Consider the following 55,434-nt stretch of genomic DNA (forward strand, 5'->3'; position numbering starts at 1 on the left):
GTGAGCAGTTCACGCAGCGGATGACGGGCCAGTACCTCGTCCACCTCCGGCGTCGACGCCGCCGCCAGCCGCGCCGCCACCGGCAGCGACTCGTCGAGCAGTCTCCTCGACGCCTCCCGGACCAGGGTGCGGCCGGGCCCCTTCGGCACCCGGGCCGCCGCCCGCTCGTAGAGCTTGCCGCCCTCCTCCAGGACCAGACCCGTGTCGAGGCCGGCCGGGATCTTGATCTCGGCGTGCCGGCGCCAGGTGGTCACGGGGTCGGACCACGCCTCGACCGTGTAGGTCCAGCGCCCTGTCGCGTCCGGGCGCACGTCGGCACCCCACAGGTCGGTGCCCGGGGCGAGTTCACGCATCGGGGTCCAGGGGCCGCGGCGTCCTTCGGGGTCCCGCAGGACGACGTTGGCGGCGACGGCGTCGTGGCCCTCGCGGAAGACGGTGGCGGTGACCTGGAACGCCTCTCCCACGACCGCCTTGGCCGGGCGTCTGCCGCATTCCACCCGAGGGCGGACCCCCCGTACCGGGATCCTGCCGATGGCCCTGGTGGACTTCATGTGTTGACCTCCGCCGTGCTGGTCGACGGGCCGTCCGCGGCCCGGCTGTTCGGACTGTCCAACTGGAACCGGGGGAGGACTAGCTCTCCGCCGGGGAATGCCGGAGCGCGAGGGCTCCGCTGTGCGCGGGGGTCTTCGGCCGACCACGCCCGCTCCGCTCCCGCAGATAGGTTCCGGCGGCGCTGCCCAGATAGCGTTCGGCGGCCTCGGCCGCCTCGCGGGCACAGCGCTTGCCCATCAGCACGCACAGGGTGTATCCGGAATCCTCGAAGGTGGCCCGTACCGAGCGGTCACCCGGTGCGGCGAGCATCGCGCGCTCCCATGACCGGTAACGCCTCAGGTGACGGGCGACTTCGGCTTTCGCGGGTAGCAGCATGGCGCTGTTCACCTTCCGGGATTTCGAGAGGTGCGTCGCCCGGGAGATCGGGCACGCAGAGGCGCCGACAGGGCGCGGCTCTCAAGGCTTTCACTTATGGTGCACGCGCGATGACCCAGCGTCCTGTTGGATCTTGGTTGTGGTGCGCTCGTGTTGCACGAATGGCGTAGCAGCCGCACTGTGGATGTGACTCAGGAGCGACTACCGTTCACGCTTCGTGTTCGGGACTCGGCCCGCGGGGTCGAGATCCACCGAGAACCTTGCCGGTGAGGAGCCAACGACGATGAAGACCGCAGTGCCCTGTTACTACCACCTCGACGTGGAAGTCGGTCCGGAACGCGTGGACCAGGTCAGGCGCATCCTGGCCGCCCACCTACGGCTCTGGGATCTCGAGACGCTGGTCGAGCCGGTCTGCAGCGGCACCGAGCTGCTGCTGAAGGCCATCGACGAACACACCACGGACAAGAGCGCGTCGATCGAGATGTGGTGGAACCGCCAGCACCTGATCACCGCCATCGGCGAGAACGACAGCGATCTGCGCCCGGACCCGGACCTGCGCGACTGCCTGGGGCGCATCGCCGCGATGAGCGACGGCTGGGGCTGCTGCGCCACCGGCACCGGCGCCAAGGTCATCTGGTTCTCGCAGCGCGCCCGGGCCGGCGAACGCGTCCCGCTGGTGCCCACCGTGCCCGAACCGAGCCTGCGGGAGGTGCTTCAGGTGCCCCGGGCGCTGCGGGTCGCGGCGCTGGCCGACCCCATGGACGGCGTCCTGGCGGCCGCCCGGTGACCGCGAAGTCACCCCGCAGGTCCACGGTAGGGGTGTCCGCCCGGAGCGGGCACCCCTACCCGTTGGGTGCCGAATTCGACGGGAGGGGAACCAACTTCGCACTCTTCAGCGAGGTCGCCGAGCGCGTCGACCTGGTCCTCGTGGACGACCGCGGCAGGCACCGGCAGGTCCCGCTGACCGAGGTCGACGGCTTCGTCTGGCACGGCTATCTCGCCGGTGTCGGCCCGGGGCAGCGCTACGGCTACCGGGTGCACGGGCCGTGGCACCCCGGTTCCGGGCACCGCTGCAATCCCGCGAAGCTGCTGCTCGATCCGTACGCCAGGGCCGTGGACGGTCAGATCGACGGCCACGCCTCGCTGTACGAGCGGGCGCCCGACGGACCGGACCCGGCCGACAGCGCCGGGCACACCATGCTCGGCGTGGTGATCGACTCCGGCTTCGACTGGGGCGACGACCGCCCGCCCCGCCGGTCGTACGCCGACACCGTGATCTACGAGGCCCACGTCCGGGGGCTGACCCGCACCCACCCCGACGTGCCGGCCGAACTGCGCGGCACCTACGCCGGACTCGCCCACCCCGCGGTCCTGGAACACCTCACCTCGCTGGGCGTGACCGCGGTCGAACTGATGCCCGTTCACCAGTTCGTGCAGGACGGCGTGCTCCAGGGCCGCGGGCTGTCCAACTACTGGGGCTACAACACGATCGGCTTCTTCGCCCCGCACAACGCCTACGCCGCCCACGGCACCCGGGGGCAACAGGTCGCCGAGTTCAAGGCGATGGTGAAGGCGCTGCACGCGGCCGGGCTCGAAGTGATCCTCGACGTGGTCTACAACCACACCGCCGAGGGCAACGAGAAGGGGCCCACCCTTTCCTTCCGGGGCATAGACAACGCCTCGTACTACCGGCTGGTCGACGGCGACTGGTCGCACTACTACGACACCACCGGCACCGGCAACAGCCTGCTCATGCGGCACCCCTACGTGCTCCAGCTGATCATGGACTCGCTGCGGTACTGGGTGACCGAGATGCACGTCGACGGGTTCCGCTTCGACCTGGCGGCGACGCTGGCACGGCAGTTCCACGAGGTGGACCGGCTGTCGGCGTTCTTCGACCTCATCCAGCAGGACCCGGTGATCAGCCGGGTCAAGCTCATCGCCGAGCCGTGGGACGTCGGCGAGGGCGGCTACCAGGTGGGCAACTTCCCCCAGCTGTGGTCGGAGTGGAACGGCAAGTACCGGGACGCCGTACGGGACTTCTGGCGCGCGGAGGAGCACACGCTCGGCGAGTTCGCCTCCCGCCTGACCGGTTCCTCGGACATCTACGCGCACAGCCGGCGCAGGCCCCGCGCCAGTGTCAACTTCGTGACCGCACACGACGGGTTCACCCTGCGTGACCTCGTCTCGTACAACGACAAGCACAACGAGGCCAACGGCGAGGGCAACCGGGACGGCGAGAGCGACAACCGGTCCTGGAACTGCGGCGCCGAGGGCCCGACCCGCGACCCGGGCGTGCTGCGGCTGAGGTCCCGTCAGCAGCGCAACTTCCTGGCCACCCTGCTGCTGTCGCAGGGCATCCCGATGCTCTGCCACGGCGACGAGCTCGGGCGCACCCAGCGCGGCAACAACAACGCCTACTGCCAGGACAACGGGGTCTCCTGGGTCGACTGGCGACTCGGCGAGGAGCAGCGCCGGCTGCTGGAGTTCACCCGGCACGCGATCGCACTGCGCTCCGCCCACCCCGTGCTGCGCCGCCGTCGCTTCTTCCACGGCGAGACGCCCACCCACGCCGACCAGCCGCTGCCCGACCTGGTGTGGCTGCTGCCCGACGCGAGCGAGATGACCGACCGGGACTGGCGGCGCGCCGACGCGCACTCGGTCGGGGTCTTCCTCAACGGCGACGCCATCGCCGAGCCCGACCCGCAGGGCCGGCCCGTCGTCGACGACTCGTTCCTGCTGCTGCTCAACAGCTACTGGGAGCCGGTCGACTTCCGGCTGCCGGGCACCGCCTACGGCGAACGCTGGACGACGCTGATCGACACCATGGAGCAGGACGATGCCCCGGACGAGACGGAACACAAGGCGGACACCGTCCTGACCGTCGGACCGCGCAGCCTGGTCCTGCTCACCCGCCCCGCCCGCCGGAGCGGGTGAGGCGGGGCACCGGAGCGCGGAGCGCTCAGCGCGCGTGGTGCGAGGTCACCGTGAACTGGGCGCCGTCGGGGTCGCGCAACACCACCATGTCGGGGCTCCGGCGCAGGACGCTGCCGCCGTGCCGCTCCGCGTCGCGCGCGCAGGCCGTCGGGTCGTCGACCGCGAAGTGCACCTGCCAGTGCGGCCGGATGGTGGGGTCGGGGGCCGCCTCCAGCGCCCCGGAGACGATCCGGGCCACGACGTCGCCCCGGCTGCGCAGCACGACCTCGCCGCCCTCGTAGTGGACCTCGCAGCAACCGGGGCAGTCGGACGCCCATTCGAGGACCTCGCCGTAGAAGATGGCGGCGTCGAACGCGTCACGGGTGTGCAGCCGGATGAAGGCGGGGGACACCTCCCGCCAGGTCTCCCAGTCCGAGAAGAGCGTCCCCTCCCAGATGCCGAAGGTGGCGCCGTCCCGGTCGGCCAGCAGGGCCGCGCGTCCCGGCGAGAGGGAGATCGGTCCCACCGCGGCGGTGCCGCCGCGCTCGCGTACCCGGGACACCGCCTCGTCCGCGCTGCGCACGGCGAAGTACGGCGTCCAGGCCACCGCCATCTGCCACATCGCGGCGACCGCGGCGATCCCGGCGACCGGAGCCTCGCCCACCATCGCGATGCGGAACTGGTCACCGAGTTTCGCCGTGCGCCACTGCCAGCCCAGCACGGCGGTGTAGAACTCCTCCGCCGCCTTCAGGTCGCGGCTGGTCAGGCTCACCCAGCAGGGTGCTCCGAAGACGGAGTGGGTCGAGACGGGGTGCTCGGTGGAGGTCGAGGTGGAGGGGCTCGTGTTGTGATTCATGGTGCTCGCGTTCCGATCTCGTCGCCCGGGGGGCCACCGGTCCCCTCCCTCCCGGAGGGGGCACCGGTCCCGTTCCAGTGTCCGGTGGGAACCGCTCCCCGCGCTTGTCGAGTACCCCCGGTGCCGCGGGGGCGCACGCGTGCCACGATGGAAGCGTGGCAGGCGTACGGGACGAGTCCGGGGACGAGACGGACCGCATCTTCCGGCTCCAGGAGGAGATCGACCAGCTCAAGGAGGCGGTCGTCTCGCACGCCGTGGTGGATCAGGCGATCGGCATGGTGGTCGCGCTGGGGCGGGTGACGCCGGACCAGGGCTGGCTGGTGCTGAAGGAGGTCTCCCAGCACACGAACGTCAAGCTGCGCCATGTGGCGGAGGCGATCCTGCTCTGGGGACGCAGCGGCGAGCTGCCCATGGAGCTCCGCGCGGAGCTGGACGACGCCCTGGACCGGTACGGTCCCGTACAGATCCCGGGCGCACCCCCGACCGGGTGACAGCTCTCAGCCGCCCTCCTCGATCTCCGCGCGCAGCCGGGCGAAGCAGCCGCTGAGCAGCCGTGAGACGTGCATCTGCGAGATGCCGAGCTGCTCCGCGATGGTGTTCTGGGTCATGCCGCCGAAGAAGCGCAGATACAGGATGGTGCGCTCGCGCTCGGGCAACGCCTGGAGGCAGGGCGTCACGGACACCCGGTCGACGACCGTGTCGTAGGCGGGATCCGGACCGCCGAGCGCGTCCGCCAGGGCGTACCCCTCGGTGCCGGGCATCTCGGCCTCCAGCGACAGCGCCGTGAAGCAGTCCAGCGCCTCCAGCCCGGTGCGCACCTCGTCCTCGCCGAGCCCCGTGTGCTCGGCGAGCTCGGCCACGGTGGCATGGCGCCCGGACAGCGAGGGCGCCAGCTCCTTGGTGGCCTTGCGCACCTGGTTGCGCAGGTCCTGGACGCGACGCGGGACGTGCAGCGTCCACATGTGGTCGCGGAAGTGGCGTTTGATCTCACCGGTGATGGTCGGTACCGCGTACGCCTCGAAGACCCGGCCGCGCGCCGGGTCGTAGTGGTCCACCGCCTTGACGAGTCCGAGAGCCGCCACCTGGTACAGGTCCTCCAGGGTCTCGCCGCGGCCGCGGAAACGGACGGCGATCCGCTCGGCCATGGGCAGCCAGAGCCGGACCAGCTCGTCCCGGAGTTCCGTGCGCTCGGGGCCCGCGGGCAGCCGTGCGAACCGTTCGAAGGACTCGGTGGTGTCAGGGGCGTCGTCGTGCGGATGTTGTTTCGTTCTGATGGCGGTACGCATCTGCGCGCCTTCCCTCAGCGGGTGCCGGATGGACAGACCCCGCGGGAAACGCACGCTCGGGCCCATGGGCAGGGAGGCCGGAGCCGACAACGGGCATAACCCCGCGGGCGTGCCTCCTGTCCGAAGCACTGAAATTCGAATTCCCCGCCCGGCCACTTCCGAAACAATTATCCAAATATATGCAGGAAAGGCCACCTTATGAATTCGAGGGAATTCGGGGAGTGAAATTCCCCGGTGTGAGCGGCTCCCGGACGGGCCTCGCGCGGGCGGGCGGCGGCCGCCGCTCTTGACCCTCCCTTGGTGCCGATACCTCTGATGCAGAGCTAATCTCGGTGGCATGGAGCAGCGGGAGACCTTCCCCGACGAGCTGGCGCACGCGCTGGTCGGGGTGCACCGGCTGATCAGGCGCCGGCTGCGGGCCGGGCTGGGCGCGCCGCGGCTGCGCGGCGCCGAGGTGGAGCTGCTGCGCCTGGTCGAGGCGCGGCCCGGCATCGGCGTCGGCGACGCGGCCAAGGAGCTCTTCCTGGCGGGCAATTCCGTCTCGACCCTGGTCAACAAGCTGGTCCGGGACGGCTTTCTGATCCGCGAGACCGATCCCGCCGACCGGCGGGCCGCCCGACTGCTGCTGACCGAGGCCGCCGAGGCCCGGCTGCGTGCCTGGCAGGAACGCCGCGCCGACCTGCTGCGCCGCCATGTGGCCCGGCTCGACGAGGCGGACCGGGAAGCGCTCGGCGCCGCCGTCCCGGCCCTGCGCCGGCTGGCCGCCACCCTGCGCGAGGAAGTCGAGGAGTCATGACCCCGAACGCCGCCGGATCGAATGCTGCCGGACCGAACGCAACCGGACCGAACGCAACCGGACCGGCCGAGGCCGTCCGCTGCGCACGGCTCGCCTACTCCTTCGGCGCCACGAACGCCGTCGACGGGCTGGACCTGTCGGTCGCCGAGGGTGAGATCTTCGGGCTGCTCGGACCGAACGGCGCCGGGAAGACCACCGCGATCCGCTGCATCACCACGCTGCTGCCGGTCCCGGCCGGCACGGTGCGCGTCTTCGGTCACGACGCGGCCGGGGAGCAGATGGCCGTACGGCGCATGCTCGGCTACGTACCGCAGCAGCTGTCCGCCGACGCGGGCCTCACCGGGCGCGAGAACGTCGCCCTGTTCGCCCGGGTGTTCGACGTGCCGCGGCGCGAGCGTGCCGAACGGGTCGGTCAGGCCCTGGCCGCGGTGGACCTGGAGGACGCCGCCGACCGTCTGGCGAGCACCTACTCCGGCGGCATGGTCCGCCGCCTCGAACTCGCCCAGGCGCTGGTCAGCGCCCCCCGACTGCTGATCCTGGACGAGCCGACGATCGGCCTCGACCCCATCGCCCGTACCGGGGTCTGGGACCACATCAACGCCGTACGCGCGGCCACCGGCATGACCGTCCTGGTGACCACGCACTACATGGACGAGGCCGACCAGTACTGCGACCGGGTCGGCCTGATGCACCGCGGCCGCATCCGCGCCCTCGGCACCCCGGCCGAACTCAGGCGCGGGCTCGGCGAACGCCGGCGCGCCGAGGGCACGGCGGCCTCCGGTGCGCTGCCGACGCTGGAGGACGTCTTCCGCGACGTCGCCGGCAGCGGCCTCGACGACAGGTCAGGAGACTTCCGCGATGTCCGAAGCACCCGCCGCACCGCACACCGTGTCGGCTGACCACCTCCCCGGCAAGGACATCGGCCTGCTGCTGCGGCCGCCCCGGCCCCGGGCGGGCTGGCGGCTGCTGCCCGCCAGGGTCGGCGCGATGTGCGCCGTCGAACTCCAGAAACTGCGGCACGACCGTACGGAGCTGTACACCCGCGCCGTCCAGCCCGCGCTGTGGCTGCTGATCTTCGGCCAGACCTTCACCCGGATCAAGGCGATCCCCACCGACGGCATCCCCTACATCGACTACCTCGCCCCCGGCATCATCGCCCAGTCCGCGATGTTCATCGCCATCTTCTACGGCATCCAGATCATCTGGGAGCGGGACGCGGGCATCCTCAACAAGCTGCTGGTCACGCCCACCCCACGGGCGGCGCTGATCACCGGCAAGGCGTTCGCGGCCGGGGTGAAGTCGCTGATCCAGGCGGTCGTGGTCGTCGTCATCGCGGCCGCCCTCGGCGTGGCCCTGACCTGGAACCCGCTGAAACTGCTGGGCGTCGCCGCGGCCGTGGTCCTGGGATCGGCCTTCTTCTCCTGTCTGTCGATGACCATCGCGGGCATCGTGCTCAGCCGTGACCGGCTCATGGGCTTCGGTCAGGCGATCACGATGCCGCTGTTCTTCGGATCCAACGCCCTCTACCCGGTCTCCGTCATGCCCGGCTGGCTCCAGGCCGTCAGCCTGGCCAACCCGCTGAGCTACCAGGTCGACGCGCTGCGCGGGCTGCTCCTCGGCACGCACGCGCACCTCGCGGCCGACTTCGGGGTCCTTCTCGTGGCCGCCGCGGCGGGCATCGCCGCCGCCTCCTCGCTGCTGGGCCGACTGGCCCGCTGAACTCACCCGGAGAAGTGATGTGCGGCACGCCCCGCTCGGGCCCTCGCGCGACCCGGATCCGGATTCCTCCTGCGCACAGCTTGATCAACGATCAAATAGGTCGAATCCGCTGGCCACGCCTTATTACGCGCATTTGACAGTGCACTGAGCGCACGGATAGGAAGCAGCCTCAGAGGTCGAGAGGTAGGACTGTGTACGAGTCGAACGTGGTCGGTGACTGGCGGGAGTACGACGAGCATGCCGGTCTGCGTGTCCGCGTCCATGGGCTGGAGGCGGCCGAGCCGCCGCGCGGCCGTGACGACGCCGCCGAGGGGATGACGTACTTCCGGCTGCGCGTCACCGTCGAGAACCGGGGCGAGCGGCACCTCGGCATCCACCTGGAGGACGGCCAGATCGACGTACGCCTCGGTCCCGACGGCGAGAGCGCCTTCGTCGACTGGCGCAACACCCAGTTCATCGAGGGCTTCGACGTCTATCCGCTGCGCAGGGCCACCGCCGTGCTGTTCGCCGCGGGCCCCGAGGCCGCCCTCGACCTGATCGACGTGCAGATCCAGCTCCGGGTCGACGAGGAGTGGACCGACCGGCGGCTGTGGACCGGCGGCCTCGGCCTGCGCGAGGGGTCCGTCGCCCCGGCCACGGGCGCGGGGCGGGAGGGCCTGGCCGGCCAGGTGAGCAACTTCCTGCGGGACCAGGCCGAAGAGGGCACCGCCTGACCCGGCCGCGCGGCCGGGCCGGGGGCGCCCGTCCCGCTGCGGACCCGGGCCCGCAGCGGCCGGGCTTCGACCGGAGAGCCGCCTCGGAGCTCAGTGCGGGATGCCGTCGATGATCTCGCGGGCGCCCTGTCGCAGCAGGGCCACGGCGACCGAGGTGCCCAAAGTGGCCGGATCGAGCCGCCCCGCCCACTCGTGGGCGTTCAGCCGGGTCTTGCCGTCCGCGGTGAACACACAGGCGCGCAGGGAGAGCTCACCACTGCGGTCCACCCGCGCGAAACCGGCGATCGGGCTGTTGCAGTGGCCCTGGAGCACATGCAGGAACATACGCTCCGCGGTGGCCTCCCGATGGGTGGCCGGGTCGCCGAGGCCGCTGACGGCGTCGATGAGCTCGCTGTCGCCCTCCCGGCACTGAAGAGCGAGGATGCCCGCGCCGATCGGCGGCATCATCGTCTCCGGCGACAGGACCTCGCTGATCACGTCACTCCGGCCGATCCGCTCCAGCCCGGACACCGCCAGCAGCAGGGCGTCGGCCTCGCCGGCCGCCAGCTTCTCCAGCCGTCGGTTGGCGTTGCCGCGGAACGGCACGCACTCCAGCTCCGGGTGCGTGGCCGCCAGCTGCGCGACCCGGCGCACCGAGGAGGTGCCGATCCGGGTCCCCGCGGGCAGTTCGTCGAGGGTCAGCCCGCCGGGGTGGACGAGGGCGTCGCGGATGTCGTCCCGCTTCAGGAACGCGGCGAACACCGTGCCCGCCGGGAGCGGCCGGTCCGCCGGGACGTCCTTGACGCAGTGCACCGCGAGATCGGCCTCGCCGGCGAGCAGCGCCGCGTCGACCTCCTTGGTGAACGCGCCCTTGCCCTCGACCTGGGACAGGTCGCCCATCCACTTGTCGCCGGTCGTCTTCACGGGCACGACCTCGGTGCGAACACCGGGGTGGAGAACCGCCAACTCGGCGCGCACCCGCTCCACCTGGGCCAGCGCCATGGGCGAGTCGCGGGAGACGATCCGGATCAATTCGGGAACGGACATGCGGACACGATAGACCCTCCCGAGGGCTCCTCAGACACGAACCGCGTTCAACAGGACACCGGCAGGCTGTAGCGCACCTTCTGCATCGCGCGCCCCCCGAGACGGTCGTAGAACCGGATCGCCCCCTCGTTCCACGCGGGCGTCTGCCACTGCACCTCGGTCATGCCCCGGCTGTCCGCCTCGGCCACCACCGCGTCCATCAACAGGGCGCCCAGGCCCCGTCCGCGGTGGGCGGGGGCCAGGAACAGGCAGTCCATGTGCAGGTGGTCGCGGCCGTCCCAGGTGGACAGCACGGGAGCGCACGTGGCGTATCCGGCCACCTCGCCGCCGGGCAGTTCGGCCAGCAGACACACCAGCCGGGGCGCGGGACCGTCGAAGAGGAGACCGGCCAGACGATCGACGAGATCGTCCACCGGCGGCTCGGCCCGCTCGTACTCCGCGTGCTGGGCGGCGAGTTCGGCGACCCGCGGCAGATCGGCGGGAGTGGCGTGCCGGACCCGGGGACCGCCGGCCGTCGCGTCGTGAAGATCGTCCATCCGCACATCATCCCCCAAGGGCCCCGGAGCCGTAGGGGTTCCGGGGCCCGGAGCACGGGCGGAGCGGCGGGCGGTGGTGCGGTCAGGCGTTGGGGTCGAACGTGATCCCGGACGGCTTCGCGGAGGAGAGGTGGGAGGCGAAGCTGCTGTCCTTCAGGCCGAAGTTGGCGCTGCCGAAGTCGTAGGCGCTCAACTTGTCGCGCAGACCGGCCGGGTAGCCGTTCCAGCCGACCAGCGGCGGGTACTGCCAGGTGCCCTTGTGGTTCTCCGGCGGCTCGTCGTTGGTGTTGGCCAGCCGGAAGCAGTGCGTGCTGATGCCGTCCTTGTGGTAGACGACCTTCGCGTGCGTGCCCTCGAAGCGGACGGTGGAGACCGCGTGCACGGTGAACGAGCCGTGGTTGGACGTCGAGACGTACTGCACCTGGCCGTTCTGCACCCACACCACGACGTGCTCCCAGTCGTTGCGGTGGCCGCCGAGACCGCTGCCGGCCACCGCCTGGTCCTTCTCGAAGTACAGGCCGTACAGGTACGCGCACCAGCCGTTGTTGCACTTGTAGCGCGAGTAACTGTTGGTGTTGTCCAGGTCCGAGGCGTCCCGGCACTGGCCGTTGAGGGCTCCGCTCGGCTTGAGACCGCCGTTGATCGTGCCGTCGGGGCCGATGGCCGGCGTGGGGTAGCAGCCGTCCGTGTCGTAGTCGAACGCGGGCTGGTAGGCCAGTTCCGCGGCCTCGGCGTCGGAGGGCAGCGCCTGCGGCGGGGCGGCGAAGGCGGCGGTGGGGAAGGCGATGACGAGGGCGGCGGCCCCGGCCAGGCCGGTGATCCATCTCCTGCGGTGTGCCTTGAACTTCGGTGACGACACTGCGTCCTCCTCGGGGTCCGGGCGCAGCCCAACGGCTGTGGGGGAATGGGGAGTTCAGCTTCCCGGGTTTTGACTTCCGGGCCAAGGGGCCGTGTGTGTACAGGCGGTGAGCCGCAGCCCAATACTGGACGGTGACGGGTCGTCAGGCGGTGTCGTCCGGCAGGTCCGGCAGGTCGGCGGCCGACTCCTCGGGCGCCAGATCGGGGCGCAGCCGCTGCCAGGACGGCCGGTGCAGCATCCCGGCCCGGGTGCGGGTGCTGAAGCGGACCTCGCCGACCAGCCGGGGCAGCACCCAGTGCGCGTCCGTGACCGGCGGCACGGGGTCGAACGGGCACCGGTCCGTCGCGGCGGCCCGCAGCAGCGCGGCGAGGTCGGCCCGCTCCGCCTCGCTCCAGCCGGTGCCCACGCTGCCGACGCAGCGCAGCCGCCCCTCGGCGCGCTGCCCCACCAGGACGGCGCCGGGCAGGCCGGACAAGCGCCCCCGGCCGGGCACCCAGCCGCCCACGATCACGTCCTCGGTGCGCAGGTTGCGGATCTCGGTCCAGGCCCGGGAGCGCACCCCGGGTTCGTAGAAGGAATCGAGCTGTTTGCAGACCAGGCCCTCCAGGCCGTGCTCGCGGGTGGCCCGCAGCGCCTGCTCGCCGTGGCCGACGAGGGCGGCCGGTGTCGACCAGTACGGTCCGTGCAGGCCGAGCTCCTCCAGCCGGGAGCGCCGACGGCGGTAGGGCTCGGTCAGCAGGGGGTGGGTGCCGAGGTGCATGACGTCGAACAGGACGAGATGGACGGGGACTTCGGCGGCGCGGCGGGCCGCCCCGGCCGGTGTGTGGGCCAGGTCCGTCCGGGACCGCAGGAGCTGGAAGTCGGCGCGGCCGTCAGCGTCGAGGGCCAGCACCTCCCCGTCCAGTACGGCCGGTGTGGCGCCCAGCGCGCTCCCCAGCGCCCGCAGTTCGGGGTAGGCGGCGGTGATGTCCTCGCCGGACCCCGCCCGCAGCAGCACGCCGCCGTCCCCGGTCAGATAGGCCACGACCCGCTGGCCGTCCTGCTTGGTCTCGTACGCCCAGTGCGCGTCCTGCGCGGGGGGCGGCAGGGTTCCGGGCACGGCGAGCATGGGGGCGATCAGCGGCAGGGTCACGGGTCAGGTGTCGACGGGCCCGGCCCGCGTCACGCGTGCGGCCCGCAGGTTTCCCCTGAACGGCGCCGTCCCCCGGCACTCCGGCGTGCCGGGATGCGGGATGCTGGGTGTGCGGCGGTCGGGGCCCCGAACTATTTACTTGAGTTACGCAACGATATGGTAACCTGGTGCGTATGTCCACGTCACCGCTCCCCGCCGCCCCCTCCGCCTCCCCGGAGGTCGTCGAGATCGAGCGGGCGCTCTCCCGCATCACCTACCTGAGCACCCGCGCCCGGCAGCACGACCGGCTCATGGCCCTGGCCGGAGTGCCGCTGGACCGGGCCGCCGTGGCGCTGTTGCGGCAGATCGCCGACTCCGACGCGCTCCGCCCGGGGGAGCTGGCCCAGCGGCTCGGCGTGGAGGCCTCGCACGTCACCCGTACGGTGCAGCAACTTCAGAAGTCCGGCTATGTCACCCGGGTGCCCGACCCCGACGACGGCCGGGCCCAGCGCATCCAGCTGACCGTCGCGGGCCGCCGGGCCGTCGGCCGGATCCGGGACGCCGGAACCCGTGGGATGCAGCTGGCGCTCGCCGACTGGTCCCCGCAGGAACTGAGCCAGCTCGCCACGCTGTTCCACCGCATGGTCGACGACTTCCTCGCGTACGCCGCGGAGGACGACGCCGACCAGCACGCCCCGGCCTCCGGCGCCTGACGGCGCCCGACCCGGGGTGACCGACCTGCCTTACCGTCCAGTAATATCGCGCGGCAGGTCGTCAGAGGAGGAACCGTGTCACGGTCCGAACGCTCGTCCCTGCTGCTCGCCGGTCTGCTGGCCACCGCGGGCACCGCCCACTTCGCCGCACCGCGCCCGTTCGACGCCACCGTGCCCCGGGCGCTGCCCGGCTCGCCGCGGACCTGGACGTACGCGAGCGGGGTCGCCGAGCTGGCGCTCGCGGCGGGCCTGGCCGTGCCGCGGACCAGAAGGGTCGCCGCACTGGCCACCGCCGCCTTCTTCGTCGGCGTGTTCCCGGCCAACGTGAAGATGGCCGTGGACTGGCGCAACCGCCCCACCCCGCAGAAGGCCGCCGCCCTGGGCCGGCTGCCGCTCCAGATCCCCCTCGTGCTGTGGGCCCGCAGCGTCGCCCGCGGGACGGAGGGCCGGTCATGAGCGCGAGTGTCGAGGTCGGCGGCCAGGTCGAGGACTTCACGCTCCTCGACGAGACCGGCACCGCGCGCAGCCTCGTCGAGCTGCTCGCCGACGGGCCCGTCGTGCTGTTCTTCTACCCCGCCGCCCTGACCGCCGGCTGCACCGCGGAGGCCTGCCACTTCCGCGATCTCGCCGCCGAGTTCGCCGAGGCGGGCGGACGCCCGGTCGGCGTCAGCGGCGACTCCGTCGACCGGCAGCAGGAGTTCGCCGGCCGGCACACGCTCGGCATGCCCCTGCTCTCCGACCCCGACGGGAAGGTGCGGGAGCTGTTCGGCGTGAAGCGCGGGTTCTCCCTGGCCCCCACCAAGCGGGTCACCTTCGTCATCGCGCAGGACCGCACCGTGCTGGAAGTCGTACGCAGCGAGCTGCGGATGAACACCCACGCCGACCGGGCCCTCGCCGCACTGCGCGCCCACCGGGGCTGAGCGCCGGGCCGCCCGCCCGCCGGGCCGCCCCCGCGGGCGGCTCCGCGGGCGGGGCGGGTTCCAGGGGATGTTCCGGGGGCGTCCGGGGGGTTTCGGCGCGCTGCCGGACCCATGCGCTTGATGCGCTGCGACAATCGGATCATCCTGGGAGTTATGGAGCATGTCGCAGCCGTGGCGGTTGTCGACGCCCGGGGTGTCGTGACCGCATGGAGCGAGGGTGCCCGATCGCTGACGGGCCACGCCGCCGACCAGGTCGTGGGCCGTCCGGCGCGTGAGCTGCTGGCCGAGGATCTTGCGGTCGGCCCGGCACCCCCGCCGACCGGCACCACCGGCACCGCCGTCCTGCGCCACCGCGACGGTTCCACCGTCCCCCTCCGGCTCACGGCCTGCCCCGTGCTGGGCGCCCGCGGCACACCCGACGCATACGTGGTGACCGCCGAGCCGACCGGGGACCCGGAACGCCTGCTCGCGGGACAGGCCTTCCAGCAGGCGTCCATGTCGATGTCGATCTTCGACGTCCGGCAGCGCTACCTGCGCGTCAACGACGTGGCCCGCCAGGTGCTGGGAGTCCCGGAGGCGGACCTGCACGGCCGCTATCTGCTGGACACCGTCGCGGACGCCGAGCACAGCCGGGGCCTGCTGAACCATCTGCGCCAGGTGGCCGACACGGGCCGGCCGGTGCGCTACGAGAGCTTCACGGGCGCGCCCGCGCTGAACGGGGAACACGCCTGGACCGTCGAGATGTGGCCGGTCCGGGACGCCGGGGGCGAGGTGACCGCGGTCGCCCTCGCGGCGCTCGACAGCAGCGACCAGTACTGGGCCCAGCGGCGGCTGGGCCTGCTGAACCAGGCGTCGGCCGCCATCGGCACCACCCTGGACGTGGTGCGCACCGCGGAGGAGATGGTGGAACTCCTGGTGCCGAACTACGCCGACTTCGTCAGTGTGGACCTGCTCGACTGGGTCCTGTGGGCCGACGAGCCGCCCCGGGTGCCGGACAACGAGATCGTGTTGCGCCGGGTCGCCCACGGCTCCGCCAACGCGGGCACCCCCGAGGCGGCCGTGCACCTGGGCGAGGTGGACCTGTACCCGCCGTTCTGTCCGCCCGTGCGGGCCCTGGAGGAGGGACGGGTGATCGTCAGTGGCGCCGGCGACCCCGACTTCGGCCGGTGGTTCGCGGAGCGCGACCTCCGGGCCCCCGCCGGCCGCGCGTTCCGCAAGGGCGTCCACTCGATGATGGCGGTTCCGCTGCGGGCCCGCGGGGTCACCCTGGGCGTCGCCGTGGCCGTGCGCATCGCGCATCCGGACGACTACGCGGCGGATGACGTCGTCTTCGCCGAGGAACTGGCCGGCCGGGCGGCCCTGTGCATCGACAACGCCCGCCGCTTCGCCCGCGAGCGCGCGACGGCGCTCGCCCTCCAGCACAGCCTGCTGCCGCGCGGAATGCCCGGACAGGCGGCGGTCGACGTGGCCCACCGCTACCTGCCCAGCGGATCGCTCGCGGGCATCGGCGGCGACTGGTTCGACGTGATCCCGCTGTCCGGCAGCCGGGTCGCCCTGGTCGTCGGCGACGTCGTGGGGCACGGCATCGCCTCCTCGGCGACCATGGGCCGGCTGTGCATGGCCGTACGCACCCTCGCCGACGTGGACCTGCCGCCGGACGAGCTCCTCACCCACCTCGACGACCTGGTCGCCCACCTCGCGACGGACGACAGCGGCGGAGAGGTCGCCGAACTCGGCGCCACCTGTCTCTACGCCGTGTACGACCCCGTCACCCGCCGGCTCGCCCTGGCCTCGGCCGGGCACCCCGCCCCGGCCGTCGTGCTGCCCGACGGGACCGCACGGCTCATCGAGACGAGCCCAGGACCGCCGCTCGGCGTCGGCGGGCTGCCGTTCGAGGCGACCGAGCTGCAACTGCCCGAGGGCGCGGTCGTCGCCCTGTACACGGACGGTCTGATCGAGGACCGCGCCCGGGACATCGACAGCGTCACCACCGACCTGTGCCGGGCGCTGACCGCGCACACCGACACGCTCGACGGCCTCTGCGACAGCGTGCTCAAGGCCGTGCTACCCGAGGAGCCCGGCGACGACGTGGCCCTGCTGCTGGCCCGTACCCGGGCGCTCGGCGCGGACCAGGTCGCCACCTGGGACATCTCACCGGACCCCGAGCGGGTGGCCGCCACCCGGCAGGCCGTCACCGAGCGGCTGAACGCCTGGGGGCTGGAGGAGACGGCGTTCGTCACCGAACTCGTCGTCAGCGAACTGGTCACCAACGCCATCCGGTACGGCCACCCGCCAATCCAGCTCCGGCTGATCCGGGACCGCACCCTCATCTGCGAGGTCTCCGACGGCAGTTCCACCTCCCCGCACATGCGCCGCGCCCACGCCTTCGACGAGGGCGGGCGCGGTCTGCTGCTCGTCGCTCAGCTCACCCAGCGCTGGGGCAGCAGGCAGACCGGCAGCGGAAAGGTCATCTGGGCCGAGCAGCCGCTGCCGCCGCAGTGATCACTGGAAGGAGCAGCCCGGATTCGGCGCGTCCTCGGAGAACGGCGCGCCGTGCGGGAGCACGTACAGCACGTCGAGGACGAGCGGGGTGTCGCCCAGGTTGCGGCCGATGTGCACGTTGCCGGCTCCGGCCGGCTCCTGGATGGCGCTGCCGGCGTGGTAGACGCCGTCGGAGGCGCAGGTGGAGTCGAAGTGGCTGAGCGTGCCCTGCTTCACGAAGCCGTAGAGCGGGCCGTCGTGGTAGTGCCAGCCGGTGGCCTGACCGGGCGGGACGGTTATCTCCCGGAGGACGTAGTCGGTGTCTCCCACGGTCCGCTCGGCGAGGAGGCGGGCCGTGACACCGGGGCCGGCCGGGGTGGCGTGTGCGGTGCCGCAGACCAGGACGGTCGTGAGGGCGACCGCCCCGGTCACCATGGTGCGGAGCAGGGTGCGCATGGCGAAGGCCTCCTGGTGTGCGCGGGCGAACGGCGGGGTCCGCTGCGAACATAGAGGCACAGAAGGCGAGTTGGGGCCACATTCCGCATATCTGCGGCCCCTCGGGCGTCAGAACTCCTCGTGGACCTCGGGATCCCCGCCCAGCCGCCGCGGCGGGCGGTCCATGACGGCCGCCATCTGGGCCGGGTCCAGGGTGAAGCCGAAGACGTCGAGGTTCTCGCGCTGCCGCCCGGGGTGGGCCGACTTGGGGATGGGCAGCGCGCCGAGCTGGGTGTGCCAGCGCAGGACGACCTGCGCCGGGGTGACACCGAGCGCCTCGGAGACGGCGACGACGGCGGGGTCGGTCAGCAGTTCGGGACCACGGCCCAGCGGGCTCCAGCTCTCGGTGCGGATGCCCTTGCCCTCGTGGAAGGCGCGCAGGTCGGCCTGCGGGAACAGGGGGTGCAGCTCGATCTGGTTGACGGCGGGAAGGACACCGGTCTCCGCCTCCAGCCGCCGGATGTGGTCGGCCGTGAAGTTGGAGACGCCGATCGAGCGGACCAGGCCCCGCTCCCGCAGCTCGATCATGGCTCGCCACGAGTCGACGTACCGGTCGAGACGGGGCAGCGGCCAGTGGATGAGGTACAGGTCGACGTATTCCAAGCCGAGACGGGCGCGGGACTCCTCGAAGGAGGCGAGCGTCTCGGCGTATCCGTGGTGCCGCCCGGGGAGTTTGGTCGTGACGACGACCTCCTCGCGCGGGATCCCGGACGCGGCGACACCGCGGCCCACCCCGGTCTCGTTGCGGTAGTTCGTGGCCGTGTCGACGAGCCGGTAGCCCATTTCCAGGGCCGTGCCCACCGCATGTTCGGCCTCGGCGTCGTCCATCGGCCAGGTGCCGAGCCCCAGGGCGGGGACGATCGTGCCGTCGTCGAGCGTGTACGTCGGAGTGCTGATCACCGTCGGACCTTCCCTCGGCTGTGTTCCGGTCCCAGCCTCGGGGACGGAAGGCGGAATGATCAACCGGGCAGGCGGGGGAGAAGTCCGATGGACGCAACGGAGATGATGTCGCCGAACCAGCGGAGCGCGCATGACGAGGGACAGCGGGACGACGGACAGCCGTACGACGGGCGGCCGTACGACGGACGGGCCGGCGCGGGGTGCCGGTCTGGAGGTGAGACCCGTCGCCGGGCACATCGGGGCCGAGATCGAGGGCGTCGACCTGGCCGACGTTCTCGACGACGCCCAGGTGGCCGCGATCCGGGCGGCCGTGCTGCGCTGGAAGGTGGTGTTCTTCCGGGGGCAGCGGCTCGACCACGCCGGGCACCTGGCGTTCGCGCGCCGGTTCGGCGAGCCGGTCGCGCCGGTCAGGCGGGGAGGCGCCTCGCCCGCGGACTTCCCCCTGATCGAGACCACCGCCGACCGGCTGGAGCTGGGCGGACGGTTCGGGATGGAGCACGAGGAGTGGCTGGAGCGCCGTCGGCACACCCTGCTGCGCGGCTGGCACTGCGACCACGGCGCCCGGGTCGACCCGCCCGCCGCGACGATCCTGCGCGCCGAGACAGTCCCGCCCTACGGCGGCGACACCACCTGGTCCAACCTGGCGGCCGCCTACGCCGGACTGTCCGCGCCGGTGCGGGCGTTCGTCGACGGCCTGCGGGCCGAGCACCGGCTGGGCGTCGGCTACCGGCCACGCCCCGGTGACGACGCGTACGTGCGCCACCTGCTGGACCACCAGGTCGCCTCCGAGCACCCGCTGGTGCGGGTCCACCCGGAGACCGGGGAACGGGTGCTGTACGTCAACGGGTACTACCTCGACCAGATCACCGACGTGTCCCGCCCGGAGAGCCGGGCGCTGCTGGACATGCTGCTGGAGCAGGCGGTCCGCCCCGAGTACACCGTCCGCTTCCGCTGGGAGCCGGGCAGCGTCGCCTTCTGGGACAACCGGGCCGCCATCCACCTGGCGCCCACCGACAACGCCCACCTCGGCTTCCCCCGCACCATGCACCGGGTGATGCTCGCCGGTGACGTGCCGGTCGGCGCCGACGGCAGACCGTCGCGGCCGCTCGTCGGCACCGAGGCGGGCCGCTGGTGAACCGAGGGCCCGGCCAGGACCGCGGCCGAACGGTTCAGCGCAGCGGTATGACGACGTCGTCCTCGACCGGCGGGTCGAGCTCCTGGGCCAGGTTGCCGGTCGCCGCGAAACAGCGCAGCCGGACCGCGTCCGGGGTGACGTCCACGCGGAGGAAGCTCTTGAAGAACGGCGGGCTGTACGTGGCCGAGCCGGGGGAGAACAGCTGTGTGTAGATCTTCCGTACCGGCAGCCGGAAGCGGGGCCTCCGGCCGGGGCGGCCGCCCGCGCCCAGCAGGCGGGCGACCAGCCGGACGCGCCGGGTGACCCTGGCGTCCGGTCCCGGGGCACGGGTCGGGGTGATGCCCAGGCGTTCGGCCATGACGGCGGTCGCCTCGTCCTCGGTGAGGGTGAAGAAGCGGCGCAGCCGCAGCCGGCGGCCGTACAGGCGGCTGTAGAAGGCGAGGGAGTCGCCGCGCAGCGGGTAGCAGCGGAAGCCGTGCTCGTCGACGTTCGCGACCCGGACGCGCGGGATGGTGTGCGTGGCGTGCATGAACGCCCCGCCGCCGCCCGAGACCACGTACTGCACGGTCCGGCCGTCCACGTCCACCGGATAGCGCTGGTAGTTGTGGATGTCACCGCCGATCGCCGCCACGTAGTGGTGCGCGGGGTCGCGGACCACGTCGTCGACCGTGCCGCCGCCCTCGACCGGGCAGGGGTGGTGCTCGCCGTCCACGTACAGGGGCGATCCGGTGACGAGGATCTTCGGGCGGGGGCCCCGGGACACCTCGCGCAGCCAAGCGCCCTGCTCGGCGTCGATCGTGCCCAGCAGACCGGTGTCGATGCCGACGATCCTGACGGGCCCGGCGTCGATCGCCCAGTAGGGGCCGGGCTGGACCGCCTGTTGACCGGCCGAGGCACGCAACTCCCGTGCTTCGTCCAGGTGTCGTCCGTCACCGCGGCGCGGCCGGTGCCACAGCAGATGCCGCAGCCAGGCCCGGGTGAGCGGGCGGGGCGCGGGCTCGGCGGGCAGCGGCGGGACGTCGCCGCAGAAGACGCGCATGAACGCGCCGAGGTCCTCGTACCAGTCGTGGTTGCCCGGTATCGCGTAGACGGGCGCCGGGTAGTCCCGGTAGGGCCGGAAGAACTTGCCCTCGTAGTCGTCGGCGCTTCCGACGGGGTAGATCACGTCGCTGGCCACGACGGCGAACCGGGTGTCCTGAGCGACCTTCAGGAAGCCCGGTACGACGGCGTACTGAGGTTCGTCGCCCTCCCCGGGGTCGCCGATCACCATGAAGGAGAACCGGTCCGGGTCGTCGCGCCGGACGATCCGGTCGGCGGGCGCCCCGGCCGCCGCGGCCCGGTCCGCCCAGCGGCCGCGGGTGCGACCGGTCGGATCACCGAACCAGGAGGCCAGCACGCCGTTGCGGGCGGCCCACAGCGTTCTGGGGTTCAGCCACGACAACTTCTCGACCTCGGCCGGCATCAGCCGCTTGTACGTGCCGAGTTCGGCGGCGCCCCAGCCCGCGCCCGCGGCCGTGTCGCGTGAGGAGTCAGACATCCGGGCACCGTAGCAACGCTCCCGGAGCGCTCTTCCGGCGGCCCTGGCGGAGGAGCCGGATCGGGCGCGGAGAGGGTGGGGATCGGGGCGGACCGTCCGGCTGGACCGGTGTGTACGGGCAGCCGTCGCGCACAGAGGGATAACCCTCGATTGCCTCTTGCATGGCTGACATGGCTTGGTCAAGCCTGTCATTCTCGCCCGTATCGCTGCACAGAGCAGTCACAGCTGCCTGCGCGGCAACGGTCCCGCACAACTCGGCTCGTCCCGGACAGCACACCCGTCTGCCCGGTCTGTCATCGGCCGCCCCACGGCCGCAGCAGTAGGAGAACGAGTGAGACGCAACCCCCGCAAGCGGACCGCGGTAGGAGTGGCCCTGCTCTCCACCGCCGCCTTCCTCGCCGTCGGCATCCAGTCCGTCCCGGCGTCGGCACAGCCCGCTTCCCCCCACCCCAGCCCCCTGCGCACCGGGGGCCTCACGGCCGATCTCACCCCGGCCCAGCACACGGCGCTGATCAAGAGCGCCGCCCTGAAGACCACCCAGACCGCCCAGAGCCTCGGCCTGGGCGCGAAGGAGAAGCTCGTCGTCAAGGACGTCGTCAAGGACAACGACGGTACCCTCCACACGCGTTACGAGCGCACCTACGACGGTCTGCCGGTCCTCGGCGGCGACCTCGTGGTGCACACTCCGCCCGCCTCGCAGGCCACCGGCACGGTGAGCACCACCTTCAACAACAAGAACGCCGTGAAGGTGTCCTCCACCACCCCGGCCTTCACCAAGGCGGCGGCCGAGACCAAGGCCCTGAAGGCGGCCAGGACCCTCGACGCCGAGCAGCCCGCGGCCGACAGCGCCCGCAAGGTGATCTGGGCCGCCAACGGCACCCCGAAGCTCGCCTGGGAGACGGTGGTCTCCGGCCTCCAGGACGACGGCACGCCGAGCCGGCTGCACGTGATCACCGACGCCACCACCGGCGCGGAGCTCGGCAGTTTCCAGGACATCAAGACCGGCACCGGCAACACCCAGTACAGCGGCACGGTCACCCTGAACACCACGCTGTCGGGATCGACGTACCAGCTCACGGACTCCACCCGCGGCGGCCACAAGACGTACTCGCTGAACAACGGCACGTCCGGCACCGGCACGCTGATGACGGACTCCGACGACGTCTGGGGCACCGGCTCGGGTTCCAACACCCAGACCGCCGGCGCCGACGCCGCCTACGGCGCCCAGATGACCTGGGACTTCTACAAGAACACCTTCGGGCGCAGCGGCATCAAGAACAACGGTGTCGCCGCCTACTCGCGCGTCCACTACAGCACGGCGTACGTCAACGCCTTCTGGGACGACAGCTGCTTCTGCATGACCTACGGCGACGGCACCAGCAGCACCCACGCGCTGACCTCGCTCGACGTCGCGGGCCACGAGATGAGCCACGGCGTCACCTCCAACACCGCGGGCCTGAACTACACCGGTGAGTCCGGCGGCCTGAACGAGGCCACCTCCGACATCTTCGGCACCGGCGTGGAGTTCTACGCCAACAACTCGACCGACGTGGGCGACTACCTCATCGGCGAGAAGATCAACATCAACGGCGACGGCACCCCGCTCCGTTACATGGACAAGCCGTCGAAGGACGGTTCGTCCGCCGACTCCTGGTACTCCGGCGTCGGCAACCTGGACGTCCACTACTCCTCGGGCCCGGCGAACCACATGTTCTACCTGCTCTCCGAGGGCAGCGGCTCCAAGACCATCAACGGTGTCACGTACAACAGCTCGACCTCCGACGGTGTCGCCGTCGCGGGCATCGGCCGCGCCGCCGCCCTTCAGATCTGGTACAAGGCGCTGACGACGTACATGACGTCCAGCACCAACTACGCGGCCGCCCGCACCGCCGCGCTGAACGCCGCGACCGCGCTGTACGGCGCGAGCTCCACCCAGTACGCGGGTGTGGCCAACGCCTTCGCCGGTATCAACGTCGGCAGCCACGTCACCCCGCCGACCAGCGGTGTGACCGTCACCAACCCGGGCAGCCAGTCCTCCACCATCGGTACCGCGGTGAGCCTGCAGATCTCGGCCAGCAGCACCAACAGCGGCTCGCTCACCTACTCCGCCAGCGGTCTGCCCACCGGCCTGTCGATCAGCAGCTCCACCGGCGCGATCACCGGTACGCCGACCACCGCCGGCACGTACAGCACCACGGTGACCGTCACGGACAGCACCGGCGCGACCGGCACGGCGTCCTTCACCTGGACCGTCAGCTCCTCCGGGGGCGGCGGCACCTGCACCTCGACGCAGTTGCTGGGCAACGCCGGCTTCGAGTCGGGCAACACCACCTGGACCGCGAGCAGCGGCGTCATCACCACGGACTCGGGTCAGGCGGCCCACGGCGGTTCGTACAAGGCCTGGCTGGACGGTTACGGCTCCACGCACACCGACACGCTCTCGCAGTCGGTGACCATCCCCAGCGGCTGCAAGGCCTCGTTCACCTTCTGGCTCCACATCGACACCGCGGAGACCACCACCAGCTCGCAGTACGACAAGCTGACGGTCACCGCCGGATCGACCACGCTGGCGACGTACTCCAACCTCAACAAGGCCACGGGGTACACCCAGAAGACCTTCGACCTGTCCTCGTTCGCCGGCTCCACCGTGAGCATCAAGTTCAGCGGTGTCGAGGACTCCTCCCTCCAGACCAGCTTCGTCGTGGACGACACCGCCGTGACGACCAGCTGACCCTCCGCCGCACGAACGACATCCCGCACGCGGGCTCCCTCCGCGTGCGGGATGTCTTCGTCCGTCCGGGCCCGCCGGGGGCCCGGACGCCGGATCAGAAGGTGCGCTCCAGCAGGTCGAGCAGCGCCGCCCAGTGCCGCTCGTCGCCCTCCTTGTGGTACGACGCGGTGTCGGCCTGCGTGTACCCGTGCGGGGCGCCGGGGTAGACCTCGCAGCGGTGCCGGACGCCGGCGGCCGTCAGCGCCTGCTCGAACCGCTCGATCTGCTCCTCGGGCAGCGACGGGTCGTCGTCGGCGTGGCCGAAGTACAGCTCGGCGGTGATGTGTTCGGCGGCCAGATGGGGGCTGTCCGGCGCGTCGGTCGCCAGCCGCCCGCCGTGGAAGCCGGCCGCGGCCGCGACCCGCTGCGGGTGGGCGCCGGCGGTGCGCAGCGTCAGCCGGGCGCCCATGCAGTAGCCGGTGACCGCGACCGGCCCGTCGGCCACCAGCGGGCTCTCGGCCAGCCATCGCAGATAGGCGTCGGCGTCGCGTACCGAGAGCTCCGGCGTCAGCGCCTGCATGACCGGGACGATCTGGTCCCAGATCTCGGGGCGGGCCTCCGGGTCGATGAACTCGGGCAGATCGAAGACGGGGGTGCGGGCGTGCCGGTAGAACACGTTGGGCACCAGCACCGTGTAACCGGCCGCGGCCAGCCGGTCGGCCATCGACCGCAGATGCGGCCGCAGCCCGAAGGCGTCCTGGTAGAGCAGGACACCCGGACGGGGGAGCCCGTCCGCCGGACGGGCCAGGTAGGCGTCGGCGATGCCGTCCTCGGTGGGGACGTCCACGGCTGTTCCCTGTACGGAGGTCATGGGTCTGCCTCTCTGCGCGGTCGACGGCGGGAAACTCGGCGGCCCGGTGTCCCGGGCCGTGATCATGCTCTCACGCACCGTCCGCCGTACCGTGAACTGCCCCCGGAAGCAGCCCACTTGGGGCACCGGCCGGGTCGGGTCGGCTCACTCGAACCGGGTCACGTCACCGGCCCCGTACCGTACGATCTCCGCCTCGCCGCCGGAGAAGTCGACGACCGTCGTCGGCTCGGTGCCGCAGTCCCCGGAGTCCAGCACGCCGTCCAGGACGTGGTCCAGCCGGTCCTTGATCTCCCAGCCCTGGGTCAGCGGCTCGTCCTCGCCCGGCAGCAGCAGCGTGCTGGACAGCAGCGGCTCGCCGAGCTCGGCGAGCAGGGCGTGGGTGACGGTATGGTCGGGGATGCGTACGCCGACGGTCTTCTTCTTCGGGTGCTGCAACATGCGCGGCACCTCCTTCGTCGCCGGCAGGATGAACGTGTAGCTGCCCGGGGTCGACGCCTTGACCGCCCGGAACACGTCGTTGTCCACCCGCACGAACTGGCCGAGCTGCGCGAAGTCCTGGCAGACGAGGGTGAAGTGGTGCCGGTCGTCCAGGCCGCGGATGGACCGGATCCGGTCGATGCCGTCGCGACTGCCCAGCCGGCAGCCGAGCGCGTAGCAGGAGTCGGTCGGGTACGCGATCAGCGCGCCCGCGCGGATGCTCTCGGCGACCTGGGCGATGGTGCGCGGCTGCGGGTTGTCGGGGTGTACGTCGTAGTACTTCGCCATTGCACGAGCTTATGCCGAGCGAGGCGGGCCGCGCCGCAGGCGGAACCGGGCCGGAGCGGGCGGGGCGGCGCCGGTGGCGGTGGACCGCGCCCCCGGCGGTGGGCCGCGCACGCGGCCCTGTCGGCGTCGACCGGTCGTGAGGTAACGTCGCCGACCAGGAAACCTGAGGTCAGCGGCGGTACGGAGCTCTGAGGAGGGAGGACGGCATGACGGAGGGCGACACCTCGGCATGGGCGCAGGAACTTCTGGAGCTGCTGCGCCCCGCCGCACGCGACGTCGGCAAGGTCGTCGACTGGCTCGCCGCCACGGTGGACGCGACCGTGTCCCTGCGGGACGACGCGGGCGCCCTGCTCGCCGGTCCGGCCGCCCTCCCCGGCGGGTCCGGTTCCGACGGGTCCCTCCCCGATGAGTCCCCGGCCGATGCGTCCCTGCCCGATGAGTCCCTGGCCGCCGACGTCGTCGCCGGCCGGATCGCCTCCGCGGCCTGGCACGGCCGCGGGCGCCATCTGAGGCTGGTCAGGATCGAACTCCAGCGCGGGTCCTCGGCCGGCCTGCTGACCGTGGAGCGCGCCGGCCCCTTCGACCGGCGTGCCTCCGAGATCGTCACCCACACCGCCGCCGTCCTCGAAGTGCTGCTGCGGGCCCACCGCACGACCACGACCGGACGCCGGCTCCAGCGCGCCGCCGCCGATCTGCGGCTGGCCATCCTGCAACTGCTGATGGTGGAGGACACCGTCTCGGCGCGCCGGGTCGCCGCGGGGCTCTGGCCCGGCCTGCTCGACACCGACACGGCCGGCGTCTACGTCGTCGAGGGCCGCATCGAGGAGCGCGACGAACTCGCCGAGCGATGTGTGGAGGCGACCGGCGAACAGGCCCTGGTCGTGCGCTGCCCCGCCATGGACGCCCACGTCATCGTCGTCACGCCCCGCGAGGCCACCGACGAGGACCTGCGCGCACTGATCGCCGACCGCGCCGACACCTACCTCGGCGGCAGCACCCGGCAGAACCTCGCGTGCACCGCCACCGCCTACGGACAGGCGGTCAGCGCCCTCGCCGTCGCCCGCTTCCGCCCGGACCGCACCGCCGTGTACGCCGAGCGCACCCATCCCGGACGGCTGATGGACCCCGCCGCGCTCCGCGCCTGGACCTCGGCCCTGCTGCGCCCGCTCGACACGCTCGCGCACCACACCAGCGCCGAACTGCTCGCCACCACCCGGCTCGGGCTGGAGTTCACGGCCGTGAACGCGGCCAAGATCCTCGGCGTCAGCCGCAACACCGTCCGCGCCCGGATGGAACGCGTGGAGTCCCTGCTGGGCACGGACTTCTCCGCGCTCACCGTCCGGGCCGCCGTCCACCTGGCGCTGAACACCCAGGTCGGCCTCCCGACGGACGGGACCGCCGCGCGGCCGGACCCCGCCCGCCTGGACGACCTGCTCACCGGGCCCGCGCTGCGCACCTGGGCCCAGGACCTGCTGGGCCGGCTGGACACCGACGCCCGCGACCTGCGCGGCAGCCTGCGCGCCTGGCTCGCCGCGGGCGGCAACGCGGAACGGGCCGCGCAGCGGATCGGCGTCCACGCCCAGACCGTACGGGAGCACGTCCGCAGCGCCGAGCCGGTACTCGAGCGCCGGCTGCTGACCGCGGGCAGCGATCTGTACGAGGTCGTCCTGGCCCACCTGGTCACCGACGACCTCGACCGGCCCGCCCTCGGTCCGCGGCCTCACCCGGAGGAAACGGGCCATCCGGGCGCACTTGTGCACAGGTGAGTCCCGCGGGCCGGCCACCGGGCACGCCCGCGATTCACAACCCGTACCTCATCCACATAGGTTCGGGGAGTCGCCGGGGCGCGACCGGAACGGGGGACCGGTCGGCCCCGGCGCGGTACCCAGGACCCCGAGGACTTCGGAGTCAGCCGTGCAGCCGGACCGGGATCCGCTGCCAGCCGAAGGCGATGAACGACGGCACCTGGCGCAGCTCCTCGGCGTCGACGGCGAGCGCCAGACCGGGGAAGCGGTCGAACAGCGCGGGCAGCGCGGTCAGGGCCTCCATCCGGGCCAGCGGCGCGCCGATGCAGCGGTGCACCCCGATCCCGAACGCCAGATGGTCGTCGGCCCCGCGCGAGGCGTCGAAGGTGTCCGCGTCCGGCCCGTAGTGCGCGGGGTCCACCCCCGCGGCCGCGTACGTGGTGATGATCGCGTCGCCGGCCGGGATCGTCACGTCGCCGACCTTCAGGTCCTCGACGGCGAACCGCAGCGGCAGCGAGGCGATGGACGGGTGCACCCGCAGCGTCTCGTCGACGACCGCGTCCCAGCCGGTCTCGCCCGCCCGCACCGCCGCGAGCTGCCCGGGGTCCTTCAGCAGGGCGACGACCGCGTTGCCGATGAGGTTCACGGTCGTCTCGAAGCCCGCCCCGATCACCAGCAGCAGGGTGTAGAGCAGCTCGTCGTCGGCGAGCCGGTCGCCCTCCTCGTCCCGCACCCGGATCAGCTCGGTCGTCAGGTCGTCGCCGGGGTGCTCGCTGCGGTGGGCGATGAGCGAGCCCAGGACCGTACCGATCTGCTCCTGCACGAAGGCGGCGTGCTCCGGGGTCGGGTCGGAGGTGTCCATGATGGCCGCGATGAGCCGGGCGGTGGCGTCCCGCAACTCCTCCGGCACACCGAACAGTTCGCAGATGATGCGCATCGGCAGCGGGTGTGCGAACCCCTCCTTCACATCGACGGACGCGCCGTCCTGGCCGGCCTCGGCCAGCGCGTCGAGCAGTTCCGCCGTGACCGCCTCGACCCGGGGGCGCAGCGCCTCGGTGCGCCGGTGGGTGAAGCTGGGCGCCACCAGCCTGCGCAGCCGGGTGTGGTCGCCGCCGTAGGTGGAGAGCATGTTGACCACGCCCACCCAGCCCAGGATCCAGCCCCAGGCGGGGTGTTCGCCGACCTCGGGCCACAGCCGCCAGTGCAGCCGCGGGTCCTTGCTGACCCGCGGGTCGAGGATCAGCTCCTTGAGGGTGTCGTAGCCGGTCGGCGCCCAGGCGGGGATGCCGCCGGGCAGCTCCACCGGCACGATCGGGCCGAGAGCGCGCAGCCGCGCGCTCTCGGCCGGGATGTCGGTGCCGAACGGGTCGAGGGCGACGCGGTCGGTGACGCTCATGCGGGGTCTCCTGGCTGGTCGGGGGAGCGGGGGCTGAAACGGACGGGCAGCGCGGTCAGCGAGCGGTGGAAGGGGCCGGGCCGCCAGCTCAGGCGCTCGCGGGCGAGCACGGGTTCCACGTCGGGCAGCCACTGGGTGAGCCGCTCGATCGCCTCGGTCACGATGAGCAGCGTGTGCTGCCGTACCGGGCAGGTGTGCGGTCCGGCGCCCCAGGACAGGTGCGAGGCGTCGTTCGGGCGGCGCCCGGAGGTCACCTTGCGCTCGGCGAAGCGGCCGAGCGCCCCGTAGGACACGACCACCGGCACCGCGGCCCGGATCCACGCCCCGTGGAACTCCAGCGGCTCGACCGCGTAGTAGATGCCGTAGTTGGCCAGGGGCGTCTCGTGGTGGAGGACCTCCAGGACCGCGTCCATGACCGGTCGCGCCCCGCTGGTGAGGGTGGAGTAGTAGAGGGGGTTGCCGAGGATCCTGGACAGCGCGTTGGACAGCAGGTTCGCGGTCGGCTCGAAGCCGGCGCCGAGGGTGAGGAACACCTGCCAGGTGACCTCCTCCGCGGTCAGTCCGGCCGGATGGTCCAGCAGCCGGCTGGGCAGGTCGTCGCCGCGCCGCTCGGCCTTGGCCGCGATGAGCCCCAGCACGTACCGCGCGAACTCGGCCTCCCCCTCGACCGCCTGGTCGCCGCCCTCCATCATCTTGCCGAGGCCCTGGTTCAGCCGGTCGCCCTGGCTGTCCGGCAGCCCGAACAGGTTGTTGAAGACCAGTGCCATCAGCGGCCGCGAGAAGTCGGCCACCAGATCGGCCCGGCCGCTCGGCCCGAACCGGCCCACCAGCACGTTCACCGCGCGGTGCACCCGGGAGCGCAGGTCGTGCGGTTCGACGTCGTCGAAGACGTCGATGAGCGTGGTGCGGTAGCGGACATGGTCGGCGCCGTCGGCGAACAGCGCGTTGGGCCGCCACCGCATCATGCCGAGCACGGGCGAGTCGTCCGGGACCGTGTTCTCCCACGCCCGGGGGTCGTGCGAGAAGGCGTCGGTGTCGCGCAGCACCTCCAGCGCGGCCTGCCGCTCGGTGACGATGTACGCCGGTACGCCCGGCGCGAGTTCGCCCCAGCCGACCGGTCCCTGGGCGCGCAGCGCGGCGTAGTAGCGGTCGGGATCGCGGGCGAAGCCCTCCTCCCACAGCCGTACGGGCGCGGAGCGGGAGAAGGCCTCTTGGGCGGGGGGCAGGGTGGTCACCGGTTCTCCGGGGGGTCGCGGTCGATCAGGTGCTCGACCAGGGCGAGCAGTGCGTCGAGGGAGGAGTTCGCGTCCCGCGCGTCGCACGTCACCATGGGGGTGCCCGGCTCCAGGTCCAGGGCGGCGCGCAGCTGTTCGGGGGTGTGGTGGCGCGGGGCGTCGGGAAAGGCGTTGAAGGCGACCGCGTACGGCAGCCCGGTCTCCTCCACCAGCCCCAGCACGTCGAACGACGCGTCGATGCGCCGGCTGTCGACCAGCACCAGGGCCCCCAGCGCGCCGTACGCGATGTCGTCCCACAGCGAGCGGAACCGCTCCTGTCCCGGCGTGCCGAACAGGTACAGCACGACCCCGCCCGGCAGGCTGATCCGGCCGAAGTCGATGGCTACGGTGGTGGTCGCCTTCTCCCGCACCCCGTCGAGGTCGTCCACCTGCTCGGACGCCTGGGTGAGGTGCTCCTCGGTGTGCAGCGGCCGGATCTCCGACACCGAGTCGATCAGGGTCGTCTTGCCCACGCCGAAGGGGCCCGCGACCAGGATCTTCACCAGGTCGCGGGCGGTGTCGGGCAGGTGGATGCCACTAGTGCTTGAGGGCGCGGAGGCCATCGGCCACTCTCTTCAGCAGGTCGGGTTCGAACCGGTCGGCGGTCGGGATCGGCGCACGGGCGAGGACCAGGCCCCGGTCGAGGAGAGCGGCCGTGAGGACCCGCACCGCGGAGACCGGCAGCCGCAGCAGCGCGGCCGCCTCCACCACCGTCAGCGAACCGTCGTCAAGGACTTCCAGCAGGGCGAGTTGAGCCGCCGCCAGATCCGTGGGCGCGGTCTCTCCGCTGCCGGTGAGCACCGACAACCGCTCCAGATGGGGTCGGCTGGGCCGCGCCACTCCGCCGGTCGACAGGTACGCGGGAACCAGGGGACGGCCGCCTGGGCGGCCGGTCATGTCGGCGCGCCGCCGTCGGTTCCCCGGGGCGCGGCGGCCATCGCCTTCTCGCCCAGCCGGGCCACCTGGGAGTGGACCCGGTGACCGAGCAGGTCGAGCCGGGCCTCCGGGTCCCCGTACGCGGCCACACAGGTGCCGTGGTCCGTGGGCACGATCAGTACGTAGCCGTGGTCGGACTCGATGACGACCTGTCGCACCTCGGCCCGGTCCCGGTCGGCGAACGCCGCCGCGGCGGTCCGGCAGGCCCCCTGCACGGTGCTGGTGATGGCGGCCACCCGCTCCGCCGACGGCCGGGACAGCGCGTCGGTGTATCCCTTGACGAGTCCGTCCCTGGTCAGCAGCACGGCGGCCACCACGTGCGGCACCTGAAGGATCGGCTCCAGGACCCATGCCATGTCACCCGTGTCGCGGCTGGTCATCGAGCCGTTCCTCCTTCGTGGTCGGTCTGTTCGGTGGTGTCGGCGCCGTCTTCCGCCGACCGGCGCGCGACGGCGGGTTCCGGGGCGGCGCCGGGGTCCGCGGCGGCCGCGGAGCGGGCCGCGGCGGTGGCGGACTGGAGCGCGCCCAGGGCCGCGGCGGCCTCCTCGGGGCGGCGGGCCGGGCGGGGCGGGGTGGCCTCGGCGGCGGCGCTCACCCGTGGCCGGCGGCGGCGCTGCGGCAGTCCGCCGGTGTCCCGGGGGTCGGCCGGGGCCTCGTCGTGCTCCGGGGTGTGCCCGGAACCGGACGCCGAGGCGTCGTCGTCGGGGTCGGTCCCGTAGGTGTGGGCCGGGGTGTCGGTGGCCGGTGCGGCGGCGGCCGGGTCCGGATCCTGCGGGACGTGCGTGGTGCGCGGGGCGCTGGCCGCAGGCGGTCGTTCGGCCGGATCGATGCGGCTGAGGAGGTGGCTGTCGACCCGCAGCACCGCGCGCACACCGCCGTAGGGGGAGGGCGAGGAGACGTCCACGGTCAGGTCGAACTGCCGGGTGAGCTGGCCGATCGCGGCCAGGCCCATGCGGGGCGGGTCGCCGAGGTCGGTCAGCAGGATCGGGTCACGACCGCCCACCAGTCGCTGGGCGCGGGCGCGTTCGTCCTCGGTCATGCCGAGGCCCGCGTCGTCGACCGTGACGCACACTCCGTGGTGGACGTGCTCCAGGTTCACCACGACGTCGGTGTCCGGCGCGGAGTGCCGCAGCGCGTTGTCGAGCAGTTCGGCCACGATGATGGCGGCGGGCTCGACCGCGTGCGACACCAGCGCGGTGCCGGGCCGGAGATGGTTGTGGACCTTGACCCGGTGGTAGCCGGGCACGCGTGCCTGGCCGCCGGTGACGGCGTCGACCAGGTGCGATTCCTCGCGCGCCAGTCCGACCCAGGCCCCGCACACCACCGCGGCGATCTGCGCCCGGCGCAGGGACTGCTCGTTCTCGTGGTCGAGCTGGAACAGGGTCAGCGTCAACTCGGGGTCGTCGTACCGTTGTTGCAGCGCGCGCAGGGCGTCCTGGAGCCGGTACAGGGCCGCCTGGATCTCCCGGGTGGCGCCGCGCATCCCGGCCTGCGCGGCCGCGTCGATCCGGGTGCGCTGCGCGGCCAGTTCGGCGCGCAGCCCGTCCAGGACGCTCTCCAGCGCGATGCCCAGCGGGGTTCCGTCGGTCTGCGTCCGGAGCGGGCCGGGGACCGTGATGTGCCGGTGGGCGGGCTGCCGGGCGGCGGCGGGCAGGCGCCGGGTCGCGAGGTGCTCGACCTCGGCGGTGAAGGCACGGGAACGGCCGTCCAGTTGGGTGCGCAAGGAGGTTATCTCCAGGCGTTGCCGGTGCTGTTGGCGCCGCGACCGCAGCAACAGGCCGCCGAGGGCGAGCGCGGACAGGGTGCCTGCGGTGAGTCCGCCGGTCACGAGGTCCGGTAATTCGATCATCGAATCGGTTCCAGGGAAAGTCGGTCGGGGCAGGGGTCCGAGCCCCGCTGTCGAGGCGCGCTCGCAGCACAGTACACACTGTCATCGACCGCTCTCGCACGGTCGAGGATCAGTTGGGACCAAAACGGCCCGACCTCTGTTCAGTTCTGTTCCGACTGTCTGAATTGCCTTGTGCTGACTATGAGTTGAAGTTCAGCCGTGCGGCAGGACCACCGCGCGACCGTTGATCTTCCCCGCGTGCAGCCGCTCGTAGGCGAGCGGTGCCTCGTCCAGGGAGAAGGTCTCGGTGTGCACGGACACGGCACCCGAGCGGGCCAGCGCCAGCACCTCGACCAGTTCGCCGCGGCTGCCCCAGTAGGGTGCGCTCACCGACACCTCGAAGGGCAGGCTGCCGAAGCCGACGGGCAGCGAACCGCCGGCGATGCCGACGATCGTGACATCGCCCTCGACGGCGGCGACGGCGCCGGCCGTGGTCACGGTGGGCTGTGCGCCGACGAAGTCGAACACGGCCTCCGCGCCCACTCCGCCGGTGAGTTCGCGCACCGTGGCCGCGGCCCGCGGGTCCGAGAGCACCACCTCGTGCGCGCCGACCTCGCGCGCCAGGCGCAGCTTGTCCTCGCTCACGTCCAGGGCGACGACCCGGGCCGGTGTCATCGCGCGCAGCAGCTGGATCGCGACGTGCCCGAGACCGCCGGCGCCGATGACGACCGCGGTGGAGCCCGGCACCAGCTTGGGCAGCGACCGCTTGATCGCGTGGTACGGGGTCAGGCCGGCGTCGGTCAGCGGCACCGCCGCGACCGGGTCGAGGCCGTCCAGCGGCACCAGGTGCCGGGGGTCGTCGACGAGCAGGTACTCGGCCATCGAGCCCGGTGCGCCGAGCCCCGGCGGACGGATGCCGAGCTCCTCGGCGCGCAGGCAGTAGTTCTCCTTGCCCTGCACGCACTTGGCGCAGGTCCCGCAGCCCTGGGGGCCGTAGACCGCGACGGCGTCGCCCTCCTTCACCCCGGTCACACCCGCGCCCAGCGCGGCGACCGTGCCCACGCCCTCGTGGCCGAGGGTGAGCGGAAGGCCGTAGGGGAAGCCCTCGGCGGGCCAGCTCATCACCGCGATGTCGGAGTGGCACACCCCGGCGGCGGTGACCTTCAACAGGACCTGGCCGGGGCCGGGTTCGGGATCGGGTACGGTCACGACCTCGGGCGGGGCGCCTATCGTGCGGTACTGAAGCGCCTTCATGGCGGATCTCCTTGCGCTGCTCAGACGGCCGTGTAGGCGCCGTCGACGAGGTGGTAGCCGCCGGCCACGAACGAGGCACGCTCGGACAGCAGGAAGGCGATCAGTTCGGCGACCTCCTCGGAGCGGCCCAGGCGGCCGGCCGGGTGCAGGCCCACCAGCCCGTCGTAGGCCGCCTGGTCCATGCCCTTGAGCAGCGGGGTCTCGATGAAGCCCGGGCCGACCGCGTTGACGCGGATGCCCTGCGCGGCGTACTCGGCGGCCGCCGTCTTCGTCAGCCCGACCACGCCGTGCTTGGCGGCGACGTACGCGCCCGAGCCGGCGAAGGCGACCGAGCCGAGGATGGAGGCGACGTTCACGATCGCGCCGCCCCTGCCGCCCGCCTCGATGGCCGGGAGCTCGTAGCGCATCGAGTAGAAGACGCCGTCGAGGTTGGTGCGTACGACACGGTCGTACGCCTCGATGTCGTACGCGCCGGTCGGGGCGCTCGGGCCGCCGATGCCGGCGTTGTTCACTGCCAGGTCCAGGCCGCCGAAGGTGTCGACCGCGAACGCGACGGCCGCCTCGACGGACTGCGGCCGGGTCACGTCCAGCGCCACGGCGGCGGCCTTGACGCCCTCCGCCCCGAGTGCGGCGGCGGCCTGCTCGGCGCCCTCGGCGTTGTAGTCGGCGATGACGACGTTCGCGCCGCCGGCGCCCAGCCGGCGGGCGGTGGCCAGGCCGATGCCGGACGCGGCGCCCGTGACGAGCGCGGTCCGGCCGGAGAACTCGGTGGCGTAGTCGGTGGCGGGGGTGGTGCTCATGCTGTGCTCACTGTTCGGTAGTGCTTTCGGCGGCCGCGGACGCGGCCTCCGAGGTCAGGGCGTCGTAGGCCCGCTCCACCAGGGCGGCGAGGTCCCCGGTGGCCGGGTCGTGGTCGGCCGCGCCGCGCGCCCACAGGCGCAGCGCGGCGGTGAGGACGCCGGCGGCGGCGTCCACGACGACGGCCGGGCGCACGTCCCGGACGTCGTCGGTGCCGAGCCGCTCGGCGATGATCCGCACCGACTCCTCCTGGGCGTCGACCCGGATGCGCTCGTAGGCGGCGAACAGGTCGGGCTCGCGGTCCACCAGGGCCAGCAGGCGCCGCATCTCGGGGCGCAGGTGCCAGGCCGGGTTCGCCTCGTCGGCGAGCCACCGCCGCACCGCCCTGCGGTAGGCGAGCAGCGGGGGTTCGGCGGCGGGCCGGGCCCGCAGCGCGGTGTTGATGGCGTCGCCGTCGCCGCGGACGAAGTCGAGGGCCGCGTCCTCCTTGCCGGTGAAGTGGCGGCTGAAGGTACGGCGGGTGACGTCGGCGCGCTCCGCGATCGCCTCCACCGTGGTCGTCGCCAGGCCGTGTTCCAGGATCAGCTCCAGGGCGGCGGCGGCCAGCGCGTTGCGGGTCTGCCGGGCCTTGCGTGTGCGACGGTCCTCGAGGGTGCCGCCGACGGCCGGGTCGATGGGGGGCTCCGTTGCCTTCATGGGGACGAGGCTACACCTGTAATGTCCCAATGAGACATGAGACCCGCCGAGACATCTGTCTCATGGGGACATCAAGGGGCTGCGGGCGGTGTCGCCCGTGACATCGGCCGTGATGTGGCCCCGGCGGCACTGTCGGGGTGCCGTTTTCGCCCCTAGACTGACAACTCGCTTACATGCGGGCGTAGTTGACAGGGGGAGCCGACATGTCCGGGGACTGGTACGACGCGCGTCAAGGTGACTACGTGGTGCCCCCGATGCCGCCGGCGCCACCACCCGTGCCGCCCGCGCCACCCGCACCACCCGACGGCGTCCGGGCGGTCGCGGTGGCCGTCCTCAACCTCAGCGGCCTGGGCCTCGGCTACCTGCTCGTCCGAAGACGGCTCCTGGCGGCGGCCTGCTGGGCCGCGACCGCGGTACTCCTTCTCGTGGCACTGCCGGCCGACCCGGACGGCGTCCCCGGGGCCGCACTCGTCCTCTACGCCCTGTTCCTGCTCGCCGTCGCGGCGCACGGCGCGGTCGTGGGCCTGCGCACCCGGCCGGCGTGGCCGCCCCGCGCACCCCTCGCGCTCGCGCTGGGACTGGTCCTGCTCGCCGCGCCGGCCGGTGGCGTCGTGCTCTACGACAACGCCCGCGACGAGGCCGTCGAGCAGATGCTCCTCGACCGCCTCGACGAGGCCGACCGGCTGGTGAAGTCGACCGGCGGAGAACACTTCGAGAGCGCGCGGGCCGACTACCGCAAGGCGCTGGCCGTCTACGCCGACCTGCGCGCGCAGCATCCCGCCTCGCGGGCGGCGGCCCGGGTGCCCGGCCGGATGAGGACCTTCTACACGACAGTCGGCGCCCCGTACGCGGCGGGCAACTACTGCGACGCGGTGGCCCCGCTGAAGTACCTGCGCACGGTGCCGAAGTCGCTGCCCGGCACGGACCTCGGCGACCTGGCCGACTGGCCCGAGGACCGCCTGGCCACCTCGCTCTACGAGTGCGCGTCCGACGCGCTGGCGACCGGTGAGGCCACCTGGCCGACCGGGTTCGGTGAACTCCTCACCGGCTTCCCGGAGTCCGCGCAGGCCGCGAAGGTCGAACCGGCCGTCGCCGCCGCCGTCGGCACCACCGAGAAGGGTCTGCGCGGCAGCGAACCGTGCACGAGCGTCGAGCAGTTGAAGACCCTGGGCACCCGCATCGACGGCCTGTCGGGAGCGCCGGCCGACATCGGCGACGCCCTCGCCAAGGACGCCCGGCGGGCCCGTTCCAGTGCCGACGCGGGGACCTACACCTGCGGAGTCGACCAGTACAAGGACGGCGACTTCGAGGACGCGCAGGCCACGATGAACGCGTACGCGGCAGGCCACCGGGGCTCCGGGAAGGCCGCGCTGGCCAAGAAGTTCGCCATCGCGGCGGAGGTCGCCCAGACGCTGCCCGCCGCCGGCAAGCGCGTCCCGACGAACCGCTCCGGCGGCAGCATCTCGGTCACCGTCAAGAACGACAGCCCCGACGAGATCACCGTCCTGTACACGGGACCGGTCACCGGCAGCTTCACCCTCAAGGCCTGCGGGAGCTGCTCCGTCTACCCCTTCGCCGGGACCAGCCTGTCGGGCTTCGAACCGTGCAGCGACAGCGGCAAGAAGTATCCGCAGCGCACCATCCGACTCCCCGTCGGCACGACGTACTTCGTGCACCGGCCCAAGAACGACAGCACCGCCTCGGCCGGCTCGGACACGGCCAAGCTGGAGTCCGGCTACATCTACACGGAATGCGCCTACACGACGCAGGGCTTCGGGGTGACCTCATGAGCGGGCCGCACATACGCTCCTACCGCACGACCGACGACGACGGTGTCGCGGACGTGTGCGCCCGCACCGCGGACCTCGGCGGCGACTCCCGGCACATCTACCCCGACACACGGCTGATGTCGACCCTGTTCGCCGCCCCCTACTGTCACCTCGAACCCGGGCTCGCGTTCATCCTCGACGACGGACGCGGCGGCGTCGGCGGATACGTCGTCGGCACCGCCGACACCGAACGGTTCGCCCCGGACGTCCGCGACCGCTGGATCCCGCGCGTCGTCGACCGGTACCCGCCGCTCGCCGGACCGGCCACGACGCCCACCGAGGAGATGATCGACCTGCTGCACCGGCCCGAGCGCATGGTGCTCCCCGAACTCAAGGAATATCCCGCCCACCTGCACATCGACCTGCTCCCCGAGTTCCAACGACGCGGGTACGGCAGGCAGTTGATGCACACGCTCTTCGACGCCCTGCACGATCGGGGTGTCCCGGCCGTCCACCTCGGCATGGTCACGGCCAACACCGACGCCCGCGCGTTCTACGACCGGCTCGGCTTCCACGAGATCCCGGTGCCGGACCCGGGACCGCTGACCTACCTGGGCAGGACGACCGACACCCGTTGACCGGTCACCCGCTGACCGGTCACCCGGACCCCGGCGCCGACTCCGGCGTCGGGACCGGCCAGGCACCGCGCGCCACCAGGTCGAGCACGAGCGCACCGATGTTCCAGGCGTCGTCCTCACCCCGGTGGTGCCGCCCCTCCAACGGAAGCCCGGCCAGCCGCAGCGCCTGCGCCATGCCCGGCCGTCCGCGCAGCTTGTAGGCAGCGGCGAAGACCGCCTTGGCATTGGTATGCGTACGCTCGGCGGGGTGGCCGAACGGATACGCCACCCCCTGCGCCCGGCACTGCCGGGTGAACTGGCGCCGGTCGTAGTCACCCCAGCTCGCCCACGGCCGCACGCCCGCCGCGTACCGCTCGGACAGCGTCCGGCAGGCCTCGGCGAAGCCGACACCACGGTCGGCCTCGGCCTGGGTGAGCCCCGTCAGCTCGGTGCAGAACGCCGAGACCGTGGACCGTACGGGCCGCACCACGATCCGGTGCCGCTCCGTGCGCTCCCGGGTGCGCAGGTCGACGACGGTGAGCCCGATCTCGATCACCTCGCTCACCGCACCGGGCGGCGGCTGCCCGTCCCAGCAGGTCGCCTCCAGGTCGATCACGTTCAGCAGTCCGTCGGCGTCCGTGGTGTCCATACCCCAACGGTAGGGAAGGAGCAGCCCGCGGATCACCTGATTTTCCCGGCGGACGTCAGTAGCGCTGCGCCTTGGCGAGCTTGGCGGTGACGTCCATGTCGACGGACTGCCTGCTGAACGCGATCGGCTCCTTGCTCGCGCCGGGTGCCAGGTTCTCCGCGCCTACGTACCTGGTCTCCACCACCTTGCCGTCCTTGTCCACGAAATCGACCTGCACCGCGTACGAGGCCTTCGCCTTGGTCTTGTTGGTGATGCGGACCAGCACCGCCAGCACGCCTCCGGTCTGCGCCTTGGGAACCCCGCTCATGGCGACCTCGGAGGTGGCGTTCCCGCTGCCCTGGACGTTCTCCAGGGCCTTCTTCGCGGTCTCGCTCGCCCGGGCGGTGTCCGCGTCCACCGAGGCCTCGAACTCCGAGGCCCGGGCGGCGGCGGAGGAGACGGCCGCGGACGCGGATGCCTTGGCCGAGGCGACCGCGGACGACGCCGCGGACGCCAGGGCGGACGGCGGCAGGCCGGAGAACGAGCCGGTGACCGGAGCGGACGTGCCGCCCGCGGGGGTGTTCGACTGCGAACCGCCGCCACAGCCGGCGAGGGCGCCGATCACGACGGCACAGGCGAGGGCCGCGACGGCCGGAACCGGCCGACGTGACCTGGAGGACCTGGAGGCGGCTGCGAAGGGGATACGGGTCATGGGGGGTGTCCTCGGCGGTGCTGGCGGAGGGGGTCGGATCCATCGTCGGCACGCCCCACCGGCCCCGCGACCCGGCCGCGGCCATTCGGACCCGGGCGCGGCGCTGTCGCCCCATCAGGCGGCATCTGGGATGCGGTCACGGGCCCCAGCGGTTCAGATGGGTTCCGTGCGAATACCCACGATCGCGGCGATCGGCCGCCCCCGACTGTTGGTCACCGGCCTGCTGGTCGGCGCGTGCTCACTCGTTCAACCCCCCGCTGTGGCGACGCGGGGCGACGGTTCGCTGGAGCGGGGCGGCGCCTACATGGGCATGGGAGTCGTGGCCCATGACGGCCAGGACGGCCTCCCCGTCGAGACCAAGTCCGCGCAGAGCGAGGGGGTGGACGTCGCCAGCTACCAGGGCGACGTCGCCTGGTCGACCCTGTGGAACAGCGGGGTCAGATGGGCGTACACCAAGGCCACGGAAGGCACGTCCTACAAGAATCCGTCCTTCGCCCAGCAGTACGGCGGCTCCTACAACGTCGGCATGATCCGCGGCGCGTACCACTTCGCCACCCCCGACACCAGCAGCGGCGTCAGCCAGGCGAACTACTTCGTCGACCACGGTGGCGACTGGTCCGACGACGGCAGGACGCTGCCCGGTGTGCTGGACATCGAGTGGAACCCGTACGGCGACGCCTGCTTCGGCAAGTCGAAGAGCGGGATGGTCAGTTGGATCCGCGACTTCCTCAAGACCTACGAGGAGCGCACCGGCCGGGACGCCGTGATCTACACGGCCACCAGCTGGTGGACCCAGTGCACCGGCGACTACGGCGGCTTCGCCGCGAGCAATCCGCTGTGGATCGCCCGGTACGCCTCCAGCGTGGGCGCCCTGCCGGCCGGCTGGTCGTCCCACACGATGTGGCAGTACACGTCGTCCGGACCCACGGTCGGCGACCACGACAGGTTCAACGGCGGCCTGGACAAGGTGCAGGCCCTCGCCACCGGGTGACCCGGACGGCGTACGCCCCGGGACGGCCATGTCCGTCCCGGGGCGTACGCCATCACCTGTCACCCACTCCGGGTCACGGGAACAGGGTGACCTTCGACGGAACCGTGTCCGTCCCCGACGTCGGCGCGCCGGTGCTGTTGACCACGTGGGCGTACTGCCCCTTGCCGCCCAGCGAGATCACCAGCAGGTCGTGCATCTTGATGCCGCTCTTGACCGGCACCTGGAAGCCGTGGGCCTGCACGATCGTGGAGTCGGTCGTGAAGTTGCAGTAACTGCCCAGCCCCCACGCCTCGTGCTCGTTCACCGAGTCGGCGACCTTGTAAGCCGCGTACCCGACGATGCCGTCGTGGGTGACGGCGGCGGCGTTCGGCACGTCGTACGCCTTCTCGTTCTGGAAGAAGATCGTCCGGCCACGCTCGCCGCTCCACAGCACGTCGTACTTGTTGAAGTGCTCGACGAACAGGCCGGTGGCCAGCACGTCGTCGCCGTTGACCTTGAGGCCGTAGTCGGCCCGGTTGGTGTCCCAGCCGACGCCGCTGCCGTGGTCCGCGCGCCACAGCCAGGTGTGGTCGATGATGGCGTCGTCGCTGTTGACCACGACGGAGTTGGTGGCCAGCCCGGGACCCGCCCCGCCGATCCGGACGAACACGTCCTGCATGGTGGTGGGGTCGGCGGAGTGGTCGGCGCTCGAACCGGCCGGGCCGATCTGGAGCAGGGTGTCGGAGTTGACCGAGCCGGCGTCGATCAGGAAGCCGGCGAGTCGGACGCCGTCGACGTCCGCGACGTGCATCGCGTCGACGCCGTTGTCGGGCACCAGGGTGGCCAGACCGAGACCGAGCACCACCGTGTCGGCGCGGGTCACGTCGATGGTCCGGTCGAGGTGGTAGACGCCCGGCGTGAACAGCAGGTTGAGGCCCTGGGCGAGCGCCGCGTTGATGGTGGCGGCGGTCGCGCCGGCCTTGACGACGTAGAACTGGCTGAGCGGGAGCGAGGTGCCGCCCGCGTTGGCCGGCCAGGACACCCCGCGCGCGTTGGTGCGCTTGGCGGGCACGAACACCTTGTAGTCACTGCCGTCGAGGTACAGGAACGGCTTCTCCCGCGAGACCGGGGTGTTGTCCAGGGTGGTGTACGGGCCGCTGTCGAAGTTCGTGGCCGGGGCGCCCTGGACACCGGTGAAGGTCATGTTCCAGACGCCGTTGGTCCAGCCGCCGACCGAGCTGTCCCGGGTGTACCACTGCTGCTGCGAGTACGGGCCGACGGTGCCGTCGATCTTCGAGTCGGCGATGTAGCCGCCGGACGCCCAGCCGTAGCCGTTCGGGGCGAGGTTGAGGCCGCCCTGGACGTGGATGCGGCGGAACGGCGCGGCCTGCGCGACGGCCCACCGGTCGTCGCCGCTGACGGGCCTGAGCGCGAGGTTCTCCGCCGAACGCCAGAAGTTCTGCGTGGCGTTGCCGTTGAACCAGCCCGCGTCCACGGTGATGTCGCCGTTGATCTGGGTGTCGTCGGGGTTGAGGCCGAGTCCGGAGATCGAGGTGTAGAAGCCGAGTTGGGCGTTGATGCCGTTGTACGTCCCCGGCTTGAGCAGGAACTGGTAGCGGCCGCTGCCGAACTGGTTGGACTCCTGCTGGGCGAAGACCTGGTCGAACTTCTGCTGGAGGTTGGGCGTGGAGGGGTCCACGACGATCACGTTCGGGCCCAGGTCGCCGCCGCCCTGGACGGGCGGGACGCTCCCGGATCCGGTGTGCACGGCGACCTCCCACAGGGAGTAGCCGTACGGGGTCGCGCGGACCGTCCCGTTGACCCGCAGGTAGCGGCCCGAGCCGCTGACGTCGTACGAGGCCGAGCCGCCGGTCGCACCGGTCACGCTCTTGAGGGTGGTCCAGGTCTGGCCGTCCGTGGAGGCCTGGAGCTGGAACTCCTTGGCGTAGGCGGCCTCCCAGGTCAGATCGACCTTGCACAGGCTCTGGACCGAGCCGAGGTCGACCTGGAGCCACTGCGGGTCCGCGGCCTGGCTGGACCAGCGGGTGCCGGCGTTACCGTCGAACGCGGCGGAGGCGGGAGTGCCCGCGTTCTCCGTCGAGGAGGCGGAGGAGGGTCTGCCCTGCGCCGCGTTCGCCGTGGAACAGGTGCCGGGCTGGCTGGTGCCGGTGCTGCCGAAGACCTGGAACTCCCAGAGGGAGTAGCCCCATTGGGTCGCGCGGTGCACGCCGTACATCCGGACGTAGCGGCCCTGGCCGCTGACGTCGAGGGTGTCCGTGCCGCCGTCGCCGCCGGTGACGGACTTCAGGTCGGTCCAGGTGCTGCCGTCCGCGGAGATCTGGACCTTGTAGTCCTTGCCGTAGGCCGCCTCCCAGTTGAGGACGATCTGGGTGACCGAGGCCGTGGCGCCCAGGTCGACCCGGAGCCACTGGTCGTCGCCGGCGCCGGAGGACCAGCGGGTCGCGGTGTTGCCGTCCACGGCGTAGGCGGCGGCGGTGCCGGCGTTCTCGTCCGACGACGACGTCACCGCCTTGCCCTGGGACAGCGGCGTCTCCGCCGCGCTCGCCGGGGTGTGGGCGGGGAGGGTGACCAGCGCTGCCGTGGCGGCGAGCGCGACACCCAGGGATCTGAGTCTGAGTCTCATGGATTGGCTTTCTGCGGGTGCGACGAAAATGGGGAACGCACGTGAACGCACGTGAACGCACTGAACGCACTTGTGGGGCGCCTTAGTTCAGGATTTGATTTAAGTGGTGACGCAACACGGCGGCAAGACCCCGGACCGGAAAATCCCGAGCGGCGCACCACGCGGCCACCCCGGCGTCACGCTCCGGGGTGGCGGTGGCTACCCGGTGTCAGCCGACGCGCAGGGTGCGCCGGGCGAGTTCGAGCGCCGGGAGCATCGCCTTGTGCTCCTCGGTGTCCAGCCCGCCGAGGTGCAGGACGACCGGACCCTCCGGCGTGGTGACGGCCAGGGCGCTCTCCTGCTTCGGCTCGTCCAGGAACTCGCTGGAGTAGAGGTAGTCCACCTGGACGCCGTCGAGGCCGCCGGTCCTGGACGGGGTGTACTTCGCCTCGCTGACCTTGCCCTCGGCCGCGACGAAGGCCTCCAGGACGGAACGGATGGCGGCGTCGCCGGGCGGGCCGGTGAACACGCGCAGGAAGCCGATGTTCCCGGCGGGCTTGGCGTCGATCTCGCACACGGCCGTGACCGGTCCCTGACGCAGCGCCAGATCGCCGAACTCACCACTGTCCGAAGCCGAGTTGTCGATCGCCTCGGCCTTCCAGTCGCGGACGGTGGCGAAGGTGACGGGCAACGCGCAGGCCGATCCCGGGGCGCCGACGGTGCCGCCGCTCGCGACGGCCGTCGCCGTGGCCCCGGGCGTGGAGGTCCGTGTCGACGACTGCGCCGACGGCTTGGCGTCCGGCTCCGCGTCCTGGCCGCACGCCGTCAACGCCGCCGCCAGCACCAGGAGCTGCGCCCATCCGTGCCGTCTGATCCCTGCCCCGACCTGCATGTACGTGTCTCCCCTCGATCCCGGTGGATCAGCGTAGCCGAGGGCGGGGCAGGGCAGGGCGGGCGTGGGCGACGGCGTCCGGTCAGGGGCGCGCGGGCGGCTGCCCGTCCGTCCCCAGCCAGGTGGTGAGCGCCCACCACCAGTGCAGCGCGTGCACCGGCCCGGAGCTCCCGGCGGGCGGCAGGTCGGCGAGGGATCCGCCGGTGATCTGCTGGAGCCGGCCGAGCCGGTAGCGCACGGTGTTCGGGTGGGTGAACAGCGCCGCCGCGGTCTGGTCGAGCCGACGGCCGCAGTCGAGGAAGGTGAGTGCGGTGCGCGCCAGTTGACGATGGAATCCGTCCGCGGGGTCGAGCGCGCCGAGCAGACGGCGGCTCAACTGGGCGCCAAGGAGCGGCTGGTCGGCCAGCGCGATCTCGGCGGCGAAGTCCGTGAGCTCGTACAGCCCGTGCCGCCCCTGGCGGCCCGCGAGGTCCACGGCGCGCACGCACAACCCGTACAGGGCGCTCAGCCCGGCCGGGGGAGCGGCCGGCGCGACCACCACGAGAGCGCCCGGCGCGCATTCCCCGGCCGTCGGCGGACGGGGGCCCAGGCCCGCCAGGTGTCCGTCCAGCCGCGCCGTGACCGCGTGCGGGAACCGGAGCGTGTGCGGGTGGGCCGGGACGGCGGCGAAGCAGTGCAGCAGGCCCTCGGCGTTCGGCCGCGCCCCGGCCCGCGCCAGGTCCTGCGGGTCCGGGACGATCCCACTGACCAGCAGCCGGCGCAGCAGCCCGGCCCGGGAGGCGTCGGCCCCGTCCGGCGCCGTGCCCTCCGCGGCCCGGTAGCCGTGCACCACGTGCCGCTCCAGCGCGTCCCCGTACTCCTTCAGCCGCAGTACCACCGTGAGGAGCGTGCCGTCGGAGACGCCCGCCGAACGGCAGCGGTCCACGGTGATCTCCACCGCCCGCGTCAGCGCGGCCTGCACACCCCGCAGCACGGCGGTCACCGGCACTCCCTGACCGGCCCGGTCCGCGCCCAGCAGCAGGGCCGCGCTGAAGTCCTGCGCCTCGATCGCCTCGACCGACCCGACCGTGTCGATCGCCGTGACCGGGCCGAGCGTCCCGGCCGCGTCGAGCGACTGCGCGGCCTCGGCACGGTCCAGCACGGTGAACCAGGAGCCGGCCGCGCGGACCATCGCGGTGACATGCGAGCGGGTCTCCGCCTCGGCGAGCCGGGCCAGCGCCGGCGAGCGGGTCCGGGCCGCGCGGACCAGCTCGCCGCACACGTCCGTGTCGGCGGCCATGGCCCGCAGGATCGCGGCGACCGGCTCGGGTCCGTGGACGACGGTCATGGGCCCCCTCCCGTCCGGCGGCTGTCGCCGGGCCACAACGACGCGGTGGTCACGTTGACGCCCGGCCACTACCGCGCTGTCGTGACGAGCTGGTTTCCTGTGGGCTACCGACGGTAACAGTGTGTTTCTCGCGGGAACAACCTGTGCACCCCCGCGAACTCCCGCTCCTTCGACCCCAGTCGTGCGGCCGGGCGCGCGACCGGCAGTCCCGTCGTGCCCCCCGTACCCGCCGCGCCCTGTTCCGTACCCAGCCGTCCCCCTCGTGCCGCCCGTCCGTCCCTCCTCGGAAGGCAGTCCATGGAGAACCCCGCAGCCCCCACCGGGATCACCCGCCGTCGCGCCCTGACCGTGACCGGCGGGGTGCTCGCCACGGCGGCCCTCGCCCAGACGGTCGCCGCCTTCCCCGCCGCCGCGGCGTCCCAGGACGCGGACGCGATCGTCGTCGGCCACGGCCTCGCCGGACTCGTCGCCACCGCCGAACTGGCCGCCGCGGGCCGCCGGGTGCTCCTCCTGGACCAGGAACCGGAAGCCTCGCTCGGCGGGCAGGCGTTCTGGTCGTTCGGCGGTCTGTTCTTCGTCGACTCCGACGAGCAGCGGCTCATGGGCGTCAAGGACTCGCACGACCTCGCCTGGCAGGACTGGCTCGGCGCGGCCGGCTTCGACCGGGGCGTCGACGACCCGGCGGGCCAGGACTACTGGGCCTACAAGTGGGCCCAGGCGTATGTGGACTTCGCGTCCGGCGAGAAGCGGTCCTGGCTGTCCGGGCTCGGTGTGCAGTGGTTCCCGATCGTCGGCTGGGCGGAGCGGGGCGGCGGCCTCGCGGACGGCCACGGCAACTCGGTGCCGCGCTTCCACGTCACCTGGGGCACCGGCCCCGCGGTGGTGGAGCCGTTCGAGAAGAAGGTGCGGGCCGCGGTGGCCGCGGGCAAGGTCGCCTTCCGGTTCCGGCACCGGGTCGACGGCATCGTCACCACGGGCGGCGCGGTCACCGGCGTACGCGGCGCGATCCTGGAACCGAGCGGCGCGGCCCGGGGCAAGCCCAGTTCCCGTACCGTCGTGGGCGAATTCGAACTGCGCGCCCCGGTGGTGGTCGTGACCTCCGGTGGCATCGGCGCCAACCACGACCTGGTCCGGCAGAACTGGCCGGCCCGCCTGGGCGCTCCGCCGAAGACCATGATCACGGGCGTGCCCGCGCACGTCGACGGCCGGATGCTCGGGATCACGCAGGCGGCGGGCGGCCGGATCGTCAACCCCGACCGGATGTGGCACTACACCGAGGGGCTGAGGAACTACGCGCCGATCTGGCCGGACCACGGCATCCGCATCCTGCCCGGCCCGTCCTCGATGTGGTTCGACGCCACCGGCAAACGCTTCAACGCCCCCGACGTCCCCGGGTACGACACCCTGCACACCCTCAAGTCGATCACCGGCTCGGGCTACGACTACTCCTGGTTCGTCACCACCCAGAAGATCATCGCCAAGGAGTTCGCGCTCTCCGGCTCCGAGCAGAACCCGGACCTCACCAACAAGAACATCCTGCAACTGCTGTCCCGGATCTGGCAGACCCCGGAACCGATCGAGAAGTTCAAGAACAACGGGGTCGACTTCGTGGTCGCCTCGACACTGCCCGAACTCGTCGCCGGAATGAACAGGCTGACCGGGAACGGCCTCATCGACCTGGCCGACCTCAAACGGCAGATCGACGCCCGGGACCGGGAGATCGACAACCCTTACACCAAGGACGTCCAGGTGATGGGCATCCGCAACGCGCTCAACTACCCCGGCGACTCGCTGAGCCGCACCGCCCCGATCCACAAGATCCTGGACGGCGGCGCAGGACCGCTGATCGCCGTGCGCCTGAACATCCTCACCCGCAAGACCCTCGGCGGTCTCCAGACCGACCTCTCCGGCCGCGTCCTCGACCAGACCGGGTCCCCCGTCCCCGGCCTGTACGCGGCCGGAGAGGTCGCCGGCTTCGGCGGCGGCGGAGTACACGGCTACCGCTCCCTGGAGGGCACCTTCCTGGGCGGCTGTCTGTTCTCCGGCCGGCAGGCGGGACGCGCGGCGGCGGCAGCCACCGCGACCTGAGCCGTCCCGCCGGTGGGCCGGCCCTAGGGCCCGTGCGACACGGGCCCTAGGGCCGGCCGCCGAACGCCTTGAGGAGGTGTTCGGCGGCCAGCGTGGCCGTCAACTCCCCGTCCCTGACCTGCTGTTCCAGCTGGGGGGCGAGTTCGCGCACGGCCGGGTCGGCGTGCAGTCGGCCCAGCAGCTCGTCACGGACCATCGACCAGGTCCAGTCGACCTGCTGGTCCCGGCGCTTCGCGGCCAGCCGCCCGGTCGAGTCGAGCAGGGTGCGGTGCTGTTCCAGCCGCTCCCAGACGGTCTCCAGACCGGTCGACTCCCGCGCGCTGCAACTGAGCACCGGCGGCGCCCAGACCGCGTCCCTGCCGTGCATCAGCCTGAGCGCGCCCGCCAACTCCCGCGCGGCCGCCTGGGCGTCGCGCTGGTGCGGGCCGTCCGCCTTGTTCACGGCGATCACGTCGGCCAGTTCCAGCACGCCCTTCTTGATGCCCTGGAGCTGGTCACCGGTACGGGCGAGGGTGAGCAGCAGGAAGGAGTCGACCATGTTGGCCACGGCCGTCTCGGACTGGCCGACGCCGACCGTCTCCACCAGCACGACGTCGTAACCCGCCGCCTCCATCACCACGATCGACTCGCGCGTGGCCTTGGCGACCCCGCCGAGCGTCCCGGCCGTGGGGGAGGGGCGCACGAAGGCCGCCGGGTCCACGGCCAGCCGTTCCATCCGGGTCTTGTCGCCCAGGATGGAACCGCCCGTCCGGGTGGAGGACGGATCGACGGCGAGCACCGCCACCCGGTGCCCGAGCGAGGTCAGCAGGGTGCCGAACGCGTCGATGAACGTGGACTTGCCCACGCCCGGCACACCGCTGACGCCGATCCGCCGCGCCCGGCCGCTGTGCGGCAGCAGCGCGGTCAGCAACTCCTGCGCGAGCGCCCGGTGCTGGGGCCGGGTGGACTCGACGAGAGTGATGGCGCGCGCGACGATCGCACGCTTCCCGTCGAGCACACCCTTCACATAGGTGTCGAGGTCGATCGCCATGGGTTCAGCGGCCGTGCCCGAGATCGGCGGCCAGCCGCTGCACCAGGTCGTACGCCGCGTCCGGGATCACCGTCCCGGGCGGGAACACCGCCGCCGCGCCCATCTCCAGCAGCGTCGGGACGTCCTGCGGCGGGATCACCCCGCCGACCACGATCATGATGTCCTCGCGCCCCTCCGCGGCCAGCTCCTCCTTCAGCGCCGGTACGAGGGTGAGGTGCCCGGCGGCCAGCGACGACACCCCGACGATGTGCACGTCCGCCTCGACGGCCTGACGGGCCACCTCGGCCGGGGTCTGGAACAGCGGGCCGACGTCCACGTCGAAGCCGAGGTCGGCGAACGCGGTGGCGATCACCTTCTGGCCGCGGTCGTGCCCGTCCTGGCCCATCTTGGCCACCAGGATGCGCGGACGGCGGCCCTCGGACTCCTCGAAGGTGTCCACCAGCGCACGGGTGCGGTCGACCGACGGGGACTCGCCTGCTTCGTTGCGGTACACGCCGGAGATCGTACGGATCTGGCTCGCGTGCCGCCCGTACACCTTCTCCAGGGCGTCCGAGATCTCGCCCACGGTGGCCTTGGCGCGCGCCGCGCGCACTGCCAGCTCCAGCAGGTTGCCCTCGCCGTCCGCGGCGCGGGTCAGCGCGTCCAGAGCGTCCTGGCACGCGGTCTCGTCGCGCTCCGCGCGCAGCCGCCGCAGCTTCTCGATCTGCTGCGCGCGCACCGAGGAGTTGTCGACCTTGAGGACCTCGATCTGCTCGTCGCTGTCCACCCGGTACTTGTTGACGCCGATCACCGGCTGCCTGCCGGAGTCGATCCGGGCCTGGGTGCGGGCCGCGGCTTCTTCCACGCGCAGCTTCGGGATGCCCGCGTCGATGGCCTGGGCCATGCCGCCCGCCTGCTCGACCTCCTGGATGTGCTGCCAGGCCCGGCGGGCGAGGTCGTACGTCAGCTTCTCGACGTACGCGCTGCCGCCCCACGGGTCGATGGCCCGGGTCGTGCCGGACTCCTGCTGGATCAGCAGCTGGGTGTTGCGGGCGATGCGCGCCGAGAAGTCGGTGGGCAGCGCGAGCGCCTCGTCGAGGGCGTTGGTGTGCAGCGACTGGGTGTGCCCCTGGGTCGCCGCCATCGCCTCGACGCAGGTGCGCGTGACGTTGTTGAACACGTCCTGCGCGGTCAGCGACCAGCCGGAGGTCTGCGAATGGGTGCGCAGGGACAGCGACTTGGCGTTCTGCGGGTCGAACTGCCGGACCAGCTTGGCCCACAGCAGCCGGGCCGCGCGCAACTTGGCGATCTCCATGAAGAAGTTCATGCCGATCGCCCAGAAGAAGGACAGCCGCGGCGCGAACGCGTCCACGTCGAGGCCCGCCTCCCGCCCGGCCCGGATGTACTCCACGCCGTCCGCGAGGGTGTAGGCGAGCTCCAGGTCGGCCGTCGCGCCCGCCTCCTGGATGTGATACCCGGAGATGGAGATGGAGTTGTAGCGCGGCATCCGCTGCGAGGTGAAGGCGAAGATGTCGGAGATGATCCGCATCGACGGCTTCGGCGGGTAGATGTAGGTGTTGCGGACCATGAACTCCTTGAGGATGTCGTTCTGGATGGTCCCCGCCAGCTTCTCCGCCGGCACCCCCTGCTCCTCGGCGGCCACGATGTACAGCGCGAGGATCGGCAGCACGGCGCCGTTCATCGTCATCGACACGGACATCCTGTCCAGCGGGATGCCGTCGAACAGCTGACGCATGTCGTAGATCGAGTCGATGGCCACGCCCGCCATGCCGACGTCACCGGTCACCCGCGGGTGGTCGCTGTCGTAGCCGCGGTGGGTGGGCAGGTCGAAGGCGACCGACAGGCCCTTCTGACCGGCCGCCAGGTTGCGCCGGTAGAAGGCGTTGGACTCCTCCGCGGTGGAGAAGCCCGCGTACTGGCGGATGGTCCAGGGCTGGTTGACGTACATCGTCGGGTACGGCCCGCGCAGATACGGAGCCATGCCCGGGTACGTCCCCAGGAAGTCCAGGCCCTCCAGGTCACGCCCGGTGTACAGGGGCTTGACCCCGATGCCCTCCGGGGTCTCCCACAGCAGGTCGTCCCCGCCGGCGGCCGTCTTGAGGGCTTCGTGCCAGGCCTCGGCGCCGCCGTCGACAGTCGGACTGCCCAGTTCGATCCCGGAGAAGTCGGGGATTCCCATCAGGACACTCCCATGCGGTCGAGGGTCGCGGACAGCACGGCCACGGCGTCGCAGCCCGCGAAGACGTACGAGTCGACACCCGGGTACTGCCCGGGACGACCGGCGAGGAACACCTGCGAGGCACCAGCGGACCTGAGCTCCTCGGCCACGGCCGCCGCCTGCTCCTCGTACAGCGCGTCGCTGGAGCAGAGGCAGGCCTCGGTGGCGCCACTGTCCGCGAAGGTGCCCTCGGTGACGGGCTCGATGCCGCCCGCCTGGAAGAGGTTGGCCGCGAACGTCGTGCGCGCGGTGTGGGCCGCGGCGGGCCCGATCGCGGCGAGGAAGACCCGCGGCCGGGAGCCGGTGGCGGCGAGATGGGCGTCGGAGCGGGCGCGCAGCTCCTCGTACGCCTCGTCGCGCCGGACCCGCGGCAGACCGCCGGACGGTCGCTCGGGCGCAGGCGGACGCTCCACCGGGCGCTCGGCGAGATACGGGAACTCGCTGACGCCGGTGATCGGTTCGCGGCGCTTGGCGAGCCGGGCGCTGCGGTCCGCCCAGGTGGCGGCGAGCTCCTCGGGCAGCCGCCCGGAGCGCAGGGCGGCCGCCTGGCCGCCCAGGCCCTCGATCCACTGGAAGAACTCCCAGCCCGCTTGGGCGAGTTCGTCCGTCAGCCGCTCCACGTACCAGGAGCCGCCCGCCGGGTCGATGACCCGGGCCAGGTGCGACTCCTCGACCAGGATGGTGGACGTGTTGCGGGCGATGCGCCGGGCGAACGCGTCCGGCAGCCCGAGCGAGTCGTCGAAGGGCAGCACGGTCACGGAGTCGGCGCCGCCGACGCCCGCGGCGAGCGTGGCGACCGTGGTGCGCAGCATGTTCACCCACGGGTCGCGACGCGACATCATCACCGGCGACGACACGGCGTGCTGCACCTGGGCGCCCGCGCCCGGCGCTCCGCACACCTCGGCGACCCGCGCCCACAGCCGGCGCGCGGCCCGCAGCTTGGCGATGGTCAGGAACTGGTCGGCGGTGGCCGCGTAGCGGAACTCCAGCTGTGCGCAGGCCTGTTCGACGCTCAGTCCGGCCTCGGTCAGCGCGCGCAGATACGCGACACCGGTGGCCAGCGAGCAGCCGAGCTCCTGCGCGGCCGAGCCGCCGGCCTCGTGGTACGGCAGCGCGTCCACGGTCAGCGCCCGCAGCCCCGGGTACTCCTCGGCGCACAGCCGGGCGAGCGCGGCCACGCCGGGCAGCGCGAGCTCCTCGCCGGTGCGGGCCCCGTGGCCGAGCGGGTCGGCGCCCAGGGTGCCGCGCGCCGCCTCCTTGGCGACGCCGCGTTCGCCGTACAGGCGCAGCAGCTCGTGGGCGGCGGGCTCGACCGAGCTGCCCGCGTCGAGGGCGACCGGGGCCAGGTCGAGCAGGACCCCTTCGAGCGTGGCGTCGAGCGACGCCACGGGGATGCCCCCGTCGCCGACGACGAGCCACAGCGAGGTGACGCCGTTCTCCAGGTCGGTGAGGACGGCGGCGTTGTCCGCCGTCGTGTGCCGCTGGCGTACGTCCCAGCCGCCGGCGGTGTTCCCTTCGGCTCGGGCCCCCCGCACGAACGGCGCGAACCCCGGGAACCCGGGGTCCGGCGCGGCGTCGCGCGCGGTGTAGAGGGGCCGGGTGAGCAACCCGTCCTCGAGGGCGGTGGACAGGGCGTCCTCGGCTTCGTCGCCCGAGACCTCCTTGCCCGACTTTCGCAGGACACCCGCCACCAGGCGTTGCCACTGCTCATGCGTCGCGTCAGGGAACTCGGCGGCCAGCGGGAGCCCGTCGTCAGGCAGGACCGTCATGCTCGGATGCTAGGCCAGATCGACAAGGGAGCAGCAGAGGGCACGGCTGTGACCTTGCACTCTGCCGCAATGTGACCTGCCTCTCCCGCGTTGTGCGCACGTTCCCGCGCCCACGCGCGAGCACTTCCGTGTCCTGCCGCGAATGCGGGGGTTTGTCACGAGTCTTCGCGCGTCCGGCAGGACCAGGTCCCGCCCCGCCCGCGAGCCGTGTGCGGCGACCCCGGCGGGAGGGTGGCCGGTGTGGCCCGATTCCGACTTCCCGCTACTCCCAGTAACATGATGATCTTGTCGCTCGGACGTGCCATCCGGCCAACCGGCGCCCTAAAGGGGCATCACACCCATTCGGAGAAATCGCATGACTACGCAGAGTGACGTCGTGGACCAGGCGCGTGCCAACTACGAGCAGCACACCGGGACCTGCCGACAGTGCTACGTCGACACCGTGCCGTGCCCCGTGTCCAAGCACCTCCTGCGCATCTACAACAACGCGCGCAGGACCCAGGCCGGTACCGTCCGGCGCTGAGCTCGGCCCGCCCGCTACGGCACTAGTTCCACAGCGGGATGCTGACCACCCGGTCGTATCCGTCCGGCCTGTCGCCGGGGAAGACGAGGTTCATCTGGGTGAACTGGACGACACCGGGGTTCAGCTTCCACGCGTGCGGACGCTCCAGCAGCACGATGACGGGATACGAGTGGAACTTGCCGGCCGCGCAGTACGGCTTGCAGTCGTTGACCGCGTTGTATCCCGTGCCCACCGCGTCGTTGGCGTCCCAGTGCGACCAGCGCAGGGCGGCCAGACGGCTGTTGCCGTCACCGCAGGCGAGGATGAACTCCCTGGGGCGCACCTCCGGGTCCGAGAGGCAGCCGAGCAGTACGGGTACGACGGAAGTCTTGGCCGCCCTGCTCGCCGGGTGACTGTCGGAGGTCGCCGCGGCGGGGGCTGCGGAGGTCGTTCCCAGAGCTGTGACGAGTGTTGCGGCCGCCCAGAGCGTGACCGCAGTCCTCCACGTGTGTCCGCGCATGTCGTGCTCCCCGCCGCCTGTTGCCTGCCGTGTCCCGACGGGATCCGAATCGACGTCCCGTCGGTATCTGTATCGACGCTACGACTGTCTCAGGTGTTGCACCACTCGGGCGCGATTGCCGCAGTTTTGTAGCTCGATGTGACGAATTTTGGTATTCGGGGTGGCGCGGCGGCCGTGAACCGCCACGCCACCGGGGCGCCGCTCCTTCCGGCTGTTTTCGGGGGTCAGCCTGTGGTGCAGGTGACGGTGGGCCAGGTCCAATTGCCGTTGGTCTGGATGGTGACGCCGAAGTTGTTGCCGTTGCCGTTGGGTTTGGCGGTGAGTACCTGGGCGCTGGGGTAGGCGGCGGTGATGTTCCAGGTGGAGAGGATCTTCGCGGGGGCGGGGACGTTCATGGTGACGGTCCAGTTGGTGGCGCCGGTGACGGCGACGTCGAGGTTGTAGCGGTCGCTCCACTGCTGTCCCGCGGAGAGCGTCGCGGCGCAGCCACCGTTCCCGCCACCGCCACCGCCACCGCCACCACCGGTGCCGCTGCCGTCGGGGGCCACGGCGCGACCCGTCTGCGGTGAGATCGTGCCGGCGCACAGGCCGCGGGCGGCCAGTCCCTGTGCGATGCGCGGGATCGCCGCGATCGTGTTGGCGGGCCAGTCGTGCATGAGGATGATCTGGCCGTTGGTGAGCCGTCCGGCGGCCTGCACGATCGCGTCGGTGCTCGCGCCGTTCCAGTCCTGGGAGTCGACGTCCCAGATGATCTCGGTGAGTCCGTACTTGGCCTCGACCGACTTCAGCGTCGTGTTGGTCTCTCCGTACGGCGGCCGGAACAGCCGGGGCGTGCCGCCGCCGGCGGCGGAGACGGCCTGCTGGGTCCGGGAGATCTCCGAGTCGATCTGCGCCTGGCTCTGCTGGATCAGATGCGGATGGGTGTAGCTGTGGTTGCCCACCCACATGCCGGCGTCGACCTGGGCCCTCACCTGGGCGGGGTTGGACGCGGCGTACTGGCCCTCGTTGAACATGGTGGCCCGCAGCCCGTTCTGCCGGAGCGCGTTCAGCAGGCTCGGCGTGCTGCCGGACGGGCCGTCGTCGAAGGTGAGTCCGACATAGCCGTTGCAGGCGGCCGCCCGGGACGGGCCGGCCGAGAGGGCGACGGTGCCCGCGGCGGCCGTGGCGACGACGGCCAGCGCGGCCGTCAGGGAACGTAACGCGGGAAGTGGTCCGTTGGACATACGGCGTGCTCCTCCAGCCTCGGTGTTTTCGGGGGTCAGCCTGTGGTGCAGGTGACGGTGGGCCAGGTCCAATTGCCGTTGGTCTGGATGGTGACGCCGAAGTTGTTGCCGTTGCCGTTGGGTTTGGCGGTGAGTACCTGGGCGCTGGGGTAGGCGGCGGTGATGTTCCAGGTGGAGAGGATCTTCGCGGGGGCGGGGACGTTCATGGTGACGGTCCAGTTGGTGGCGCCGGTGACGGCGACGTCGAGGTTGTAGCGGTCGCTCCACTGCTGTCCCGCGGAGAGCGTCGCGGCGCAGCCACCGTTCCCGCCACCGCCACCGCCACCGCCACCGCCTCCGGAACCGCCCTCGCTCACGGTGATGTTGGAGTTGCCGCTGCTCTGGTAGCCCTCGGTGGCCATGACCATGTAGTTGAAACTGCCCATGGGCATGCCCTTGGCGGCCCACGCGTCGAAGTGGTTGCCGGTGGTGATGGTGCCCCCGGTCCGCTTCGACTGCCGGACGCTCCAGTACTGCTGGAACGTCCTGGTGCCCTCGATGGAGGGCTGGTTGACGCGCGTGGTCTCGTAGATGTCGTACGTGCCGCCGTCGGTGGTGACGGTGCCCTTGAACGTGCCGGTGGGCCGGTAGGTGCCCCAGTTGTCGACGACGTAGTACTCGACGAGCGGGTTCTGCGTCCAGCCGTAGAGGGCCAGGTAGGCGTTGCCGGACGGGTTGAAGCTGCCCGAGTAGTTCACGGACTTGCGGCCGCCGGTGCTCCAGCCCTTGCCGCCCACGAAGTTTCCGACGTTGCTCCACTGGTAGGCGTAGTTGCCCCCGGAGCCCAGGGTCATGGACACCGAGCCGCCGCCGTCGCTCCAGTGCGAGTAGTAGTAGCCGTTGTTGGTGCCGGTCTGGTTCGAGGTGATGACTGTGTCGGCCTGGGCGGTGCCGGGCAGCGTCAGTGCGGCCAGGGCGACCAGCAGCATGGTGCAGACACCGCTGATGAGCAGCCTGAGCCGACTCGGGGCCCCGGAGCGGCGGCTGCCGCGGTCCGACGGGTGTGCGGGTGCGTCGATCATGTGTGTTTCCTCCTCGTCCTCGTGAGACCGGTGGGGGTCAGGCGGCACAGTTTTGATCTGACCCCGTCAACTGTCAATACTTTCGGATGCCGGCTCGAAACATTCGAAATCGAAAAGAAGAGACCGCGATGGCATTTTGCCTGTTCAGTGGGCATCTCTGGCGGGTGGGTGGCCGGGTTGGATGTGTGTGTTTGCTGGAGTGTGAAATTACAAGATCGCCTGCTGAGGTAATTTCTCGAATGTTTCGAAGAATTCCCGAACCGTGGATGGCCGACCAGTGATCTTT

52 protein-coding genes are annotated in these 55,434 nt (G+C 72.0%); 19 read left to right on the forward strand and 33 right to left on the reverse strand.

The annotated features are described in order from the left end of the window. A partial coding sequence (locus ACZ60B_RS30885; protein WP_469392723.1) for a maltotransferase domain-containing protein occupies positions 1-551 on the reverse strand: 551 nt, incomplete at its 3' end. Between the two features lie 79 nt (positions 552-630). Further along, on the reverse strand, positions 631-927 hold the full coding sequence (locus tag ACZ60B_RS30890; RefSeq protein WP_469392725.1) for a DUF5133 domain-containing protein: 297 nt from the start codon (positions 925-927) through the stop codon (positions 631-633). Positions 928-1,210: 283 nt separating this feature from the next. Between ACZ60B_RS30890 and ACZ60B_RS30895 the strand changes: the two genes are divergently transcribed. Both ACZ60B_RS30895 and glgX read left to right on the forward strand, forming a co-directional pair. After that, a complete protein-coding gene (locus ACZ60B_RS30895) occupies positions 1,211-1,714 on the forward strand; it encodes a pep a2 (protein ID WP_469392727.1) in 504 nt (167 codons plus the stop codon). Further along, positions 1,711-3,864: a glycogen debranching protein GlgX gene (gene glgX / locus ACZ60B_RS30900; RefSeq protein ID WP_469392729.1), complete on the forward strand. Its 2,154-nt coding sequence runs from the start codon at positions 1,711-1,713 to the stop codon at positions 3,862-3,864. Before ACZ60B_RS30895 ends, glgX begins: the two co-directional genes overlap by 4 nt. A 25-nt stretch (positions 3,865-3,889) precedes the next feature. On the opposite strand, the gene ACZ60B_RS30905 is transcribed toward glgX, so the two are convergent. Then, entirely contained in the window at positions 3,890-4,699 is an 810-nt protein-coding gene (locus tag ACZ60B_RS30905) for a VOC family protein (RefSeq protein ID WP_469392731.1), read from the reverse strand. Positions 4,700-4,854: 155 nt separating this feature from the next. Here ACZ60B_RS30905 and ACZ60B_RS30910 point away from each other — a divergent pair, with 155 nt between their 5' ends. Further along, positions 4,855-5,190, forward strand: a complete 336-nt coding sequence (locus tag ACZ60B_RS30910; protein ID WP_469392733.1) for an ANTAR domain-containing protein — start codon at positions 4,855-4,857, stop codon at positions 5,188-5,190. Between the two features lie 6 nt (positions 5,191-5,196). Here ACZ60B_RS30910 and ACZ60B_RS30915 read toward each other — a convergent pair whose 3' ends face one another. After that, positions 5,197-5,985 carry a SigB/SigF/SigG family RNA polymerase sigma factor gene (locus tag ACZ60B_RS30915; protein ID WP_469392736.1) on the reverse strand — a complete coding sequence of 263 codons (789 nt, stop codon included), beginning with the start codon at positions 5,983-5,985 and terminating at the stop codon, positions 5,197-5,199. 337 nt (positions 5,986-6,322) lie between these two features. On the opposite strand from ACZ60B_RS30915, the gene ACZ60B_RS30920 reads away from it, so the two are divergent. From ACZ60B_RS30920 to ACZ60B_RS30935, 4 genes are all read left to right on the forward strand, one after another. After that, positions 6,323-6,781: a MarR family winged helix-turn-helix transcriptional regulator gene (locus ACZ60B_RS30920; protein ID WP_469392738.1), complete on the forward strand. Its 459-nt coding sequence runs from the start codon at positions 6,323-6,325 to the stop codon at positions 6,779-6,781. After that, a complete protein-coding gene (locus ACZ60B_RS30925) occupies positions 6,778-7,680 on the forward strand; it encodes an ATP-binding cassette domain-containing protein (RefSeq protein WP_469392740.1) in 903 nt (300 codons plus the stop codon). Before ACZ60B_RS30920 ends, ACZ60B_RS30925 begins: the two co-directional genes overlap by 4 nt. Beyond that, positions 7,640-8,500 carry an ABC transporter permease gene (locus ACZ60B_RS30930; RefSeq protein WP_469392742.1) on the forward strand — a complete coding sequence of 287 codons (861 nt, stop codon included), beginning with the start codon at positions 7,640-7,642 and terminating at the stop codon, positions 8,498-8,500. The genes ACZ60B_RS30925 and ACZ60B_RS30930 overlap by 41 nt, the downstream gene beginning before the upstream one ends. 191 nt (positions 8,501-8,691) lie before the next feature. Further along, positions 8,692-9,213: a hypothetical protein gene (locus ACZ60B_RS30935; protein ID WP_469392744.1), complete on the forward strand. Its 522-nt coding sequence runs from the start codon at positions 8,692-8,694 to the stop codon at positions 9,211-9,213. Positions 9,214-9,303: 90 nt separating this feature from the next. Here the strand turns inward: ACZ60B_RS30935 and hemC are convergent, their stop codons facing one another. The 4 genes from hemC to ACZ60B_RS30955 form a co-directional block, all read right to left on the reverse strand. Continuing rightward, positions 9,304-10,239 carry a hydroxymethylbilane synthase gene (gene hemC, locus ACZ60B_RS30940; RefSeq protein ID WP_469392746.1) on the reverse strand — a complete coding sequence of 312 codons (936 nt, stop codon included), beginning with the start codon at positions 10,237-10,239 and terminating at the stop codon, positions 9,304-9,306. Between the two features lie 47 nt (positions 10,240-10,286). Further along, positions 10,287-10,775, reverse strand: a complete 489-nt coding sequence (locus ACZ60B_RS30945) for a GNAT family N-acetyltransferase (protein ID WP_469392748.1) — start codon at positions 10,773-10,775, stop codon at positions 10,287-10,289. Between the two features lie 82 nt (positions 10,776-10,857). Further along, entirely contained in the window at positions 10,858-11,634 is a 777-nt protein-coding gene (locus tag ACZ60B_RS30950) for an NPP1 family protein (RefSeq protein WP_469392751.1), read from the reverse strand. Positions 11,635-11,776: 142 nt separating this feature from the next. Next, entirely contained in the window at positions 11,777-12,766 is a 990-nt protein-coding gene (locus ACZ60B_RS30955; RefSeq protein ID WP_469392753.1) for an ATP-dependent DNA ligase, read from the reverse strand. Between the two features lie 173 nt (positions 12,767-12,939). Here ACZ60B_RS30955 and ACZ60B_RS30960 point away from each other — a divergent pair, with 173 nt between their 5' ends. From ACZ60B_RS30960 to ACZ60B_RS30975, 4 genes are all read left to right on the forward strand, one after another. Next, positions 12,940-13,458, forward strand: coding sequence for a MarR family winged helix-turn-helix transcriptional regulator (locus ACZ60B_RS30960; RefSeq protein WP_469392755.1), 519 nt, complete (start codon positions 12,940-12,942; stop codon positions 13,456-13,458). Positions 13,459-13,533: 75 nt separating this feature from the next. Next, positions 13,534-13,914 carry a DoxX family protein gene (locus tag ACZ60B_RS30965; protein ID WP_469392757.1) on the forward strand — a complete coding sequence of 127 codons (381 nt, stop codon included), beginning with the start codon at positions 13,534-13,536 and terminating at the stop codon, positions 13,912-13,914. Next, on the forward strand, positions 13,911-14,378 hold the full coding sequence (locus ACZ60B_RS30970) for a peroxiredoxin (RefSeq protein ID WP_469392758.1): 468 nt from the start codon (positions 13,911-13,913) through the stop codon (positions 14,376-14,378). The genes ACZ60B_RS30965 and ACZ60B_RS30970 overlap by 4 nt, the downstream gene beginning before the upstream one ends. A gap of 153 nt (positions 14,379-14,531) precedes the next feature. After that, the gene (locus ACZ60B_RS30975; RefSeq protein WP_469392760.1) at positions 14,532-16,880 is read left to right on the forward strand and encodes an ATP-binding SpoIIE family protein phosphatase; all 2,349 of its coding nucleotides are present in this window, start codon (positions 14,532-14,534) and stop codon (positions 16,878-16,880) included. Here ACZ60B_RS30975 and ACZ60B_RS30980 read toward each other — a convergent pair whose 3' ends face one another. Next, on the reverse strand, positions 16,881-17,315 hold the full coding sequence (locus tag ACZ60B_RS30980) for a cupin domain-containing protein (protein WP_469392762.1): 435 nt from the start codon (positions 17,313-17,315) through the stop codon (positions 16,881-16,883). It lies immediately after the preceding gene. 108 nt (positions 17,316-17,423) lie between these two features. After that, complete coding sequence (locus ACZ60B_RS30985; RefSeq protein ID WP_469392764.1) at positions 17,424-18,254, reverse strand: aldo/keto reductase; 831 nt, start codon at positions 18,252-18,254, stop codon at positions 17,424-17,426. 130 nt (positions 18,255-18,384) lie between these two features. On the opposite strand from ACZ60B_RS30985, the gene ACZ60B_RS30990 reads away from it, so the two are divergent. Beyond that, a complete protein-coding gene (locus tag ACZ60B_RS30990) occupies positions 18,385-19,389 on the forward strand; it encodes a TauD/TfdA dioxygenase family protein (RefSeq protein WP_469392766.1) in 1,005 nt (334 codons plus the stop codon). Positions 19,390-19,423: 34 nt separating this feature from the next. Here the strand turns inward: ACZ60B_RS30990 and ACZ60B_RS30995 are convergent, their stop codons facing one another. Continuing rightward, a complete protein-coding gene (locus ACZ60B_RS30995; RefSeq protein ID WP_469392768.1) occupies positions 19,424-20,926 on the reverse strand; it encodes a metallophosphoesterase family protein in 1,503 nt (500 codons plus the stop codon). Positions 20,927-21,257: 331 nt separating this feature from the next. Here ACZ60B_RS30995 and ACZ60B_RS31000 point away from each other — a divergent pair, with 331 nt between their 5' ends. After that, positions 21,258-23,657, forward strand: a complete 2,400-nt coding sequence (locus ACZ60B_RS31000; RefSeq protein WP_469392770.1) for a M4 family metallopeptidase — start codon at positions 21,258-21,260, stop codon at positions 23,655-23,657. Positions 23,658-23,751: 94 nt separating this feature from the next. Here ACZ60B_RS31000 and ACZ60B_RS31005 read toward each other — a convergent pair whose 3' ends face one another. Together ACZ60B_RS31005 and ACZ60B_RS31010 are read right to left on the reverse strand one after the other, a co-directional pair. Then, complete coding sequence (locus ACZ60B_RS31005; protein WP_469392772.1) at positions 23,752-24,507, reverse strand: dienelactone hydrolase family protein; 756 nt, start codon at positions 24,505-24,507, stop codon at positions 23,752-23,754. 144 nt (positions 24,508-24,651) lie between these two features. Continuing rightward, entirely contained in the window at positions 24,652-25,272 is a 621-nt protein-coding gene (locus ACZ60B_RS31010) for an L-threonylcarbamoyladenylate synthase (protein ID WP_469392774.1), read from the reverse strand. A 206-nt stretch (positions 25,273-25,478) separates the two neighbouring features. On the opposite strand from ACZ60B_RS31010, the gene ACZ60B_RS31015 reads away from it, so the two are divergent. After that, the gene (locus ACZ60B_RS31015) at positions 25,479-27,038 is read left to right on the forward strand and encodes a helix-turn-helix domain-containing protein (RefSeq protein WP_469392776.1); all 1,560 of its coding nucleotides are present in this window, start codon (positions 25,479-25,481) and stop codon (positions 27,036-27,038) included. A 142-nt stretch (positions 27,039-27,180) separates the two neighbouring features. On the opposite strand, the gene ACZ60B_RS31020 is transcribed toward ACZ60B_RS31015, so the two are convergent. The 9 genes from ACZ60B_RS31020 to ACZ60B_RS31060 all read right to left on the reverse strand — a co-directional run bounded on the left by ACZ60B_RS31020 (position 27,181) and on the right by ACZ60B_RS31060 (position 35,199). Next, positions 27,181-28,413 (reverse strand): cytochrome P450 family protein, encoded by a 1,233-nt coding sequence (locus ACZ60B_RS31020; protein WP_469392778.1) that lies wholly within the window; start codon positions 28,411-28,413, stop codon positions 27,181-27,183. Further along, on the reverse strand, positions 28,410-29,648 hold the full coding sequence (locus ACZ60B_RS31025; RefSeq protein WP_469392780.1) for a cytochrome P450 family protein: 1,239 nt from the start codon (positions 29,646-29,648) through the stop codon (positions 28,410-28,412). Before ACZ60B_RS31025 ends, ACZ60B_RS31020 begins: the two co-directional genes overlap by 4 nt. Beyond that, complete coding sequence (locus ACZ60B_RS31030) at positions 29,645-30,250, reverse strand: GTP-binding protein (protein WP_152893752.1); 606 nt, start codon at positions 30,248-30,250, stop codon at positions 29,645-29,647. Before ACZ60B_RS31030 ends, ACZ60B_RS31025 begins: the two co-directional genes overlap by 4 nt. After that, positions 30,225-30,584: a DUF742 domain-containing protein gene (locus ACZ60B_RS31035; RefSeq protein WP_469392782.1), complete on the reverse strand. Its 360-nt coding sequence runs from the start codon at positions 30,582-30,584 to the stop codon at positions 30,225-30,227. Before ACZ60B_RS31035 ends, ACZ60B_RS31030 begins: the two co-directional genes overlap by 26 nt. Then, positions 30,581-31,003, reverse strand: coding sequence for a roadblock/LC7 domain-containing protein (locus ACZ60B_RS31040; RefSeq protein WP_392615797.1), 423 nt, complete (start codon positions 31,001-31,003; stop codon positions 30,581-30,583). Before ACZ60B_RS31040 ends, ACZ60B_RS31035 begins: the two co-directional genes overlap by 4 nt. After that, positions 31,000-32,472 (reverse strand): ATP-binding protein, encoded by a 1,473-nt coding sequence (locus ACZ60B_RS31045; RefSeq protein WP_469392784.1) that lies wholly within the window; start codon positions 32,470-32,472, stop codon positions 31,000-31,002. Before ACZ60B_RS31045 ends, ACZ60B_RS31040 begins: the two co-directional genes overlap by 4 nt. A 192-nt stretch (positions 32,473-32,664) precedes the next feature. Further along, complete coding sequence (locus ACZ60B_RS31050; protein ID WP_469392786.1) at positions 32,665-33,705, reverse strand: NAD(P)-dependent alcohol dehydrogenase; 1,041 nt, start codon at positions 33,703-33,705, stop codon at positions 32,665-32,667. 20 nt (positions 33,706-33,725) lie between these two features. Further along, complete coding sequence (locus tag ACZ60B_RS31055; protein WP_469392788.1) at positions 33,726-34,505, reverse strand: SDR family NAD(P)-dependent oxidoreductase; 780 nt, start codon at positions 34,503-34,505, stop codon at positions 33,726-33,728. A 7-nt stretch (positions 34,506-34,512) separates the two neighbouring features. Further along, positions 34,513-35,199 carry a TetR/AcrR family transcriptional regulator gene (locus ACZ60B_RS31060; protein WP_469392790.1) on the reverse strand — a complete coding sequence of 229 codons (687 nt, stop codon included), beginning with the start codon at positions 35,197-35,199 and terminating at the stop codon, positions 34,513-34,515. Between the two features lie 203 nt (positions 35,200-35,402). On the opposite strand from ACZ60B_RS31060, the gene ACZ60B_RS31065 reads away from it, so the two are divergent. Together ACZ60B_RS31065 and ACZ60B_RS31070 are read left to right on the forward strand one after the other, a co-directional pair. Beyond that, entirely contained in the window at positions 35,403-36,989 is a 1,587-nt protein-coding gene (locus tag ACZ60B_RS31065) for a hypothetical protein (protein WP_469392792.1), read from the forward strand. Continuing rightward, positions 36,986-37,606 carry a GNAT family N-acetyltransferase gene (locus ACZ60B_RS31070; protein ID WP_469392794.1) on the forward strand — a complete coding sequence of 207 codons (621 nt, stop codon included), beginning with the start codon at positions 36,986-36,988 and terminating at the stop codon, positions 37,604-37,606. The genes ACZ60B_RS31065 and ACZ60B_RS31070 overlap by 4 nt, the downstream gene beginning before the upstream one ends. A 19-nt stretch (positions 37,607-37,625) precedes the next feature. On the opposite strand, the gene ACZ60B_RS31075 is transcribed toward ACZ60B_RS31070, so the two are convergent. Beyond that, entirely contained in the window at positions 37,626-38,234 is a 609-nt protein-coding gene (locus ACZ60B_RS31075) for a 3'-5' exonuclease (RefSeq protein ID WP_469392796.1), read from the reverse strand. 55 nt (positions 38,235-38,289) lie between these two features. After that, entirely contained in the window at positions 38,290-38,925 is a 636-nt protein-coding gene (locus tag ACZ60B_RS31080) for a hypothetical protein (protein ID WP_469392798.1), read from the reverse strand. Between the two features lie 157 nt (positions 38,926-39,082). Between ACZ60B_RS31080 and ACZ60B_RS31085 the strand changes: the two genes are divergently transcribed. Continuing rightward, the gene (locus tag ACZ60B_RS31085; protein WP_469392800.1) at positions 39,083-39,916 is read left to right on the forward strand and encodes a lysozyme; all 834 of its coding nucleotides are present in this window, start codon (positions 39,083-39,085) and stop codon (positions 39,914-39,916) included. A gap of 73 nt (positions 39,917-39,989) precedes the next feature. Here the strand turns inward: ACZ60B_RS31085 and ACZ60B_RS31090 are convergent, their stop codons facing one another. The 3 genes from ACZ60B_RS31090 to ACZ60B_RS31100 all read right to left on the reverse strand — a co-directional run bounded on the left by ACZ60B_RS31090 (position 39,990) and on the right by ACZ60B_RS31100 (position 44,737). Next, the gene (locus tag ACZ60B_RS31090) at positions 39,990-42,539 is read right to left on the reverse strand and encodes a discoidin domain-containing protein (RefSeq protein ID WP_469392802.1); all 2,550 of its coding nucleotides are present in this window, start codon (positions 42,537-42,539) and stop codon (positions 39,990-39,992) included. A gap of 208 nt (positions 42,540-42,747) precedes the next feature. Continuing rightward, positions 42,748-43,410 (reverse strand): lipoprotein, encoded by a 663-nt coding sequence (locus ACZ60B_RS31095; RefSeq protein ID WP_469392804.1) that lies wholly within the window; start codon positions 43,408-43,410, stop codon positions 42,748-42,750. An 82-nt stretch (positions 43,411-43,492) separates the two neighbouring features. Continuing rightward, positions 43,493-44,737, reverse strand: a complete 1,245-nt coding sequence (locus tag ACZ60B_RS31100; protein ID WP_469392806.1) for a PucR family transcriptional regulator — start codon at positions 44,735-44,737, stop codon at positions 43,493-43,495. 297 nt (positions 44,738-45,034) lie between these two features. Between ACZ60B_RS31100 and ACZ60B_RS31105 the strand changes: the two genes are divergently transcribed. After that, positions 45,035-46,825: an FAD-binding dehydrogenase gene (locus tag ACZ60B_RS31105; protein WP_469392808.1), complete on the forward strand. Its 1,791-nt coding sequence runs from the start codon at positions 45,035-45,037 to the stop codon at positions 46,823-46,825. 46 nt (positions 46,826-46,871) lie between these two features. Here ACZ60B_RS31105 and meaB read toward each other — a convergent pair whose 3' ends face one another. Genes meaB through ACZ60B_RS31120 form a run of 3 tightly spaced genes read right to left on the reverse strand, consistent with a single transcriptional unit; the run spans position 46,872 to position 51,842 of the window. Continuing rightward, complete coding sequence (gene meaB / locus ACZ60B_RS31110) at positions 46,872-47,855, reverse strand: methylmalonyl Co-A mutase-associated GTPase MeaB (protein WP_469392810.1); 984 nt, start codon at positions 47,853-47,855, stop codon at positions 46,872-46,874. A 4-nt stretch (positions 47,856-47,859) separates the two neighbouring features. Continuing rightward, positions 47,860-50,034 (reverse strand): methylmalonyl-CoA mutase, encoded by a 2,175-nt coding sequence (scpA, locus tag ACZ60B_RS31115; protein WP_469392812.1) that lies wholly within the window; start codon positions 50,032-50,034, stop codon positions 47,860-47,862. Next, positions 50,034-51,842, reverse strand: coding sequence for a methylmalonyl-CoA mutase family protein (locus tag ACZ60B_RS31120; RefSeq protein WP_469392814.1), 1,809 nt, complete (start codon positions 51,840-51,842; stop codon positions 50,034-50,036). The genes scpA and ACZ60B_RS31120 overlap by 1 nt, the downstream gene beginning before the upstream one ends. A gap of 355 nt (positions 51,843-52,197) precedes the next feature. On the opposite strand from ACZ60B_RS31120, the gene ACZ60B_RS31125 reads away from it, so the two are divergent. Then, positions 52,198-52,365 carry a hypothetical protein gene (locus tag ACZ60B_RS31125; RefSeq protein WP_469392816.1) on the forward strand — a complete coding sequence of 56 codons (168 nt, stop codon included), beginning with the start codon at positions 52,198-52,200 and terminating at the stop codon, positions 52,363-52,365. A gap of 22 nt (positions 52,366-52,387) precedes the next feature. Here ACZ60B_RS31125 and ACZ60B_RS31130 read toward each other — a convergent pair whose 3' ends face one another. The 3 genes from ACZ60B_RS31130 to ACZ60B_RS31140 form a co-directional block, all read right to left on the reverse strand. After that, positions 52,388-52,864, reverse strand: coding sequence for a hypothetical protein (locus tag ACZ60B_RS31130; protein ID WP_469392818.1), 477 nt, complete (start codon positions 52,862-52,864; stop codon positions 52,388-52,390). A 224-nt stretch (positions 52,865-53,088) separates the two neighbouring features. Further along, positions 53,089-54,087 carry a polysaccharide deacetylase family protein gene (locus ACZ60B_RS31135; protein ID WP_469392821.1) on the reverse strand — a complete coding sequence of 333 codons (999 nt, stop codon included), beginning with the start codon at positions 54,085-54,087 and terminating at the stop codon, positions 53,089-53,091. 35 nt (positions 54,088-54,122) lie between these two features. After that, the gene (locus ACZ60B_RS31140) at positions 54,123-55,148 is read right to left on the reverse strand and encodes a glycoside hydrolase family 11 protein (RefSeq protein WP_469392823.1); all 1,026 of its coding nucleotides are present in this window, start codon (positions 55,146-55,148) and stop codon (positions 54,123-54,125) included. Between the last annotated feature and the right edge of the window lie 286 nt (positions 55,149-55,434).

It is taken from the genome of Streptomyces sp. NPDC104096, assembly GCF_055584385.1.

What these genes read in the sequence shown, in the direction of transcription:
- ACZ60B_RS30890 (WP_469392725.1), bottom strand. Translation starts at nt 927, where the DNA reads ATGCTGCTACCCGCGAAAGCCGAAGTCGCCCGTCACCTGAGGCGTTAC.
- ACZ60B_RS30895 (WP_469392727.1), top strand. Translation starts at nt 1,211, where the DNA reads ATGAAGACCGCAGTGCCCTGTTACTACCACCTCGACGTGGAAGTCGGT.
- ACZ60B_RS30905 (WP_469392731.1), bottom strand. Translation starts at nt 4,699, where the DNA reads ATGAATCACAACACGAGCCCCTCCACCTCGACCTCCACCGAGCACCCC.
- ACZ60B_RS30915 (WP_469392736.1), bottom strand. Translation starts at nt 5,985, where the DNA reads ATGCGTACCGCCATCAGAACGAAACAACATCCGCACGACGACGCCCCT.
- ACZ60B_RS30920 (WP_469392738.1), top strand. Translation starts at nt 6,323, where the DNA reads ATGGAGCAGCGGGAGACCTTCCCCGACGAGCTGGCGCACGCGCTGGTC.
- ACZ60B_RS30925 (WP_469392740.1), top strand. Translation starts at nt 6,778, where the DNA reads ATGACCCCGAACGCCGCCGGATCGAATGCTGCCGGACCGAACGCAACC.
- ACZ60B_RS30930 (WP_469392742.1), top strand. Translation starts at nt 7,640, where the DNA reads ATGTCCGAAGCACCCGCCGCACCGCACACCGTGTCGGCTGACCACCTC.
- hemC (WP_469392746.1), bottom strand. Translation starts at nt 10,239, where the DNA reads ATGTCCGTTCCCGAATTGATCCGGATCGTCTCCCGCGACTCGCCCATG.
- ACZ60B_RS30945 (WP_469392748.1), bottom strand. Translation starts at nt 10,775, where the DNA reads ATGGACGATCTTCACGACGCGACGGCCGGCGGTCCCCGGGTCCGGCAC.
- ACZ60B_RS30960 (WP_469392755.1), top strand. Translation starts at nt 12,940, where the DNA reads ATGTCCACGTCACCGCTCCCCGCCGCCCCCTCCGCCTCCCCGGAGGTC.
- ACZ60B_RS30970 (WP_469392758.1), top strand. Translation starts at nt 13,911, where the DNA reads ATGAGCGCGAGTGTCGAGGTCGGCGGCCAGGTCGAGGACTTCACGCTC.
- ACZ60B_RS30975 (WP_469392760.1), top strand. Translation starts at nt 14,532, where the DNA reads ATGGAGCATGTCGCAGCCGTGGCGGTTGTCGACGCCCGGGGTGTCGTG.
- ACZ60B_RS30980 (WP_469392762.1), bottom strand. Translation starts at nt 17,315, where the DNA reads ATGCGCACCCTGCTCCGCACCATGGTGACCGGGGCGGTCGCCCTCACG.
- ACZ60B_RS30990 (WP_469392766.1), top strand. Translation starts at nt 18,385, where the DNA reads ATGACGAGGGACAGCGGGACGACGGACAGCCGTACGACGGGCGGCCGT.
- ACZ60B_RS30995 (WP_469392768.1), bottom strand. Translation starts at nt 20,926, where the DNA reads ATGTCTGACTCCTCACGCGACACGGCCGCGGGCGCGGGCTGGGGCGCC.
- ACZ60B_RS31005 (WP_469392772.1), bottom strand. Translation starts at nt 24,507, where the DNA reads ATGACCTCCGTACAGGGAACAGCCGTGGACGTCCCCACCGAGGACGGC.
- ACZ60B_RS31010 (WP_469392774.1), bottom strand. Translation starts at nt 25,272, where the DNA reads ATGGCGAAGTACTACGACGTACACCCCGACAACCCGCAGCCGCGCACC.
- ACZ60B_RS31015 (WP_469392776.1), top strand. Translation starts at nt 25,479, where the DNA reads ATGACGGAGGGCGACACCTCGGCATGGGCGCAGGAACTTCTGGAGCTG.
- ACZ60B_RS31020 (WP_469392778.1), bottom strand. Translation starts at nt 28,413, where the DNA reads ATGAGCGTCACCGACCGCGTCGCCCTCGACCCGTTCGGCACCGACATC.
- ACZ60B_RS31030 (WP_152893752.1), bottom strand. Translation starts at nt 30,250, where the DNA reads ATGGCCTCCGCGCCCTCAAGCACTAGTGGCATCCACCTGCCCGACACC.
- ACZ60B_RS31035 (WP_469392782.1), bottom strand. Translation starts at nt 30,584, where the DNA reads ATGACCGGCCGCCCAGGCGGCCGTCCCCTGGTTCCCGCGTACCTGTCG.
- ACZ60B_RS31040 (WP_392615797.1), bottom strand. Translation starts at nt 31,003, where the DNA reads ATGACCAGCCGCGACACGGGTGACATGGCATGGGTCCTGGAGCCGATC.
- ACZ60B_RS31045 (WP_469392784.1), bottom strand. Translation starts at nt 32,472, where the DNA reads ATGATCGAATTACCGGACCTCGTGACCGGCGGACTCACCGCAGGCACC.
- ACZ60B_RS31050 (WP_469392786.1), bottom strand. Translation starts at nt 33,705, where the DNA reads ATGAAGGCGCTTCAGTACCGCACGATAGGCGCCCCGCCCGAGGTCGTG.
- ACZ60B_RS31055 (WP_469392788.1), bottom strand. Translation starts at nt 34,505, where the DNA reads ATGAGCACCACCCCCGCCACCGACTACGCCACCGAGTTCTCCGGCCGG.
- ACZ60B_RS31060 (WP_469392790.1), bottom strand. Translation starts at nt 35,199, where the DNA reads ATGAAGGCAACGGAGCCCCCCATCGACCCGGCCGTCGGCGGCACCCTC.
- ACZ60B_RS31065 (WP_469392792.1), top strand. Translation starts at nt 35,403, where the DNA reads ATGTCCGGGGACTGGTACGACGCGCGTCAAGGTGACTACGTGGTGCCC.
- ACZ60B_RS31070 (WP_469392794.1), top strand. Translation starts at nt 36,986, where the DNA reads ATGAGCGGGCCGCACATACGCTCCTACCGCACGACCGACGACGACGGT.
- ACZ60B_RS31075 (WP_469392796.1), bottom strand. Translation starts at nt 38,234, where the DNA reads ATGGACACCACGGACGCCGACGGACTGCTGAACGTGATCGACCTGGAG.
- ACZ60B_RS31080 (WP_469392798.1), bottom strand. Translation starts at nt 38,925, where the DNA reads ATGACCCGTATCCCCTTCGCAGCCGCCTCCAGGTCCTCCAGGTCACGT.
- ACZ60B_RS31085 (WP_469392800.1), top strand. Translation starts at nt 39,083, where the DNA reads ATGGGTTCCGTGCGAATACCCACGATCGCGGCGATCGGCCGCCCCCGA.
- ACZ60B_RS31090 (WP_469392802.1), bottom strand. Translation starts at nt 42,539, where the DNA reads ATGAGACTCAGACTCAGATCCCTGGGTGTCGCGCTCGCCGCCACGGCA.
- ACZ60B_RS31095 (WP_469392804.1), bottom strand. Translation starts at nt 43,410, where the DNA reads ATGCAGGTCGGGGCAGGGATCAGACGGCACGGATGGGCGCAGCTCCTG.
- ACZ60B_RS31100 (WP_469392806.1), bottom strand. Translation starts at nt 44,737, where the DNA reads ATGACCGTCGTCCACGGACCCGAGCCGGTCGCCGCGATCCTGCGGGCC.
- ACZ60B_RS31105 (WP_469392808.1), top strand. Translation starts at nt 45,035, where the DNA reads ATGGAGAACCCCGCAGCCCCCACCGGGATCACCCGCCGTCGCGCCCTG.
- meaB (WP_469392810.1), bottom strand. Translation starts at nt 47,855, where the DNA reads ATGGCGATCGACCTCGACACCTATGTGAAGGGTGTGCTCGACGGGAAG.
- scpA (WP_469392812.1), bottom strand. Translation starts at nt 50,034, where the DNA reads ATGGGAATCCCCGACTTCTCCGGGATCGAACTGGGCAGTCCGACTGTC.
- ACZ60B_RS31120 (WP_469392814.1), bottom strand. Translation starts at nt 51,842, where the DNA reads ATGACGGTCCTGCCTGACGACGGGCTCCCGCTGGCCGCCGAGTTCCCT.
- ACZ60B_RS31125 (WP_469392816.1), top strand. Translation starts at nt 52,198, where the DNA reads ATGACTACGCAGAGTGACGTCGTGGACCAGGCGCGTGCCAACTACGAG.
- ACZ60B_RS31130 (WP_469392818.1), bottom strand. Translation starts at nt 52,864, where the DNA reads ATGCGCGGACACACGTGGAGGACTGCGGTCACGCTCTGGGCGGCCGCA.
- ACZ60B_RS31135 (WP_469392821.1), bottom strand. Translation starts at nt 54,087, where the DNA reads ATGTCCAACGGACCACTTCCCGCGTTACGTTCCCTGACGGCCGCGCTG.
- ACZ60B_RS31140 (WP_469392823.1), bottom strand. Translation starts at nt 55,148, where the DNA reads ATGATCGACGCACCCGCACACCCGTCGGACCGCGGCAGCCGCCGCTCC.